42 protein-coding genes (2 of these 42 cut by a window edge) are annotated in these 57671 nt (G+C 63.8%); 24 read left to right on the forward strand and 18 right to left on the reverse strand.

The window, feature by feature from the left end; genetic code table 11:
- The 6 genes from sufD to ACVZUB_RS14800 all read left to right on the forward strand — a co-directional run.
- On the forward strand, positions 1–779 hold the 3' portion of the coding sequence (gene sufD / locus ACVZUB_RS14775; RefSeq protein WP_003945011.1) for a Fe-S cluster assembly protein SufD. It extends 442 nt beyond the left edge of the window; 779 of the gene's 1221 nt are visible here — the last part of the coding sequence; its start codon lies beyond the left edge, outside the window; its stop codon occupies positions 777–779.
- 61 nt (positions 780–840) lie between these two features.
- Positions 841–1647: a Fe-S cluster assembly ATPase SufC gene (sufC, locus tag ACVZUB_RS14780; RefSeq protein ID WP_003944795.1), complete on the forward strand. Its 807-nt coding sequence runs from the start codon at positions 841–843 to the stop codon at positions 1645–1647.
- 5 nt (positions 1648–1652) lie between these two features.
- Positions 1653–2918: a cysteine desulfurase gene (locus tag ACVZUB_RS14785; protein ID WP_003944865.1), complete on the forward strand. Its 1266-nt coding sequence runs from the start codon at positions 1653–1655 to the stop codon at positions 2916–2918.
- 3 nt (positions 2919–2921) lie between these two features.
- Positions 2922–3425, forward strand: coding sequence for a Fe-S cluster assembly sulfur transfer protein SufU (gene sufU, locus ACVZUB_RS14790; RefSeq protein WP_003944894.1), 504 nt, complete (start codon positions 2922–2924; stop codon positions 3423–3425).
- A complete protein-coding gene (locus ACVZUB_RS14795; RefSeq protein WP_003944963.1) occupies positions 3422–3844 on the forward strand; it encodes a metal-sulfur cluster assembly factor in 423 nt (140 codons plus the stop codon). The genes sufU and ACVZUB_RS14795 overlap by 4 nt, the downstream gene beginning before the upstream one ends.
- A 339-nt stretch (positions 3845–4183) precedes the next feature.
- On the forward strand, positions 4184–18469 hold the full coding sequence (locus ACVZUB_RS14800; RefSeq protein WP_482628517.1) for an amino acid adenylation domain-containing protein: 14286 nt from the start codon (positions 4184–4186) through the stop codon (positions 18467–18469).
- 1 nt (position 18470) lies between these two features.
- Here the strand turns inward: ACVZUB_RS14800 and ku are convergent, their stop codons facing one another.
- Entirely contained in the window at positions 18471–19310 is an 840-nt protein-coding gene (gene ku, locus ACVZUB_RS14805) for a non-homologous end joining protein Ku (RefSeq protein WP_007727895.1), read from the reverse strand.
- A 149-nt stretch (positions 19311–19459) separates the two neighbouring features.
- Here ku and ACVZUB_RS14810 point away from each other — a divergent pair, with 149 nt between their 5' ends.
- Positions 19460–20431, forward strand: coding sequence for an alpha/beta hydrolase (locus ACVZUB_RS14810; protein WP_341514290.1), 972 nt, complete (start codon positions 19460–19462; stop codon positions 20429–20431).
- 14 nt (positions 20432–20445) lie between these two features.
- On the opposite strand, the gene ACVZUB_RS14815 is transcribed toward ACVZUB_RS14810, so the two are convergent.
- Positions 20446–21576 (reverse strand): lycopene cyclase family protein, encoded by a 1131-nt coding sequence (locus ACVZUB_RS14815; RefSeq protein WP_341514291.1) that lies wholly within the window; start codon positions 21574–21576, stop codon positions 20446–20448.
- Positions 21577–21586: 10 nt separating this feature from the next.
- Positions 21587–22372 carry an SDR family oxidoreductase gene (locus ACVZUB_RS14820; protein WP_081557863.1) on the reverse strand — a complete coding sequence of 262 codons (786 nt, stop codon included), beginning with the start codon at positions 22370–22372 and terminating at the stop codon, positions 21587–21589.
- A gap of 129 nt (positions 22373–22501) precedes the next feature.
- Between ACVZUB_RS14820 and ACVZUB_RS14825 the strand changes: the two genes are divergently transcribed.
- Positions 22502–24133, forward strand: a complete 1632-nt coding sequence (locus ACVZUB_RS14825; RefSeq protein WP_003944932.1) for an ABC-F family ATP-binding cassette domain-containing protein — start codon at positions 22502–22504, stop codon at positions 24131–24133.
- Positions 24134–24193: 60 nt separating this feature from the next.
- Here the strand turns inward: ACVZUB_RS14825 and ACVZUB_RS14830 are convergent, their stop codons facing one another.
- Both ACVZUB_RS14830 and acnA read right to left on the reverse strand, forming a co-directional pair.
- Positions 24194–24760 (reverse strand): TetR/AcrR family transcriptional regulator, encoded by a 567-nt coding sequence (locus tag ACVZUB_RS14830; RefSeq protein ID WP_003944970.1) that lies wholly within the window; start codon positions 24758–24760, stop codon positions 24194–24196.
- Positions 24761–24940: 180 nt separating this feature from the next.
- On the reverse strand, positions 24941–27742 hold the full coding sequence (gene acnA, locus ACVZUB_RS14835) for an aconitate hydratase AcnA (RefSeq protein ID WP_007727883.1): 2802 nt from the start codon (positions 27740–27742) through the stop codon (positions 24941–24943).
- A 455-nt stretch (positions 27743–28197) separates the two neighbouring features.
- Between acnA and ACVZUB_RS14840 the strand changes: the two genes are divergently transcribed.
- The 8 genes from ACVZUB_RS14840 to ACVZUB_RS14875 all read left to right on the forward strand — a co-directional run bounded on the left by ACVZUB_RS14840 (position 28198) and on the right by ACVZUB_RS14875 (position 36909).
- Positions 28198–28788 carry an Rv1476 family membrane protein gene (locus ACVZUB_RS14840; RefSeq protein ID WP_021332993.1) on the forward strand — a complete coding sequence of 197 codons (591 nt, stop codon included), beginning with the start codon at positions 28198–28200 and terminating at the stop codon, positions 28786–28788.
- Positions 28789–29239: 451 nt separating this feature from the next.
- A complete protein-coding gene (locus ACVZUB_RS14845; RefSeq protein WP_003944866.1) occupies positions 29240–30787 on the forward strand; it encodes an NlpC/P60 family protein in 1548 nt (515 codons plus the stop codon).
- 150 nt (positions 30788–30937) lie between these two features.
- Complete coding sequence (locus tag ACVZUB_RS14850; protein WP_003944917.1) at positions 30938–32134, forward strand: AAA family ATPase; 1197 nt, start codon at positions 30938–30940, stop codon at positions 32132–32134.
- Positions 32131–33123: a DUF58 domain-containing protein gene (locus tag ACVZUB_RS14855; RefSeq protein WP_003944991.1), complete on the forward strand. Its 993-nt coding sequence runs from the start codon at positions 32131–32133 to the stop codon at positions 33121–33123. Before ACVZUB_RS14850 ends, ACVZUB_RS14855 begins: the two co-directional genes overlap by 4 nt.
- Entirely contained in the window at positions 33120–34100 is a 981-nt protein-coding gene (locus ACVZUB_RS14860; protein ID WP_003944878.1) for a VWA domain-containing protein, read from the forward strand. Before ACVZUB_RS14855 ends, ACVZUB_RS14860 begins: the two co-directional genes overlap by 4 nt.
- Before the next feature lie 70 nt (positions 34101–34170).
- Positions 34171–34920, forward strand: coding sequence for a 3-oxoacyl-ACP reductase FabG1 (gene fabG1, locus ACVZUB_RS14865; protein WP_007727875.1), 750 nt, complete (start codon positions 34171–34173; stop codon positions 34918–34920).
- 54 nt (positions 34921–34974) lie between these two features.
- On the forward strand, positions 34975–35772 hold the full coding sequence (inhA, locus tag ACVZUB_RS14870; protein ID WP_003944803.1) for an NADH-dependent enoyl-ACP reductase InhA: 798 nt from the start codon (positions 34975–34977) through the stop codon (positions 35770–35772).
- A gap of 84 nt (positions 35773–35856) precedes the next feature.
- Positions 35857–36909 carry a ferrochelatase gene (locus ACVZUB_RS14875; RefSeq protein ID WP_482628535.1) on the forward strand — a complete coding sequence of 351 codons (1053 nt, stop codon included), beginning with the start codon at positions 35857–35859 and terminating at the stop codon, positions 36907–36909.
- An 11-nt stretch (positions 36910–36920) separates the two neighbouring features.
- Here the strand turns inward: ACVZUB_RS14875 and ACVZUB_RS14880 are convergent, their stop codons facing one another.
- Positions 36921–37529: a transcriptional regulator gene (locus ACVZUB_RS14880; protein WP_482628518.1), complete on the reverse strand. Its 609-nt coding sequence runs from the start codon at positions 37527–37529 to the stop codon at positions 36921–36923.
- Between the two features lie 106 nt (positions 37530–37635).
- The gene (locus ACVZUB_RS14885; protein WP_003944783.1) at positions 37636–37977 is read right to left on the reverse strand and encodes a metallopeptidase family protein; all 342 of its coding nucleotides are present in this window, start codon (positions 37975–37977) and stop codon (positions 37636–37638) included.
- 77 nt (positions 37978–38054) lie between these two features.
- Between ACVZUB_RS14885 and ACVZUB_RS14890 the strand changes: the two genes are divergently transcribed.
- Both ACVZUB_RS14890 and ACVZUB_RS14895 read left to right on the forward strand, forming a co-directional pair.
- Complete coding sequence (locus tag ACVZUB_RS14890) at positions 38055–38546, forward strand: hypothetical protein (RefSeq protein WP_003944993.1); 492 nt, start codon at positions 38055–38057, stop codon at positions 38544–38546.
- A 154-nt stretch (positions 38547–38700) separates the two neighbouring features.
- On the forward strand, positions 38701–40494 hold the full coding sequence (locus ACVZUB_RS14895; RefSeq protein WP_482628519.1) for an enoyl-CoA hydratase-related protein: 1794 nt from the start codon (positions 38701–38703) through the stop codon (positions 40492–40494).
- Here ACVZUB_RS14895 and ACVZUB_RS14900 read toward each other — a convergent pair.
- Complete coding sequence (locus ACVZUB_RS14900; RefSeq protein WP_007727857.1) at positions 40484–41275, reverse strand: hypothetical protein; 792 nt, start codon at positions 41273–41275, stop codon at positions 40484–40486. The two genes, ACVZUB_RS14895 and ACVZUB_RS14900, sit on opposite strands and share 11 nt — an antisense overlap.
- A gap of 67 nt (positions 41276–41342) precedes the next feature.
- Between ACVZUB_RS14900 and ACVZUB_RS14905 the strand changes: the two genes are divergently transcribed.
- From ACVZUB_RS14905 to ACVZUB_RS14915, 3 genes are read left to right on the forward strand one after another with little or no spacing between them, the layout of a single operon-like run.
- The gene (locus tag ACVZUB_RS14905) at positions 41343–42170 is read left to right on the forward strand and encodes a DUF3097 domain-containing protein (protein WP_030536388.1); all 828 of its coding nucleotides are present in this window, start codon (positions 41343–41345) and stop codon (positions 42168–42170) included.
- Positions 42171–42212: 42 nt separating this feature from the next.
- Positions 42213–42644: an NfeD family protein gene (locus tag ACVZUB_RS14910; RefSeq protein ID WP_003944877.1), complete on the forward strand. Its 432-nt coding sequence runs from the start codon at positions 42213–42215 to the stop codon at positions 42642–42644.
- The gene (locus ACVZUB_RS14915) at positions 42644–43927 is read left to right on the forward strand and encodes an SPFH domain-containing protein (protein ID WP_030536387.1); all 1284 of its coding nucleotides are present in this window, start codon (positions 42644–42646) and stop codon (positions 43925–43927) included. The genes ACVZUB_RS14910 and ACVZUB_RS14915 overlap by 1 nt, the downstream gene beginning before the upstream one ends.
- A 43-nt stretch (positions 43928–43970) precedes the next feature.
- Here the strand turns inward: ACVZUB_RS14915 and ACVZUB_RS14920 are convergent, their stop codons facing one another.
- Genes ACVZUB_RS14920 through ACVZUB_RS14930 form a run of 3 tightly spaced genes read right to left on the reverse strand, consistent with a single transcriptional unit; the run spans position 43971 to position 45895 of the window.
- Positions 43971–44504: a hypothetical protein gene (locus tag ACVZUB_RS14920; RefSeq protein ID WP_003944797.1), complete on the reverse strand. Its 534-nt coding sequence runs from the start codon at positions 44502–44504 to the stop codon at positions 43971–43973.
- A 55-nt stretch (positions 44505–44559) separates the two neighbouring features.
- Positions 44560–45156 carry a hypothetical protein gene (locus tag ACVZUB_RS14925; protein ID WP_042449124.1) on the reverse strand — a complete coding sequence of 199 codons (597 nt, stop codon included), beginning with the start codon at positions 45154–45156 and terminating at the stop codon, positions 44560–44562.
- 31 nt (positions 45157–45187) lie between these two features.
- Positions 45188–45895 (reverse strand): TVP38/TMEM64 family protein, encoded by a 708-nt coding sequence (locus ACVZUB_RS14930; protein WP_007727829.1) that lies wholly within the window; start codon positions 45893–45895, stop codon positions 45188–45190.
- A gap of 423 nt (positions 45896–46318) precedes the next feature.
- On the opposite strand from ACVZUB_RS14930, the gene mutA reads away from it, so the two are divergent.
- From mutA to meaB, 3 genes are read left to right on the forward strand one after another with little or no spacing between them, the layout of a single operon-like run.
- Positions 46319–48214 carry a methylmalonyl-CoA mutase small subunit gene (gene mutA / locus ACVZUB_RS14935; RefSeq protein ID WP_058226738.1) on the forward strand — a complete coding sequence of 632 codons (1896 nt, stop codon included), beginning with the start codon at positions 46319–46321 and terminating at the stop codon, positions 48212–48214.
- Entirely contained in the window at positions 48211–50463 is a 2253-nt protein-coding gene (scpA, locus tag ACVZUB_RS14940; protein ID WP_042449118.1) for a methylmalonyl-CoA mutase, read from the forward strand. The genes mutA and scpA overlap by 4 nt, the downstream gene beginning before the upstream one ends.
- 17 nt (positions 50464–50480) lie before the next feature.
- Complete coding sequence (gene meaB / locus ACVZUB_RS14945; protein ID WP_003945003.1) at positions 50481–51473, forward strand: methylmalonyl Co-A mutase-associated GTPase MeaB; 993 nt, start codon at positions 50481–50483, stop codon at positions 51471–51473.
- 62 nt (positions 51474–51535) lie between these two features.
- On the opposite strand, the gene ACVZUB_RS14950 is transcribed toward meaB, so the two are convergent.
- From ACVZUB_RS14950 to ACVZUB_RS14980, 7 genes are all read right to left on the reverse strand, one after another.
- The gene (locus ACVZUB_RS14950; protein WP_007727818.1) at positions 51536–52483 is read right to left on the reverse strand and encodes a sulfite exporter TauE/SafE family protein; all 948 of its coding nucleotides are present in this window, start codon (positions 52481–52483) and stop codon (positions 51536–51538) included.
- A gap of 230 nt (positions 52484–52713) precedes the next feature.
- Complete coding sequence (locus ACVZUB_RS14955; protein WP_166502286.1) at positions 52714–53748, reverse strand: nucleoside hydrolase; 1035 nt, start codon at positions 53746–53748, stop codon at positions 52714–52716.
- Positions 53741–54217, reverse strand: a complete 477-nt coding sequence (locus tag ACVZUB_RS14960; RefSeq protein ID WP_007727816.1) for an OsmC family protein — start codon at positions 54215–54217, stop codon at positions 53741–53743. The genes ACVZUB_RS14955 and ACVZUB_RS14960 overlap by 8 nt, the downstream gene beginning before the upstream one ends.
- 31 nt (positions 54218–54248) lie before the next feature.
- On the reverse strand, positions 54249–55562 hold the full coding sequence (locus tag ACVZUB_RS14965) for a CoA transferase (protein ID WP_030536383.1): 1314 nt from the start codon (positions 55560–55562) through the stop codon (positions 54249–54251).
- Positions 55563–55580: 18 nt separating this feature from the next.
- Positions 55581–56459 (reverse strand): hypothetical protein, encoded by an 879-nt coding sequence (locus ACVZUB_RS14970; protein WP_064075308.1) that lies wholly within the window; start codon positions 56457–56459, stop codon positions 55581–55583.
- A gap of 3 nt (positions 56460–56462) precedes the next feature.
- Positions 56463–57551, reverse strand: coding sequence for a hemolysin family protein (locus ACVZUB_RS14975; RefSeq protein WP_003944826.1), 1089 nt, complete (start codon positions 57549–57551; stop codon positions 56463–56465).
- Positions 57544–57671 carry the 3' portion of a hemolysin family protein gene (locus ACVZUB_RS14980; RefSeq protein ID WP_003944847.1) on the reverse strand. It continues 1255 nt past the right edge of the window, so only the last 128 of its 1383 coding nucleotides appear in the window; its start codon lies off the right edge, out of view; the stop codon is at positions 57544–57546. The genes ACVZUB_RS14975 and ACVZUB_RS14980 overlap by 8 nt, the downstream gene beginning before the upstream one ends.

The raw sequence follows: 57671 nt of genomic DNA on the forward strand, positions 1-57671 counted from the left end.
CCTACGGACACACCCAGATTCGTCTGGCTCAGTTCGCCAAGGCGACGTTCGTGATCGACCAGCGCGGCAGCGGAACCTTCGCGGAGAACATCGAATTCGTTCTCGGTGACAGTTCGCAGCTGACCGTGGTGGCCATCCAGGACTGGGCGGACGACGCAGTTCACGTGACGTCACACCACGCTCGCCTGAACCGCGACGCAGTGCTTCGATACACCTCGATCAGCCTGGGCGGCGACCTGGTTCGCCTGTCCGCCACCGTCAAGTACGACGGACCGGGCGGCGACGCCGAACTGCTCGGCCTGTACTTCGCCGACGCCGGCCAGCATCTGGAACAGCGTCTGCTGGTGGATCATTCGCAGCCCAACTGCAAGTCCAACGTGGTCTACAAGGGTGCGCTTCAGGGAGATCCCGGATCCGGCAAGCCCGACGCGCACACCGTGTGGATCGGCGACGTTCTCATCCGCGCCGCAGCGGAGGGCACCGACACGTTCGAGCTCAACCGCAACCTGGTGCTGACCGACGGCGCCCGCGCCGACTCGGTTCCGAACCTCGAAATCGAGACCGGTGAGATCGTCGGGGCCGGCCACGCAAGTGCAACGGGACGTTTCGACGACGAGCAGCTGTTCTACCTGCGTGCTCGTGGTATCCCGGAGGATCAGGCTCGTCGTCTGGTCGTACGTGGGTTCTTCCACGAAATCATCAACAAGATCGCTGTTCCCGAGGTGCGCGATCGCCTCGAAGCCGCAGTCGAAGCCGAACTCGCAGCCGTCGGCTCCTGACCGCCCCGCCTGCGACACCACCCCGTCGCTACGCTCGCCCGCCTCATCTTGAAGGAATTTCATGTCTACCAGTGACAACACCACCACCTCGGTCCTCGAGGTTCGTGACCTGCACGTCGAGGTCGCCAACTCCGATGCCAACGCCGAGCCCATCCAGATCCTCAAGGGCGTCGACCTGACGGTCCGCTCGGGGGAGACCCACGCGATCATGGGCCCCAACGGCTCCGGCAAGTCGACTCTGTCGTACGCCATCGCCGGTCACCCCAAGTACCAGGTCACGTCCGGCTCCATCACCCTCAACGGTGAAGACGTCCTCGCAATGAGCGTCGACGAGCGTGCGCGTGCCGGGCTCTTCCTGGCCATGCAGTACCCCGTCGAGGTTCCCGGCGTTTCCATGTCCAACTTCCTGCGCACCGCCGCTACGGCCGTGCGAGGCGAGGCTCCCAAGCTGCGCCACTGGGTCAAGGAAGTCAAGGAAGCCCTCAGCGAGCTCGAGATCGATCCCTCGTTCATCGAGCGCTCGGTCAACGAAGGCTTCTCCGGTGGCGAGAAGAAGCGCCACGAGATCCTGCAGTTGGGCATGCTCAAGCCGAAGATCGCGATCCTCGACGAGACCGACTCCGGCCTCGACGTCGACGCTCTGCGCACCGTCTCCGAAGGCGTCAACCGCTACAAGGAGCGCGAGAACGGCGGCGTTCTGCTGATCACGCACTACACGCGCATTCTGCGCTACATCAACCCCGACTTCGTTCACGTGTTCGTCGGTGGCCGCATCGTCGAGTCCGGTGGACCGGAGCTGGCCGACGAGCTCGAGACCAACGGCTACGTTCGTTTCACCGCGGACACCGCAGCTACCCAGGGAGCGTAATCACGATGACCACCTCGGTGCGCGAGCTCGACGTCACAGCGGTTCGGGCCGACTTCCCGATCCTGGCGCGAACCGTGCGCGACGGAAAACCTTTGGTGTACTTGGATTCCGGCGCTACCTCACAGCGTCCGGTCCAGGTTCTCGATGCCGAACGGGACTTCCTGACCACGTGTAACGCGGCAGTACACCGGGGTGCTCATCAGCTCGCAGAAGAGGCGACTGACGCGTACGAGAATGCTCGCGCCACCATCGCTTCCTTCGTGGGTGCGGATTCGGACGAGTTGGTGTTCACCAAGAACGCCACCGAGGCTCTCAATCTGGTGACCTACGTTCTCGGTGACGATCGCTTCGACCGCCATGTCGGTCCTGGCGACGAAATCGTCATCACCGAACTCGAACACCACGCCAACCTCGTTCCCTGGCAGGAACTTGCGCGCCGAACCGGTGCGACGCTCAAGTGGTACGGCGTCACCGACGACGGCCGGATCGATCTCGATTCGCTGGAGCTGACGGACGCGGTGAAGGTCGTTTCGTTCACCCACCAGTCCAACGTGACCGGCGCGATCGCGCCCGTCGAGGAATTGGTGCGACGAGCACGCGCCGTCGGTGCACTCGTCGTGCTCGACGCGTGCCAGTCGGTGCCTCACATGGCGGTCGACTTCCACGAACTGGGAGTGGACTACGCGGCGTTCTCCGGTCACAAGATGCTCGGCCCTTCGGGGGTCGGAGTTCTCTACGGCCGTCGTGAACTGCTGGCAGCAATGCCTCCGTTCATCACCGGTGGCTCGATGATCGAGACGGTCACCATGGAGGTCAGCACTTACGCGCCACCGCCTCAGCGTTTCGAAGCCGGCGTACCGATGACCTCACAGGTGGTCGGGTTGGGCGCTGCCGTGGATTACCTGAACACCTTCGGGATGGACGCCGTCGCCGCGCACGAGCACGTGTTGGTGGAGGCTGCTCTCGAAAAGTTGTCGGCGATCGAAGGTCTGCGCATCATCGGACCGCAGACGTCCGAGAACCGCGGCGGAGCGATTTCCTTTGTCGTGGACGGTATTCACGCCCACGACCTCGGACAGATCCTCGACGACGAGGGCGTCGCGATTCGCGTCGGACACCATTGTGCGTGGCCGCTGCATCGTAAGTTCGGTGTCGCTGCGACGGCCCGTGCGTCGTTTGCGCTCTACAACACCACCGCGGAAATCGATGTTCTCGTTGCCGCGATCAAGCGTGCGCAGGAATTTTTCGGTGTCGCAGGGGAGTTGAACTGAATCATGCGCATGGAGCAGATGTATCAGGAAGTGATCCTCGATCACTACAAACATCCGCACGGCCGCGGACTCCGTGAGCCGTTCGGCGCCGAGGTGCACCACGTCAACCCGACGTGTGGCGACGAGGTGACGTTGCGCGTCCAGATCTCCGAGGACGGAACGGTCTCCGACGTCTCGTACGACGGTCAGGGTTGTTCGATCAGCCAGGCGTCGACGTCGGTGCTCAACGACCTCGTCATCGGGATGCAGGTCACCGACGCACTGAAGACGGTGACGGCGTTCAACGAGATGGTGAGCAGTCGGGGCACCGTCGAGGGGGACGAGGACGTTCTCGGCGACGGTATCGCGTTCGTCGGAGTCTCGAAGTATCCGGCACGCGTGAAGTGCGCCTTGCTCGGATGGATGGCATTCAAGGATGCTGTAGTCCAGATTGTCGACGGCAGTGCTGTGACGACGGCGGACAGCAGCAGTGAATTGGTCGACACGACTGAAGGACAGGGATCATGACCGAGACACAACCAGTGCAGGACGCCGAGGTCGGCGCTCCGGTGAATCCGAATCCCGATTCCACTGCGGAATTCGGTGGCGCACAGGGCAGTGGCACTGTCCCGTCGCCTGAGCGACTCGACGAACTCGAAGAAGCGATGCGCGACGTCGTCGATCCCGAACTGGGAATCAACGTCGTCGATCTCGGCTTGGTCTACGGACTCTTCGAAGACGACGGTGTCGTCACGATCGACATGACTTTGACGTCGGCGGCGTGCCCGTTGACCGACGTGATCGAGGACCAGGCGCGCGGCGCACTTGTGCGTAGCGATCTGTGTACCGACATGAAGATCAACTGGGTGTGGTTGCCGCCGTGGGGACCGGACAAGATCACCGAAGACGGACGCGAGCAACTGCGCGCACTCGGCTTCACGGTCTGACAAGCAACCTCGGCACGATCAACTGAATACATTTCACCGGAGCGTCGGTGCCCGTTCGTCGGGTACCGGCGCTTCGGTTTGTTATATAGGGCCGTTTTAGCCATGATATTCAGGACAATAGTCCCAAATGGTTGTTTGATGAATATTTGCTGGAAGCTGACTGATCGGTAACATCGCAGCTGATTGTCACGATGTGATCTCCGGCGGGCGATTTGCCAGTTTCCACCCGAGCTTTCCAAAGTATTCGTCTCATTTTCGAAGTGCCCCGATCAGTTCGAAGCGTCCAGCGGACGCATAAACCTGTTTGCATCATGATCAAGTTGTAAGAGGGAGATTCGTGTGGATGGCAGTCCCGACCGAGGAATCGTTTCCGCAGCTCGTCCGGACGACGAACTCACCTTCCCTCTTTCTGCCGCGCAACTTTCCCTGCTTGTCGCACAACAGCTTCGACCCGAGATTCCCGTCAGCATCGCTCAGTACGTGGACGTGGACGGCCCACTCGACATCGAGCTGCTGACCGCTGCCAGCAAACAGACCGGTCGTGAGATCGGCTCCGGATATCTGCGCCTGGTCGAGGTGGACGGGGTTGCGCGTCAGTGGCTCGATCTCGACATGGACGACTCCCTCGACGTGGTCGATCTTCGCGCCGAATCGGATCCGGAATCTGCAGCGCAGGAATGGATGCGCAGAGAGCACACCACCGCCATCGATCCGTTCACCGATCGTCTGGTCAGGCTGGCAGTCCTGGTGCTTCGCGACGACCATTACTACTGGTACAGCCGTATTCATCATGTGGCGCTCGACGGTTTCGGCGCGATGTCGATGATGAACCGCACAGCCGAGATCTACACCGCCGCGGTGCGGGATCTGCCAGTTCCCCCAGCGGTAACTGCCCCCCTCCAATCGTTGGTGAAGGCAGAGGCCGACTATCTGGGCTCAACCCGGTGGGAACGCGATCGCGACTACTGGAACACCAAGATGGCCGACAAGCCGGGCGGAACCTCGCTCGCGTCCTCGACTGCTCCGTCGCAGGCATGGTCACGCCTACGGTCGGCCACGGTACCTACGGAACTGCGGAGCTCCCTCGAACGGCTGGCCGCCGCCCACGACGTGACGACGTCGTCAGTGGTGATCGGTGCACTGGCGGCTTACCTCGCCCGGGCCACCGGGACCCGCGACGTGGTCCTCAGCCTGCCGGTCTCGGGGCGGACGACAAAAGCTGCTCGCAGGTCCGGCGGAATGATGTCGAACGTCGTCCCGATACGTGCGAGCGTCGATCCGCATTTCGCGGTCGGGGACCTGCTGCACGAGGTGAAGATCGAACTCACCGGCGCACTGCGTCATCAGAAGTACCGCCACGAGGACCTACGACGCGACCTCAACGCCGGTGATCACAGCATCGCCGACGGACGAGGCTTCCACGGGCCGTTGATCAACCTCATGCTGTTCCATTCCGGAATCACTCTCGGGGACGCGCACGGCGAACTGAACGTGATCTCGACCGGGCCGATCGAAGACCTCTCCGTCAACGTCTATCAGACTTCCGCAGCCGAAGAGATCCAGATCGACTTCGCCGCGAACCCAGACCTGTACACCAACGAGGACATCTCGCGTCACCACCGGCGTTTCCTCGAATTCCTCGAATTATTCTGCGCCGCAGAATCGGGAACTCGATTGATGGACATCGACCCCGACGCCGCGGGGAAATGGATCGCCGAAGTCCAACACGCCCGCAACGTCGAGTACTGGTCTGCGACCTTGTCGAACCCCGCCGAGGAGCTGGGTTTGCCGGTCGTCGCCGGAACCGGTCGAACGTCCACGCCCCTCGAGATCGAGGCAGGCCTCTGCCGGAGCCTCGAGACGATGGCGACGACGATGAACACGAGTCTGTTCGTGCTGTTCCAGTCTGCGATGGCCGGACTGCTGCGCCGCGTCGGTTCGGCCGACGAGGTGTCGATCGGCGTCTCGGTCCGAGGGTACGGCGCCTCCAATCCGGACGATTTCGTCTCGATGTTCGCCAACCAGTTGGTGCTTCGCTCGACGGTGTCGAACACCATGACGCTCACCGACCTGGTCGGTGCGGTGGACACCGTCGCAATCGAAGCTCTCGAACACGCAGACATTCTTCTGTCTTCGGTGACCGCCGCACTCGGTGACGGCCGCTGGGTCGAGACGGGCCCGTTGTTCCGGGCGATGGTCTGCTTCGAGGAGCCGCTGGATGCTCACCCGAGATTTCCGGGGCTCATGGTCGGTGCGCCTATCGGATCGGATCTGGCCACCGTGCCGGAACTGTTTGTCTCCCTGGCGATTCCGACTGGTGAGCATGCCGATTTCGATCAGCCGATCTCCGGTGTTCTGGATTGGCTCGGCACGAAGGAGCAAGCCGAGGACCTCGCCGACCGTTATCTACGAATCTTGACCGCGATGGTCGGTGCTCCGCACTCGGCGCTCGGCTCAGTGGATCTACTGCGCCCGGAGGCGCGCCAGGCGCTGGTGCCGCCCGTTCTGCCGATTACCCCGGTCCGAACGCTCTCCGAGATCCTTTCCGACCGCATTCGGGCGACCCCGGAAGCGATCGCCGTTGTCGCGGGCAGCGAGCGCGTGTCGTACCGCGAACTCGATCGACGATCGAATCAGTTGGCGCGCAAGCTCGTCGATCATGGCGTGCGATCCGAGTCGTTGGTCGGAATCATGCTGCCGAAATCCGTGGACATGATCGTTGCCGCTGTCGCGGTAGTGAAGGCCGGCGGCGGATACCTCCCACTCGATCGTGCGCACCCCGCCGAGCGTTTGGCATACGTGGTCGAGGATGCGCAACCGGTGTGCGTCATCTCCGATTCCACTTTCCCGAACTCCGCCTTACCGAACTCTGACGTGGTGGTCGTCGGGGTCGAATCCGACGAGTACTCCGGTGAGAGTCTGGAAACCGATGAGCGCCCGCGCGGACACGGAGCCGACAATCTGGCGTACGTGATCTACACCTCGGGGTCGACGGGCCGACCCAAAGGTGTCTCCGTCACCCACGCCACCGTGGTGCGATTGTTCGAGAACACGCACGTCGAATTCGGATTCGACGGCAACGACGTGTGGACGATGTTCCACTCGTTCGCCTTCGACTTCTCGGTCTGGGAACTGTGGGGCGCGCTGCTCCACGGCGGAACGCTGGTCCTGGTCGATCACGAGGTATCACGCGACCCTGACGCCTTCCGGGCGCTGGTCGCCGCAGAAGGCGTCACCGTGCTCAATCAGACGCCCTCGGCCTTCTACCAGTACATCGAAGCCGACCTTCGAGCCGATTCGGAGACCCGGCTCCGGTACGTGATCTTCGGTGGCGAAGCCTTGGACCTGCGTCGACTCGGGCGCTGGTACGACAATCACCCGGGGTACGAAAGTCACACGGAATCCGCGCCTGCACTCGTCAACATGTACGGCATCACCGAGACGACGGTGCACGTCACCCATCTCGAACTCGACCGGGCGAGCGCGAGTGCGCTGACCGGCAGCCGGATCGGTGACGCGATCGACGGACTTCGTGTGTACCTGCTCGACGAGCATCTCTCCCCGGTCCCGGTGGGGATCGCGGGGGAGATCTATGTCGCGGGCGGTCAACTCGCCCGTGGCTATCTGGGCCGTCCAGACCTCACCGCGGGCCGGTTCGTTGCCGATCCTTTCAATGCCGGCGGACGACGGTTGTACCGGTCCGGCGACCGCGCACGATGGATTGCGCCCGGACAACTCGAGTACCTCGGACGCGGCGACGCGCAGGTCAAGATCCGCGGATTCCGGATCGAACTCGGCGAAATCGACTCCGTCATCCTCAGCGCGCCGGAAATCGACGATGCCGTGACGGTTGTGGCTCCGACGCCGGCGGGCGGCGCTCTCGTGACCTATGTGACCGCTTCCGACGTCGTGGACGCCGACGCCCTCCGAGCTCACGCCGCCGAAGCCCTCCCGACCTACATGGTTCCCGATGCCTTCATGGTCCTCGATTCGATTCCGTTGACCACCAACGGAAAACTGGACCGGCGTGCGCTGCCGTCGCCTATCCTGGCCTCCACCAAGGTCTTCCGACCCCCGACGACCCCGACCGAGGGCAAGGTTGCGGCGGTTCTGGCTGACATCCTGGGTAGTGGACCGCTCGGACTCGACGATAATTTCTTCCATCTGGGCGGAAACTCGCTGGTAGCGACGACGGCGGTAGCGCGCTTGACCGAAGCCACCGGGGTTAAAATGCCGCTGCGTGCACTCTTCGACCATCCCACGGTGTCTGGGATCGCGGCGACGATCGAGCGTGCGGCACAGACCCCGGACGCCGACGGTATTCAGGTCGTGGCCCGGCCGGCTGTACTGCCTCTCGCTCCCGCGCAGCAGCGACTGTGGTTCCTGAACCGCGTGGCACCGGAATCAGGTGCGTACAACATTCCACTGGCGGTGTCGTTGCGCGGCGCCGTCGATCCCGACGCACTCAGTGCCGCGATCGTGGACGTCGTGACACGTCACGAGTCACTACGCACCGTGTTTCCTCAGATCGGGGACAACGCGACGCAGAAGGTTCTGGGCCTGGGCGAGGGGATCGCAGGGCTCGAGTCGATCGACGTGGAACGCGGAAGCCTCGAGAGAGTGATCTTCGAATTCTCTTCGGCCGGTTTCGATCTGGTCCGCGAACGTCCGGTGCGCTACCTGCTGATCACTGTCGCCGCCGAGAAGGAAGGCGATGACGAGGAAGCTGTCCTCGTAGTGGTTCTGCACCACATGGTGGCCGACGGTTGGTCGCTCGCGCCGTTGGCTGCTGATCTCACCGGCGCCTACGCCGCCCGCGTCGGCGGCAACAGCCCGCAGTGGGCACCCCTTCCGGTGCAGTACGCCGACTACACGCTCTGGCACCGAGAACACCTCGGCGACGCGTCATCCACCGATTCACTTGCCCACTCACAGATCGCGTTCTGGAAGCAGCAGCTGGCGGGAGCGCCCGAGCAGCTCCACCTGCCGACGGACCGTCCGCGCGCACTCGACCCGACCATGCGCGGAGCCGGAGTCGACATCAGAATCGGCGCTTCCACGCATCAGAAGCTCGTTGTACTTGCCGCCGATCACGACGCCACGCCGTTCATCGCCCTGCACGCGTGCTTCGCCCTGCTTCTGGCCAGGTACAGCGGCACGGACGACATCGTCATCGGAACACCGGTGGCCGGACGAGGGGACAGATCTCTCGATCTGCTCGTCGGCATGTTCGTCAACACTCTTGCCCTGCGGACCGTCGTCGATCGGGACGCAACGTTCGCCGCATACCTGTCACAGGTCAGGGCCGTCGACGTGGATGCCTTCGACAATGCGGACGTGCCTTTCGACGTCGTCGTGGACGCGCTCGAACTGGACCGCTCGCCCGCACACCACCCGGTCTTTCAAGCGGCCATCACCTCGCGGATAGCCACCACCCACACAGCCGAACTGGCAGGGGTGTCGATGACGGCGCGGGCAGTCGAGACGGGGCTGACCAAGTTCGACCTCGAGCTCACCGTCACCGAACGTCACGAGGCCGGGGCCGCAGCAGGAATCGATGCCACGTTCACCTATTCCACCGACCTGTTCGACAGCGCGACCGTCGAAGCGTTGGCGCGAAACTTCGTGACACTCGTGGAATCGGCAGTGTCGGAACCGACTGCATCGGTTGGTGACCTTCGTGTACTCGGATCGCGGGAGAGTGCCGCGACGTTGCCGCGACGCGGTGTGGCTTCGGTGGGCGAATCGACGCTGGCGCAGATCCTCGGGGACACCGCGAGGACGTATCCCGACGCGATCGCCCTCGAAGACTCCGAGCGCTCACTCTCGTACGGGGAGCTGGAGCGTCGATCGAATCGGATCGCTCGATACCTCATGGACCTGGGAGTCGGCCCCGAGACACCGGTCGCACTGGCCGTCGCCCGATCGGTCGACTCCGTGCTCGCAGTCTGGTCGGTCACCAAAGCCGGTGGCGTTTTCGTCCCGGTCGATCCCCGTTATCCCGCAGATCGAGTTGCGCACATGCTCGAGGATTCGGGTGTGCGGATCGGAATTCGGTCCGCCGAGGTTGCGGCTGGTCCGGCAGCCGGTGGGAACGTCGCAGTCTGGATCGACCTCGGCGACGCGGACACGGTTGCAGAATGTGCCGCCTACTCCGACGCTGCCATCGACGACGCTGACAGAACAGCATCGATCACTGCGGCGTCGGCTGCGTACGTCATCTACACGTCCGGCTCGACCGGAGTGCCGAAGGGCACCGTCGTCACTCACGCGGGTTTGGCCAATCTTGCTCGCGAACAACAGGATCGGTACCGGATCACCGCCGGGTCGCGAACTCTGCATTTTGCGTCACCGAGCTTCGACGGCGCCGTACTCGAGCTACTGCTCGCCGGTTCGACCGGCGCGACGATGGTGATCGCCCCTCCCGAAATCTACGGAGGGGAGGCGTTGAGCGAGTTCCTCCGAAGCCACGAGGTCACTCATGCCTTCATCACTCCGGCTGCGCTGGCGACCGTCGATCCGGCGGGCGTGACGGCACTGGAATGCGTAGTCGTCGGCGGCGACGTGTGCACGCCGGAATTGGTCTCGAGCTGGGGCAACGGGCGCAGACTGCACAACGGATACGGTCCGACCGAAACCACTGTCATGGTTGCCATCAGTGACCCACTCTCACCGGGGGAGCCGATCACCATCGGCGGTCCCATCCGCGGAATCGACGCCGTGGTGCTCGACTCTCGGCTGCAACCGGTCCCGATCGGCGGCGTCGGCGAGCTGTACATCGGTGGGCCGGGCCTTGCACGCGGTTACCACCTTCGTCCCGCGCTGACGTCGGATCGGTTTGTCGCGCATCCGTACTCGACGCCCGGTGCCCGGATGTACCGAACCGGTGACCTGGTCCGCTGGACCAAGGACCTGACCCTTCGCTACGTGGGCCGCAGCGATCATCAGCTCAAGATCCGCGGGTTCCGCATCGAACTCGGCGAGATCGACGCTGCTCTGATGGATTCCCCTCTCGTCCAGTTCGCCACGACGATTCCCGTCGAATCCGCCGCGGGTACCACTCTGGCGTCGTACGTGTTGCTGAGCGGCGACGCTGATATCGAGTCGCTGTTCGTGGGACTCGCCGACACGCTACCGCGGTACATGATTCCGTCGTCGATCACCCCGATCGACGCCATTCCGTTGACTCCGGTCGGCAAACTCGATCGCAGAGCGTTGCCGACGCCGATACCGCGCGAAATCCTCGGAACGGGCCGTGAACCCGAGGCCGGACTCGAACGAACCGTTGCCGACGTGTTCGCTTCACTGCTCGACGTGCCCGAGGTCCGGGCCGGAGACAGCTTCTTCGATCTCGGGGGCAACTCGCTCGTCGCGACGCAGGTGTCCGCGCGGTTGAGCGCAGCGACGGGACTCACGGTGGACGTTCGCTCGATCTTCGAATCACCGACCGTCGAAGCTCTCGCTGCGCGTCTGGCGGCGAGCGCCGAAGAGTCAGACGATCGACCTGCCCTGAGCGCCGGTGCTCGCCCTGACCGCCTACCGCTCTCCGCAGCGCAACAGCGCCTGTGGTTCGTCAATCGCTTCGATCCGCAGTCCTCGGTCTACAACATTCCGTTCGCGATCCGCATCACCGGCGACCTCCACGGCGATGCACTCGAGGAGGCGCTTGCGGACGTCATCGCACGCCACGAGGTACTTCGAACGATCTACGTCGACAGCGCGGACGGGCCGAGCCAGGTCATCCGAGCGCTTTCCGACATGCAGTTCTCCGTCGAGCGCTACTGCGGCTCCGAAGGTATCGACGCGGCGACGAGGGAGTTTGCGGCGCGGGGGTTCGATCTTGGTTCGGATCTGCCGATTCGGGCACTGCTCGTGCGCGTGGACGCCGACGCTCACGTACTGGTCGTCGTCATCCACCACATTGCCTTCGACGGCTGGTCGCTGACTCCTTTTGCCGCAGATTTCATCGCGGCGTACTCGGCGCGCTCTGTCGGAGATGCACCGGTTTTCACGCCGCTCGACGTGCAGTACGCCGATTACGCGCTGTGGCAGCAAGACTCGCTCGGACAGATCAACGATCCGGAGTCTCTGGTTGCCCGCGAGCTGACGTTCTGGACAGCTGCCATGGCTGGCGCCCCGGACGAGGTACTGCTACCGGTGGATCGCCCACGCGGATCTGTCACCACGACCGCCGTCGGATCGGTGCCGATCGTCATCGACGCGGCGACGGCGGAGCGACTCGGCGCCCTGGCGCGGCGCAGTGGCATGACGCAATTCATGGTCGTACACGCGATCTTGGCGGTTGTTCTCGCCCGTCTCGGTGCAACCGACGACGTGGTGATCGGGACTCCGGTAGCGGGCCGCGGGCGACCCGAACTGGATTCCCTGATCGGGATGTTCGTCAATTCGGTACCGCTTCGCACACCGGTCGATCACCGAGCGCCCTTCACCTCTTTGCTCGAGGCCGTCCGTGAACGCGACCTTGCCGCCTTCGCGCACCCCGAGCTGCCCTTCGAGGTGCTGGTCGACGCCCTCGACCTCGACCGGTCCACCACGCGCCACCCACTGTTTCAGGTCATGCTGTCGTTCCACCAGAATATGGTCTCGCCGCAGGTCACGGTCCACGACGCGCATCTCGAGGCGCAGCCACTCGAACCGTCCGTCGCGAAATTCGACCTCGAGTTCACCCTGCTGGCCGGCGATTCCGAGAACACGGAGATCACCGGGTCGCTCAGGTTTGCCGAGGCGCTCTTCGACATTTCCACCGCAGAATCGATCGCCGCTCGTGTGGAGTCGGTGGCCCGCGCCGTCGCCGCCGAACCGGACACGGCGATCGACGACATCGAATTCCTCAGCACCCTCGAGCGGGCGTCGCTGATGCCGGTTCGAGGTCCGGCGTGGACGGCCTCGCGTACCTTGGCCGAAATTTTGACGCGGACCGCCAACCTTTCAGGCGATTCGGTGGCCCTTCGATCCGGTGACACCACCGTGCTCTACCGAGATCTCTTCGCCCGTGCATCGGCGCTTGCCCGCCGTCTGACCACGGAAGGGATCGGTGCCGAAGACATTGTGGCGATCGCGATTCCGCGCTCGATCGACTCGATCGTCGCCTTGTGGGGCGTTTCCTTGACTGGCGCCGCGTTTGTTCCGGTCGATCCGCGATACCCCGCCGATCGCATTCTGCACATGCTCACCGACTCCGGAGCCACGCGCGGAGTGACCACAGAAGCGGTGATCGAATCACTGCCCCGCCCGGTTCCGTGGATGACGATGGACGACATCTACGGCGACGGTGTCGGGCAGCCGGTTCCGGCCGCGCCGATCCGAATCGACAACCTCGCCTACATCATCTACACCTCCGGATCGACGGGAAAGCCCAAGGGCGTCAGCGTCACTCATCGTGGCCTGAGCGCATTGGCGGCCGAGCAGACGGCGCGTTACGGCATCTCGGCGCAGTCGCGGACGCTGCACTTCTCCTCACCGAGCTTCGACGCGTCCATCCTCGAACTGCTGCTCGCAGTCGGTGAAGGCGCGACGATGGTGATCGCCTCTCCCGACGTCTACGGCGGCCAGGACCTAGCCGAATTGGTCACCGATCACCAGGTGACCCACGCGTTCATCACACCGGCAGCGCTGGCCTCGGTCGATCCCACCGGGCTGGACGTCCTGCAGTCGATCGTTGTCGGCGGCGAGGCATGCCCACCCGAACTGGTCCGCAAGTGGGCACCGGGTCGCCGATTGTTCAACGGCTACGGGCCGACGGAAACCACCGTCATGGTCTGCATCAGTGATGCCTTGAGCGTGGGGGAGACCGTGACCATCGGCGGGCCCGTCCGCGGCGTGTCCGCGGTAATTCTCGACGGCTCGGCTCAGCCGGTACCCGTCGGGGTCACCGGTGAGCTCTACATCGCCGGCCTGGGACTTGCCCGCGGCTACCTCGACCAACCCGCCTTGACGGCGACGCGATTCGTGGCAGCGCCGTTCGGCCCGGCCGGCACCCGCATGTACCGGACCGGTGACTTGGTTCGGTGGACGCCGCTCGAGACGATCGAATACGTTGGACGCTCCGATCACCAGGTGAAAGTGCGCGGATTCCGCATCGAACTGGGCGAGATCGACTCCGTCCTCAGCACTTACCCCGGCGTCGAGTTCGCGGTCACCGTGGGCGTCGACGCAGCTTCCGGTGAGACGATGTTGGCGTCGTACGTAGTGCTCGGTGCCGATGCGGTCGAGATGGACGAGTTGCTGAACCATGCGCGCCGCTCACTGCCCGCCTTCATGGTGCCGTCGGCGATCACCCCGATCGATCACGTACCGCTGACCCCCGTCGGGAAGCTCGACCGATCGGCATTGCCGGCGCCGACACTGCGTTCGTCCGAGCGAAGTGTCGAGCCGCTGACGACCGCGACCGAACTCCAGGTTGCCGGCGTCGTGGCGGAACTGCTGGGTATCGAACAGATCGGTGCGTCGGACAGTTTCTTCGAACTCGGTGGCAACTCACTGCTCGCCACCAGACTTGTCCAGCGACTCGGCGAGTCGTTGGGCAGGCAGGTACCTGTCCGAATGCTGTTCGAGCACCCCGAAATTCGGGAACTTGCCACCGCGCTCGACACATCCGCCGGGGCGAAGGCGCTACCACCGATCACCGCCGTAGACCGCCCCGAGCGAATTCCGCTGTCCTACGCGCAAGCACGCATCTGGTTCCTCAACCAGATGGATCCCGGCTCACCCGCGTACAACGTCCCTGCTGCGATCTCCCTCGACGGTGCACTCGACGTCCCGGCCCTCGAAGCTGCTGTCCTCGACGTGATCGAAAGACACGAAATCCTGCGCACGGTGTTCCCCGACTCCGACTCCGGCCCGCACCAGGTGATCCAGGATGCATTCACCTCGCTCGAGTACGGAAATGCGGACACCCGTGAACCGGCAGAGCTCGCCAGAGAATTCGCGTCGCGTGGATTCGACATCACGACCCAAGCTCCCGTTCGCGCGCTCCTGCTCGAATCGACGCCGCAGCACCACACACTTGTCATCGTGATCCACCACATCGCGGCGGACGGATGGTCGATCGCGCCGTTGATGAAGGACGTGCTCACCGCCTACGTCGCGAGAAGTTCGGGACACGCTCCCGAGTTCACCGCGCTCGAGGTGCATTACGCGGACTTCGCCATCTGGCAGCGGGAAGCGCTGGGCGCGGTGAACGAATCCGCGAGCGTGCTCGGGGCACAGGCGTCGTATTGGCGGGAGACGTTGCGGGGCGCACCTGAATTGATCGACCTTCCGAGCGATCGAGCGCGCCCGCTCACCCAGTCGTTGAGCGGTGCCCACACCGCGGTCTCGCTTCCGGCGCACACCCGGATCGCGGTCGAGGCGGTTGCTGGAGCCAATGCGGCGACGCCGTTCATGGTGCTGCACGCTGCCTATGCCGTCCTGCTGTCCAGGCTGAGTCGAAGCACCGACATCGTGATCGGATCTCCGGTCGCCGGGCGAGGACACCGAGTTCTCGACGACCTCGTGGGAATGTTCGTGGGCACGGTGGGACTGCGCACGACGGTCGACCCCGGGTCGACGTTCGTCGACGTTCTGCGTACTGTCCGCTCCGTCGATCTCGACGCCTTCGCCCACGCGGACATTCCGTTCGAGCAGGTCGTGGACGTGGTGGCGCCGACCCGGAGCACCGACCGTCATCCGGTGTTCCAGACGATGATCTCGTTCCACGGCGCCCACCCGACGACGTGGGACCTGCCTGGACTTGCCGTTCGTGCCCACGAGATCACACCGGACATCGCCAAGTACGACCTGCAGTTCACCGTTGTCGAACAGACCGCGGAGGAAGGCGGCGGCTACGAGGCCTCCCTCACCTACGCGAAGGATCTCTTCGACACCGATACGGCGGAGTCGTTTGCAGTGATGCTGGAAACGATCGTCGAGACACTGACTGCCCAGCCCTCCGCCGTCGTCGGTGACGTGGATCTTGCGGGACGTGGCCTGCGTGCGTTGCCCGGACGTCCGGCCGGCGATGCTTTGACCCTGCCGGAGTTGCTGCTTCGCGGCGCTGCCGATCCGCACGCCCCGGCAATCGTCGACGTCGCCACATCCGTCACGCTCACGTACGGCGAACTCGACCGACGCTCCGACGCTATGGCGTTTGCGTTGATCGCTCGCGGAATAGCGCCGGAAATGATGGTGGCACTGGCGCTTCCGAGGTCGGCCGACTATGTGATCGCGCTCTGGGCCGTAGCGAAAGCCGGCGGAGTGTTTCTTCCCGTGGATCCGGCGTACCCCGCCGAGCGGATCGAGCACATGCTCACCGACAGTGGAGCGGTACTCGGTATCACCAGGGGCGAGTATGCGGCCGACCTTCCGGGCGTCACATCGTGGATCGAGTTGGATGCGATCGAATTCACCACCGAAATCGAGGCAGTCCATTCCGAGACACTGCCGGACGCGCCACTCGAGTTCGACAACCCGGCCTACTTGATCTACACCTCGGGCTCGACAGGAAAACCCAAGGGCGTGTTGGTCACTCACGCGGGACTGGCAGCGTTTGCCGACGAACAGCGGGAGCGTTTCGGCGTCACCGCGCACTCTCGCGCTCTGAGCTTCGCCTCGACGAGCTTCGACGCGTCGGTTCTCGAGCTCCTTCTGGCTTTCGGCGCCGGCGCAACGATGGTGATAGCGCCGCCGACAGTTCTCGGCGGTGTCGAATTGCACGAACTGCTCGACGAGCAGACGATCACCCATGCTTTCGTGACTCCAGCCGCCTTGGCGACTGTCGATCCCGCCGGGCTCGACCATCTCGAAGCCGTCGTCGTCGGCGGCGACGCCTGTTCCGCCGACCTCGTATCTCGGTGGGCACCGGGGCGCCGAATGTTCAACGCGTACGGCCCGACCGAGGCCACCGTCGCAGTCACCATCAGTGATTCGCTGGTCGCGGGGGAGCCTGTGACGATCGGCGGCCCGATCCGCGGCGTGGACGCGATGATTCTCGATTCCCGACTGCACTCGGTTCCCGGCCAGGTCGTCGGTGAGCTCTACGTCAGCGGCGACGGTCTCGCCCGCGGGTACCTCGGCAACCCCGCACTCACAGCCGCGCGCTTCGTCGCCGACCCGCATGGACCCGAAGGCGCTCGGATGTACCGCACCGGGGATCTTGTGCGCGAAGATCGCTCAGGGGCACTGATCTACCTCGGACGTGCAGACCACCAGGTCAAGATCCGAGGGTTCCGAATCGAACTCGGAGAAATCGACGCGGTGCTGGCAGCGGAAGCGTCCGTGCATTCGGCTGTCAGCGTCGTCGTCGGGGAGGGCGTCGACGCTCGGATCGTCGCGTACGTCGTCCCGGCACATGCGGACTTCGACGCCGCCGCGCTGCGCCGTCACGCAGGTATATCGCTGCCTGCGCACATGATCCCGTCCGCTGTTGTCGTGATCGGCGCAGTCCCGACCACACCGGCGGGCAAGCTCGATCGCAGCGCTCTGCCTGCTCCCAACTGGGAGTCGCCGAGTGGACGCAGTCCGGAAGGCAGCGACGAGATTGCGATCTGCGCTGCTTTCGCGGAGGTACTCGATCTCGCCGACGCAGAGACCTTCGCCGATTCGAGTTTCTTCGAACTCGGTGGAAACTCGCTCATGGCAACGCGTTTGGTCGCTGCCATCAAGGAACGCACCGGCCTGACCGTCCCCGTCGCATGGATTTTCTCCGACCCGACTCCGGAGGCATTGGCGCGCAGACTCTTCGAACTCGAGGCAACAGTTGTGACAAGTGACGCGGATACCTCCGCACTTGCAGTAGTCCTGCCACTACGTCCGGAAGGCCACGCCGAGCCACTGTTCTGCATCCATCCGGCCATCGGATTGGCCTGGTGCTACGGAGCGCTCGATCGCTACGTCGACTCCAGCCGGCCGCTCTACGGCCTGCAGTCGCCGGTCCTGACGGACTCCGAATTTCGGGCGGAGCTGATCGAGGACTTCGCGGCGCGGTACGTCGAGGAAATTCGAGGAGTTCAGCCGCACGGTCCGTATCACCTGCTGGGGTGGTCGATCGGCGGATTGATCGCTCACGCGGCGGCGGTGCAGTTGCAAGCCGCGGGTGAGAGCGTCGCCGACCTGATTCTGCTCGACAGCTTCGTTCTCGAAGACCCGACGATGGCAGGCGCGCAGCCTTCTCTCGCCGAACTGATCGGCGGGTTGGGGATCTCGGTCCCGGACACCGGCGAGCGTGATCTGACATCCGAGGACGCCGAAGCACTCTTGCGCGAAGCCATCGGCGATCACCCTTTGGTCTCGAGCGATCGGATCGAGCGACTGTTCGAGGAATACTCCGCCGGCGCCGAACTGGCTCACCGATACCGCCCGGGCAAGTTCGTGGGCGATCTGCTGTTCTTCTCGGCACACGCCGACACCTTCGACCCGCTGCGAACCGCGTCGGCGTGGCGACCGTTCGTCTCCGGGGTGATCATCGACCGTCCGGTGCCCACGTCACACGCCGAAATGTTCACCGAGGCAGGTCTGGAGGCGATCGGACCCGTGATCAACCTTGCGGTCGGAACGGGTCGTCACGCGGCCCCGGACGTCGACGCAGAGTTGGACGCTCTGATCGAGGTCCAAGACGTGCGCGGCTGACTCAGGCTCGTTTCTTCCTCGGTGTGGTCGACTTCGACGAGCCGGCCTTGGAGGCGTTCGACTTCGCTTCGTCCACACTGCGCTGCAGTGCGGCAACCAGGTCGACCACCTCCGCATCGGTGCCCTCTTGGTCGACCTCGGCGGCGGGGATGACCTTCTTGCCGCCGTTCTCGATCATCTCGTCGAGCAACTGCCGCAGTTGGAGCTGGTAGTCGTCGGTGAACTCGGTCGGATCGAAATCGCCCGCCATGCTCTCGACGAGCGTCTGCGCCATCTTCAGTTCCTTCGCCTTCGGCTTCTCCGCGTCGTCGAGGGAAGGGAACTCTGCTGCGCGAACTTCGTCGGGCCACAGCAACGTCTGGATCACCAGGACGCCGTCGCGAGCGCGCATCGCGGCCAGGCGCGTCTTCTGTCGCAGAGTGAAATGCACCAGTGCTGTTCGATCACTCTCGGTGAGTACAGTCGAAAGCAGAACGTATGCCTTCGGCGACGCCGAATCCGGTTCGAGGAAGTAACTCTTCTCGAACAAGATCGGATCGATCTGATCGTTCGGCACGAATTCCAGCACCGGAATCTCGTGCTTCTCCGCGGCCGGGAGTTTGTTGAAGTCCTCGTCGCTCAAGATGACGCGCGATCCGTCTTCCGAGTCGTACGCCTTGTCGATGTCCGCGAACTGAACCGTGTTTCCGCACTCGGAACACACACGGTTGTACTTGATGCGGCCACCGTCTTTTGCATGGACCTGGTGAAATCGGATGTCGTGGTCCTCGGTCGCCGAGTACACCTTGACCGGGACGTTGACCAGACCGAAGGCTATCGAGCCTTTCCAAATCGAGCGCATGCCTCCCATGATGGTCGCCGCCGGCCGTTTGCGCGAGACAAACGATCACGGTTGATCCCGAACCGTTGCGTGTGGATGGGTCGGTTCGGGGCGTATCGAGCGGGTATCCGCTTCGAGAACCCGACTCGCACACCTGGGGGGACGCTCCGATGAGAATCCGAACCTACCGTCGACGCGTCACCGCGGCGCTGGCGATTTCACTGGTTCCACTGCTGTTTGCGCCTTTGCCCGCGAACGCAGATCCGGCACGCACCGTAACCATCAGCGTCCACTCCGATGCGATGGGCCGCGACATTCCACTCGAGGTGATCCTCCCCGCCGACACGAGCGCCCCACGGCCCACGTTGTATCTGCTCAACGGCGCCGGTGGTGGCGAGGACAGTGCAACGTGGGAAGGACGGACCGATGTCGTGGACTTCTTCGCCGACAAGAACGTCAACGTCGTGACGCCGCTGGAAGGAGCGTTCAGCTACTACACCGACTGGCAGAAAGACGATCCCGTACTCGGGCGCAACAAGTGGCAGACGTTCCTCACTCGCGAACTGCCGCCCGTCATCGATGCGCAGTTCGGTACCAACGGGGTCAACGCCATCGCGGCGATTTCGATGACGGCGACGTCGGTACTCAATCTCGCGATCTCGGCACCAGGGCTTTATCGGAGTGTCGGGGCCTACAGCGGGTGCGCGGAGACTTCCACCCAGCCGGGTCAGGACTATGTGCGGTTGGTGGTCGGCGCGCGGGGTGGCGCTGATCCGACAAACATGTGGGGACCGTTCGACGGTCCGGGGTGGCGCGAGAACGATCCGGTCGTGAACGCGGAGAAGTTGCGGGGGACCGCACTGTACGTTTCCACCGGATCCGGGCTGCCAGGTCCGCACGACAACCTTCAGGCACCCGATGTGAACGGAAATCCCGGAGCCCTCCTTAATCAGATCGTCGTCGGCGGCATCATCGAATCCGCGGTCAACGGGTGCACGCACGGCTTGGCGGACCGACTGAACGCACTGGGCATCCCCGCGACCTTCGACTTCAAGCCGACCGGAACCCACTCGTGGGGCTACTGGCAGGACGACCTACACAATTCCTGGCCGATGATCGCCGGCTCGATAGGAGCGCAGTAGTCGGTCCGGAGTGCTCACCTCAGAAACGGCGCGCGCATCAACGTCTTTCGGACGTGCCACGGTGACGATCGGAACAGGGTTGCCATCACCTTCGCCGTCGCGGACGCGTCCCGCCGATCGGACAGGTAGGACCGCTGAGCCTCGACCGGTAGATCGAAGAACGTGTCGAAGAATGTCGCGACCTCTCTCGAGCCGAGGGTGAGAAGTGCGTTCAGGCCAACGCGGCGAAGGGCAGACACCGCCTTGGCCGACCGCGGCCAGAGCGCCGCGTTGGGATCTCCACCGCCGGCGATTGCTTTGGCGACAGCGTCTGCCTCGGCGAGTGACGAGGCAACGCTGTATCCGGTTCCCGGATGCATCAGACCGCCTCGCCCGCCGAAACGGAGTACACCGTCGGGGAACGACTCCTTCGGGCCTTCGACTGCAAAACGGACCCGCTCGACCGGTGCGTCGTCGGGGACTTCGCAGCCCCGATTGCGAAGCCGGGTGCGCAGACGCGCTTCGAGTTCGCGGAGCCCCAACGCCGGCCGGCCGACGAGGCAGGTCTCCTCGAGGAGAACTCGCTCGTCATCGAGTGGGACCGCATAGAGAAACGACGGAGTGTCGGCGTCGGAGGCGCCGTTGTCTGTTCGCCAGTCCATGAACCAGGCTTCGCCACCACCCAGAATCGGATCGGCCAGAGCGCGGTCGACGATCACTCCGAAGGCGGTCTGCTGGGCGGTTGTCACCGTCAGTTCGGTACCCCGGGCGTCGATGACGACGGAACCTGTCAGCTGCGATCCGTCCACGCACAGGACGGCGGTAGGTGACAGTGTTTGAGCACGCAAGGCTCTGAACTGTACGGATGTGCCCGAGAGAAATGATTGCAGTAAAGATGTATTCAATACGCAATATGTGCGATCAAGCGTTTTCTGTCTGCGGGTCCACACGCTCGGGCGTTCGATCCGGCTTGCGATCACATCGATCGGCAGCCACGACGGCAGCTCGTCAGCCCACGCCGAATAGGTCGGCGTCCACACCCGATGGGGATGCGGATCGACAACGACGACGGTGAGTTGCCGGGCGATACAGCGGGTGGCGAGTGCCCGCCCGGCCGGGCCGCCACCGACGATCACCACGTCGGCGGAAGAGTTGTCTGTGCTCACGACCGGCGCACTACATCGATCCCGTTGCGAGCAGACCGCCGTCGACCCGGACCGTTTCGCCCGTGATCCACGCCGCCGCGTCGGAGACGAGGAAGCCGACCAGACCGGCAACGTCCTCGGGGGTGCCGAGCCGCTTCATCGGGTAGCCCGCCGACGCCTTGTCCTCGCCGGCAGCGACCAGGGCTGCCGCGAACTGCGTCTTGACGATCCCGGGAGCTACGGCGTTGACACGAATCTTCGGTCCCAGTTGCCAGGCCAGTTCTTCTGTCAGGCGGATGAGCGCAGCCTTCGACGCGCCGTACGCGGCGATGACGCCCGTCGACCGGATCCCGGCCACACTTGCCAGGTTCACGACGGCTCCACCGTGTTCGCCCATCCATGCCCGATGTGCTTGTTGGACGTAACCGAGGGCGGCAACCACATTCACGTCGAAGATCTTGCGCACGGCGTCGAGGTCCGCTTCCATGAGCGCACCGAAGACGGGGTTGATTCCGGTGTTGTTGACCAGAATGTCGAGTGAACCGAATTCGGACACGGCGCGGTCGACGGCACCGGAGCGGGCTTCGGCATCGGCTGCGTTGCCCGCGAATGCGACGACCTTTCCGCCGTGCCCCAGAGCGGACAGCTCGGATGCGGCGGCCTCGAGGGGCTCCGGCTTGCGGGCTGTGATCAAGACGTCGGCACCGCGAGCGAGGAGTTCGGCGGCGACAGCTTTGCCGATTCCGCGACTTGCGCCGGTGACGATGGCGGCACGGCCTTCGAGGTCGCGAGGACGAGTGCTGTTTTCGCTAGTCATGTCCCGAACGTTAGCGGACTCACACGCTGCTGGTCGGAACGACCGTCAGGTCACGGTAAAATCGATAGTTCTTGTGTCTGTAGTCAGGCATTGTTTACCCGTATTCGTCGTTTTTCCTGAGGAGTTTGCTTGATTACCGCCACTGACCTCGAAGTTCGTGCCGGTGTCCGCACCCTTCTCACGGCTCCCGGGCCTTCGTTGCGCATCCAGCCGGGCGACCGGATCGGACTCGTCGGACGTAACGGAGCCGGAAAGACGACCACACTGCGCATCCTCGCCGGCGAAGGTGAGGCATATGCGGGAAGCGTCGTACGTACCGGTGAACTCGGATACCTCCCGCAGGACCCCAAAGAGGGCGACCTGAGCGTCCTCGCCAAGGACCGGGTTCTCTCCGCACGTGGCCTCGACACGATGCTCCGCGAGATGGAGAAGCAGCAGATTCTGATGGGCGAGGTGCTCGATCAGGAATCGCAGGACCGCGCGGTCAAGAAGTACGGTCAGCTCGAGGATCGGTTCTCGGCCCTCGGCGGATACGAAGCCGAGAGTGAAGCTGCACGCATCACCAGCAGCCTCGGTCTCGAAGACCGTATTCTCGGGCAGCCGCTCAGCACGCTGTCCGGCGGTCAGCGTCGTCGCGTCGAATTGGCGCGCATCCTCTTCGCCGCCTCCGACGGCAGCGGTGCCCGCTCGGACACGACTCTGCTGCTCGACGAGCCCACCAACCACCTCGACGCCGACTCCATCACCTGGCTGCGTGGCTTCCTCCAGAACCACGAGGGTGGACTGGTGGTCATCAGCCACGACGTCGACCTGCTCAACGACGTCGTCAACCGCGTGTGGTTCCTCGACGCCGTCCGCGGTGAGGCCGACGTCTACAACATGAACTGGAAGAAGTACCTCGACGCTCGTGCCACGGACGAGCAGCGTCGTCGCCGCGAGCGCGCCAATGCCGAGAAGAAGGCCGGTGCGCTGCGGATTCAGGCCGCCAAGATGGGCGCAAAGGCAACCAAGGCCGTCGCGGCTCAGAACATGGCCAAGCGAGCCGACAAGTTGATGGCGAACCTCGATGCCGAACGTGTCTCGGACAAGGTTGCGCGGATTCGTTTCCCCGAACCCGCCGCTTGTGGCAAGACTCCGCTGATGGGCAAGAACCTCACCAAGGTGTACGGCTCGCTCGAGATCTTCACCGGTGTCGATCTCGCGATCGATCGTGGGTCTCGTGTGGTTATCCTCGGACTCAACGGTGCAGGTAAGACCACGCTGCTCCGCATCCTCGCGGGCGCGGAGAAGGCGGACGCTGGTGAGCTGATCGCCGGTCACGGACTCAAGGTCGGCTACTTCGCTCAGGAGCACGACACCCTCGACGACGACGCGTCCGTGTGGGAGAACATCCGCCACGCCGCGCCGGACACAGGGGAGCAGGAACTGCGTTCGCTGCTCGGTGCCTTCATGTTCACCGGCCCTCAGCTCGAACAGCCGGCCGGAACGCTCTCGGGTGGTGAGAAGACGCGTTTGGCTCTGGCCGGTCTGGTGTCTTCGGCTGCCAACGTTCTGCTTCTCGACGAGCCCACCAACAACCTGGACCCGATCTCGCGCGAGCAGGTGCTCGATGCGCTCCGCAGCTACACCGGTGCCGTCGTCCTGGTCACCCACGATCCGGGTGCTGCCGAGGCACTCAACCCTGAGCGAGTCATCCTCCTGCCCGACGGCAACGAGGACCACTGGTCGCAGGAATACCTCGAGCTGATCCAGCTCGCCTAACCCCCTGTGCGCCTTTTTGGTAGTGGGAACTACCAAAAAGGCGCACAGGGGCGAAGCCCCTCAATCTCTCCGCCGCACCGATTCCTCGACCAGATCGAGAACCGCTGACAGGTTGTCGACGCCGTGGCCGGAGGCGATTCTCGCGACCAGGCCGTCCATCACCAGATCCAGGTATCCGATCAGAATTTCGGTGGGGACGTCGTCACGGAGTCTGCCTGCCGATTTCTGTCTGGCGAGACGCGCACTGGTCGCTTCCGTCAGTTCTACGGAGCGCTGTGACCACTTCTCGCGGAAATCGGCGTCGTTGCGCAGTCGACGCGCTATCTCCAGTCGCGTTCCCAGCCAATCGAATTGGTCGGGCTGCGCGAGCATGTCCCGCATGACCTGGACGAGGCCCTCTTCGGCGACGACATCTGCCATCCGGCTCGCATCCTCGCTTGCGAGAGCGAGGAACAGGCCGTCCTTGTCCTTGAAGTGATGGAAGATCGCTCCGCGGGACAAACCGGTGACTTCTTCGAGACGGCGAACTGTGGCGCCGTCGTAGCCGTATTCCGCAAAGCAGCGGCGGGCGCCGTCAAGGATCTGACTGCGCCGTGCCGCGAGATGGTCTTCACTGACCTTGGGCACGGGCATCCCTCCTTTGTCGGGTTGCCTGTGAACACTTTCGGCCGTAGGCGCTGAATGTCGACTCAGTGCACAAAGCGCTCACGACCACCGATGAAACCTGGTTCGCCTTCCGGCGAAAGTGGTCGTGAGCGCTTTGTGACCCGTCAGGGGCCGAAAGTGCTCACAGGCACGTAGTGCCTACTAGCCGCGGATCATGTTGCGAAGCACGTACTGCAGGATGCCGCCGTTGCGGTAGTAATCCGCTTCGCCGGGGGTATCGATGCGTACGACTGCGTCGAACACGACCTTCTCGCCGTTCTCGCGCGTCGCCGTGACCTTCATGGTCTTCGGGGTGACGCCCTCGTTGAGCTTCTCGACACCTTCGATGTCGAAGGTCTCGGTGCCGTCGAGCTTGAGCGAACCTGCGGACTCGCCGACCGGGAACTGCAGCGGGACAACGCCCATGCCGATCAGGTTGGAGCGGTGGATGCGCTCGAACGACTCGGTGATGACGGCCTTGACGCCGAGCAGGCTCGTGCCCTTGGCTGCCCAGTCACGCGAGGATCCGGAGCCGTACTCCTTGCCGCCCAGGACGACCAGCGGGATGCCGGCTGCCTGGTAGTTCTGCGACGCGTCGTAGATGAATGCCTGCGGTGCGCCTTCCTGCGTGAAGTCGCGGGTGTAACCACCCGAGACGTCGTCGAGGAGCTGGTTGCGCAGACGGATGTTCGCGAACGTTCCGCGAATCATGACCTCGTGGTTACCGCGACGCGAGCCGAGCGAGTTGTAATCCGCACGCTCGACGCCATGGGAGTCGAGGTACTGCGCAGCGGGGGTGCCGACCTTGATCGGACCTGCCGGGCTGATGTGGTCGGTGGTGACCGAGTCGCCGAGCAGTGCGAGGACGCGAGCGCCCTTGATGTCCTTGACCGGAGCCGGATCCATCGTCATGCCGTCGAAGTAAGGTGGCTTCCGCACGTAGGTGGAGTTCTCGTCCCACTCGAAGGTGTCACCCTTCGGGGTTTCGAGGTTCTGCCAGCGGCTGTCGCCCGCAAAGATGGTTGCGTACGACTTGCGGAACATGTCCTGGTCGATCGAGGACTTGATGGTCTCTTCGATTTCCTGCGTGGACGGCCAGATGTCTTTGAGGTAGACGGGGTTTCCGTCGGTGTCGTTACCGAGCGAATCGGTCTCGAAGTCGAAGTCCATGGTTCCGGCGAGGCCGTAGGCAATCACGAGCGGCGGGGAAGCCAGGTAGTTCATCTTGACGTCGGGGGAGATACGTCCCTCGAAGTTACGGTTACCCGAGAGCACCGCGGTGACCGAGAGGTCGTTGTCGTTGATGGCCTTCGAGACTGCCTCGGGCAGCGGTCCGGTGTTACCGATGCACGTGGTGCAGCCGTAACCGCCGAGGTAGTAACCGAGCTTCTCGAGGTACGGCCACAGGCCGGCCTTCTCGTAGTAGTCGGTGACGACCTGCGAACCGGGAGCCATGTTGGTCTTGACCCACGGCTTGGTGGCGAGGCCCTTTTCGACGGCGTTGCGTGCGAGCAGTGCAGCGCCGAGCATGACCGACGGGTTGGACGTGTTGGTGCAGGAGGTGATACCTGCAACGACGACGGCGCCGTGGTCGAGAACGAACTCACCGGCGTCGGACTTGACGACGACCGGCTTGCTCGGACGGCCTTCTGCACCGTTGGCAGCAGAGAGAACGTCGACCGCTCCGTCGTCGGCAAACGACAGAACCGCGGGATCGGAAGCCGGGAAGGACTCTTCGACGGCCTCGTCGAGCTGGGTGTGCTCGGTCGGGTGGTTCTCTTCCACGTAGTTGTGGATGTCCTTGCGGAACGCAGTCTTGGACTCCGACAACAGGATTCGGTCCTGCGGGCGCTTCGGGCCGGCGATCGAGGGAACAACGGTTCCCAGATCCAGCTCGATGTACTCCGAGAAGACGGGTTCCTTGTCGGGGTTGTGCCACAGGCCCTGTTCCTTGGCGTACGCCTCGACGAGAGCGAGCTGCTCGTCGCTGCGGCCGGTGAGGCGCAGGTATTCGATGGTCTCGGCGTCGATCGGGAAGATCGCTGCGGTGGAACCGAATTCGGGGCTCATGTTGCCCAGCGTCGCGCGGTTCGCGAGCGGAACCTCGGCAACACCGTTGCCGTAGAACTCGACGAACTTGCCGACGACGCCGTGCTTACGGAGCATCTCGGTGGCGGTGAGCACGACGTCGGTTGCGGTGACGCCGGGCTTGATCTCACCGGAGAGCTTGAAGCCGACGACGCGGGGGATCAGCATGGAGACGGGCTGGCCGAGCATTGCTGCCTCGGCCTCGATGCCGCCGACGCCCCAGCCGAGCACGCCGAGGCCGTTGACCATCGTGGTGTGCGAGTCGGTGCCGACACAGGTGTCGGGGTATGCCTGTCCGTTACGCGACATGACGGTGGGTGCCAGGTACTCGATGTTGACCTGGTGAACGATGCCCATTCCCGGGGGGACGACCTTGAAGTCGTCGAATGCGCCCTGGCCCCAACGGAGGAACTGGTAACGCTCGCCGTTGCGCTCGTATTCGAGGTCGACGTTGCGCTCGAGTGCGTCGGCCTGGCCGAAGACGTCGAGGATGACCGAGTGGTCGATGACCATGTCGGCGGGGGAGAGCGGGTTGACCTTGTTCGGGTCGCCGCCGAGGGTGGTGACGGCCTCACGCATGGTGGCGAGGTCGACGATGCAAGGAACGCCGGTGAAGTCCTGCATGATCACGCGGGCAGGCGTGAACTGGATTTCGATGCTCGGCTCGGCTGAGGGATCCCAGCTTGCGATTGCGCGGATGTGATCCGCGGTGATGTTGGCGCCGTCTTCGGTGCGGAGAAGGTTCTCGGCGAGAACCTTCAAGGAATAGGGCAATTTCTCGGTGCCGGGGACGGCCGAGAGGCGGAAGATCTCGTAAGAGTTCTCACCGACCTCGAGGGTTCCCTTGGCTCCGAATGAATCGATACTGGTGCTCACGTCTGCTCCACTCGTCTATGAGGGTCGCTACCGACGGGGCTGTGTCGGCAGCTGAAGCGAGGTACTTCGGCCGGGAAGATCCTCCGTAGCTCACGCCAATCGCACAGTTCGCGTGAGAACTGTCCGAACATCGGAGCTGCAGTAGAACCTGTCCTGACCGGTGGTACCTCTCGGTCCAAGTCTAACAGTACGCTTGTCCTGTGAGAATTCAGGGCAAGTTGACCGAAACAATCTTCATGCAGACTGCGGGCCTGCGCAACGCAGGCTTGGCTGGGTGACCGCACCCACAGCTACCGCTCGGGCGGCACGCGCGGCGGTTGTGTGTGACGCCTGGTGGCAGTCGACCTGAAGTAGGGTGCATGCAGGCCCGTCGCGGGTCGGCCGCCGAAAAACGACCTCGGAAGAACTCCCCGCATCTCAGCGGTGGACGGATCCGAACAGCACCCGGATGAGAGATGTCTGCTCCTACAAATCACGCTTTTGCGCCTGTGCACGTGAAGTCCCCGTTGCACGTCGCTGTTCCGTCGGACGTCGATCTCGACGACGTGCTCGCGGACATTTCGACGGACGGCGTCTCCGCCCCCGCGGATGATGTTGCGGGGCTGACCGCGGTGGTGACCGACGCTCGTGAACGTGGTGTCGACTTGAGCGTCGTAGTAGTCGACGCAAATCCGGGCCGGCCGTCCGATCTTCGAGACCTGGCCACGACGGTCGGCAAAACAGAAGGCGGAACGGTTCTCGTTCTGAGCCCTGACTGGATGGGTAGCTACAGCGATTCGATCAGTCGAGTGCAGCTCGAAACTGCACAGGACCGATCTTTCGGCGAAAGCGCAAGCGTGACCGCGGACCGCTTCTCGCACGAGATCGTGGCGCCAGGTCCGCCGTGGACGCTTTACACGGTCCTTGTCATCGCAGTGGTGGCGGTTATTGCCGGAATTACCTTTGCCGTCAAGTGGCGGCGAGAGCCAGAAAACGCGCAAACCAGACATATCGCCTCGACTTCGGAAACACCAGCACCATCCGACCACCGGGCCGATTCCGTCTGACCTTGGTCCTTTTGCGAGATTTTCAGTAACTCGTCGAAAACAGGTACTCACTGCTGTTTGCGGTGAGTACCTGCCCTTTTTGGTGCCTGCATGCCATTCGACCAGCTCAAATACCGTTTGTGTTATTTGTGGCTAAAGTTTCCAAAGAACGCTTGAGTGTCGTACGGTACAACTGGCACTTTTTGGGGAAGAAGTGTCGCAGACAGGCTGATGTTGTTCGACGCGTACTTGTCGGTTGCCTCGTTCTCGAGGTGTCGACGGTGGCGTTCGTACGGCACGTCCAGGTCGACGAGCAGCTCTCGGGCTGTGGGCGACCGGTGCTTGGTCTGCGCATTCCCTCCCCGCACGGATCGGCGACCCAGCGGGCCGTGGCGTTACACGCGAGGGAGAGTTATTTGTGAGGCAAGTAACACGTGGCGGCGAGTCCCGTCGTGGTCCTTCCCGTAAATCGATGCGCCTGGCGCAACTGGTCATCGGATTCGGCGTCGTCGGATCCCTGATCGTCGGGACGCCGGCCATGTCCTCGGCCGTACCGCCACCGCCGCCGAATCCGAGTGACTCGGATATCGCCGCGGCAGATTCGCAGGTCTCGTCGAGCGTCGGCACCGTCAGCGCGCTCATCAATCAAGTCGCATCGGCAAACGAACAGTTGTCGGCACTCGACAACGAAGTTGCGATCAAGCGTGAAGACGTCAACAAGACTCTCGTGGATCTGCAGAACGCTCGCGGCGCCGCAGACTCCGCAGCGCAGGCCGTCGGAGTCACGAAACAAGCTCTGAAGGACGCGTCGGCGCAGATCGAGGTCGCTCAGACGGACTTCGACAAGTACGCACGCTCGAGCTACGTCAAGGGCACCAATACTGCGTCGATCTCGTCGTTCCTCGACGCCAAGGGTCCTGGCGACGTTCTCGACCGCGCCCAGGTCCTCAAGCTTCTCGCCAATACGCAGAGTGCAGTGCTCGACGGTCTCCAGCGAGCACGTACCGAGCAGGCGAACAAGGATTCCGCGACCCGCCAGGCCAAGCAGCAGGCCGATGCCGCCGCCGAGGTCGCCGCGCAGCTGAAGGATCTGGCGGAGCAGGCGATTCAGATCGCGCGCAACGCTCTCGATCAGCAGGTAGCCAAGAAGGCCGCGATCGAAGCCGAGCGCAACTCTGCCCAGGCTCAGCTCGACGCCGCCCGCAACGCCGTCGCCGGCTTGCAGGGTCAACGCCAGGCATACGCGACCTGGGACGAACAGCGCCGCGCCGAGGAAGCTCATCAGAAGGCTCTCGAAGCCGCTGCCAAGGAAGCGGCCGCTCAGGCCGCCGCCCGTGCCGCTGCCGACCAGGCAGCCAAGGATCGAGCTGCCGCATTGGCAGCAGCCCAGCGTCCGCACACCGCGGTCGAAGACCCGACTCCGACCGTCATCCCGGACGACGACGACACCTGGACTGACGAAGAAACAGGGACCGACGAGGAAACAGGCACGGACGAAGAGACCGGCACCGACGAGGAAACGGTCACGACGCCCAAGCCCACCACCCCGAAGCCGACGACGCCGAAACCCACCACTCCGAAGCCTTCCGTCACCGGAAGCGCTGCAATCGAATCCGTCATCGACCGCGGAATGTCTCAGCTAGGCGTGCAGTATGCCTGGGGCGGCGGCGACGAGAACGGTCCGACGCGAGGCATCCGTGACGGCGGCGTCGCTGACAGTTACGGCGACTTCAACAAGGTCGGGTTCGACTGCTCCGGCTTGATGATTTATGCCTTTGCCGGCATCGGGATCTCGCTGCCGCACTACACCGGCTATCAGTACACCGCAGGCACTCAGGTTCCGTCTTCGGAGATGAAGCGCGGCGACATGATCTTCTACGGCCCCAACGCCAGCCAACACGTGGCGCTCTACCTCGGTAACGGTCAGATGCTCGAGGCACCACAATCCGGTTCGAGTGTCATGGTCTCACCGGTTCGGTGGGGCGGAATGACGCCGTACGCCGTCCGACTGGTGTCCTGACCGTCAGAGGAAATGCCGCTGACACCCGCATTGTCAGGGAAGTATCAAGTTCCCGACGTGGTGTTACGGCATCGAGCGCAACTACCTGGAATAGTTGACGGGGAACACGTTACTGTCGGTACTTTTCTAGGTGAAAGCGATGGATTCTTGGTGACCTCACGTGAAGATTCGGTCGGAACGGTCGACGTAAGCAAGGCGAGTGGAAGTGCGGACGGAGCAGCACCTTCCCTGGCAGCCGACGTTCAGACCTTGGAACGAGCGATTTACGAGGTCAAGCGAGTCATCGTCGGGCAGGACCGGCTTGTCGAGCGCATTCTCGTCGGACTTCTCGCCAAGGGGCACGTCCTCCTCGAAGGCGTACCCGGTGTCGCCAAGACGCTGGCCGTCGAGACTTTCGCGAAGGTCGTCGGCGGTTCGTTCTCCCGCGTCCAGTTCACCCCGGACCTGGTGCCCACCGACCTGATCGGCACTCGCATCTACCGTCAGGGCCGCGAGGAGTTCGACACCGAACTCGGCCCCGTCGTCGCCAACTTCGTGTTGGCCGACGAGATCAACCGTGCCCCGGCCAAGGTGCAGTCCGCGCTCCTCGAGGTGATGGCAGAACGCCACGTCTCGATCGGTGGCAAGCGGTACCACATGCCCGATCCGTTCCTCGTGATGGCGACGCAGAACCCCATCGAGAACGAGGGCGTCTACCCGCTCCCCGAAGCGCAGCGCGACCGCTTCCTGTTCAAGATCCTCGTCGATTACCCGACAGTGGAGGAAGAACGCGAAATCGTCTACCGGATGGGCGTGGCAGCGCCGGAGCCGCACCAGATCCTCGGTCCGGAGGAGTTGGTCAGGCTCCAACGCGTCGCCAGCAACGTCTTCGTTCACCACGCGCTCGTCGATTACGTTGTCCGGGTCATCGCCGCCACGCGTACGCCGCGTGAGGTCGGACTCGAGGACGTCGCCGGCTGGATCGCGTACGGCGCCTCACCCCGCGCGACGCTCGGCATCATCGCCGCGTCGCGGGCCCTCGCTCTCGTCCGCGGGCGCGACTACGTAGTGCCGCAGGACGTCATCGAGGTGATCCCGGACGTGTTGCGTCACCGTCTCGTTCTTTCCTACGACGCCATGGCCGACGAGGTGACTCCCGACGCCGTCATCGCCCGGGTGCTGCAGACCGTCGGACTGCCGCAGATCGCCGCGCGGCCGGTTCCTACCGTTCCCGGACCGCCCCAGCAGGGCGCACCGCAAGCACCGCAGTTCAACGCACCGGGCACAGCTAATCCGCAGGGCACAGCTAATCCGCAGGGCAACGGCGCGCCGATCGCGACCGCTGAGACGATGAGTCGCCCGCAGTGACCGAAGGCCGCGACGGTGGCCAGGCGACACCCGCCGGATCCACCGGTTCTCCGCCGTCGTTCCGATCCGGCGAGCTCAGCGACCCCAAACTCACCGCTGCGCTGCGCACCCTCGAGCTGACGGTTCGCCGTCGCCTCGACGGTGTGCTGCACGGCGATCATCTCGGCCTGATTCCCGGTCCGGGTTCGGAGCCGGGAGATGCCCGCGAGTATCAGCCGGGCGACGACGTGCGGCAGATGGACTGGTCCGTCACCGCACGGACGACGCACCCACACGTGCGTCAGTCGGTCGCAGATCGTGAGCTCGAGACGTGGCTCGTCATCGACTTGTCCGCAAGTCTCGACTTCGGGACCGCCGGATGCGAGAAGCGCGACCTGGTCGTCGCCGCAGCCGCGGCGATCACTCACCTGACCAGTTCGGGCGGTAACCGCGTCGGCGCCATCATCTCGACCGGCGCACAGACAACTCGAATTCCGGCCCGCGGTGGGCGAATTCACGCACAGGCGATGCTCCGCAAGATCGCGACGACTCCGCACGCGCCGGACGGGGTACGCGGTGATCTGGTCGGCGCGATCGAAGCGCTCAGACGCCCACAGCGTCGGCGCGGACTCGCGGTGGTCATCAGTGACTTCCTCGGACCGATCGACTGGGAACGCTCGCTGCGCGCCATTTCAGGACGGCACGACGTGCTCGGTGTCGAAGTGGTCGATCCGCGCGACCTCGAACTGCCCGACGTGGGCGACGTGGTGCTCCACGATCCCGAGTCCGGCCGGACCAGAGAATTCACCACGACGCCGCAATTGCGCGCCGACTTCGCCAGAGTCGCCGCCGAGCACCGCGTCGAGGTCAGGCAAGCTCTACGTCGTTGCGGCGCACCGCTCATGTCCCTGCACACCGATCGGGACTGGATCGCCGACGTCGTGAGATTCATCTCGGCACGCCGACACAGTTATGGTGCCGGCGCCGGAACTGGGGGCGTTCGTTCGTGAGTCTTTCTCAATTCACCGCACCGTGGTGGCTGCTGTTCCTCGCTGTCATCGCCGCGTTGGTGGTCGGTTACGTACTCGTGCAGAAGCAGCGAGCCAAGCACACACTTCGGTTCACGAACTTCGCACTGTTGGAGAAGGTCGCGCCTTCGCGGCCCGGGCGGTGGCGTCATATTCCGGCGATTCTGATGGTCATCGCATTGGTGTTCTTCACCGTCGCCCTTGCCGGTCCGACGGCAGACAAGAAGGTCCCGCGAAACCGTGCCACGGTGATCCTCGTGATCGACGTGTCGCTGTCGATGCAGGCCACCGACGTCGAGCCGACGCGATTGGCAGCAGCGCAGGAAGCTGCGAAGTCGTTCGCCGACGGTCTGACTCCCGGCATCAACCTCGGGTTGGTCGCATTTGCCGGAACGGCTTCGGTTCTGGTGTCGCCCACCACGAATCGTGACGCGACGAAGGTCGCCATCGACAACCTCAAGCTCAGTGAGCGAACGGCGACGGGCGAAGCGATCTTCACCTCGTTGCAGTCGATCGACACGCTGTCGGCTGTTCTCGGCGGCAGCGACCAGGCGCCACCGGCGCGCATTGTGTTGCTGTCCGACGGTAAGCAGACCGTTCCCGAAAACTCGGACGATCCGCGGGGCGGATTCACCGCTGCCCGTCAGGCCAAGGACAAGGGCGTTCCGATCTCGACCATTTCCTTCGGAACGACATACGGGCGAGTCGAGATCGAAGGAGACCGAATCCCCGTCCCGGTCGACGACGCGTCATTGAAGGAGATCGCCAACCTTTCCGGCGGAAGTTTCTTCACGGCATCGAGCCTCGAAGAACTGCGCCAGGTGTACGACACGCTCGAAGAGCAGATCGGTTTCGAGACGACACGAGGAGACGCGAGTCGACCGTGGTTGGTTCTCGGCGTCGTGTTCGCGACCGCTGGTCTGACGATTGCCCTGGTACGCAGGCAGCGTCTGCCCTGATCGAGAGCAGTTCCGAATTGTCCAAATACCGCTGGTACGCGGCCCGCAGAGAATTGATAGGTTGATCGCCATGTCTACCCCTCCCACGACAGTGGTTTCCGAACGGACCGTCACCACACCTCGCTCGGTGCTCGTCACCGGCGGTAACCGCGGAATCGGCTTGGCCGTCGCTCAGCGGCTCGCCGCAGACGGCCACAAGGTAGCCGTCACGCACCGCGGTTCCGGTGTCCCCGAAGGGTTGTTCGGCGTCGTGTGCGACGTCACCGACACCGAGTCGATCGACCGTGCGTTCAAAGAGGTCGAAGCGCACCAGGGGCCGGTCGAGGTCATCGTCGCCAATGCCGGCGTCACCGACGACACACTGATCATGCGAATGAGCGAAGAGCAGTTCACGAGCGTCGTCGACGCGAACCTCACCGGTACGTTCCGCCTCTCGAAGCGTGCGACCCGGTCGATGCTGCGCGCGCGTTTCGGACGGTTCATCTTCCTCGGCTCTGTGGTGGGTCTGGCAGGACAAGCCGGCCAGGTCAACTACGCCGCGTCCAAAGCAGGCATCGTCGGTATCGCTCGTTCCCTGACAAGGGAACTCGGCTCACGTTCGATCACCGCCAACGTCGTCGCTCCCGGGTTCATCGAGACCGACATGACGGCAGCACTGGGCGACGACGTCAAGGACAAGGCCACCGAGTTCATCCCGTTGCAGCGGACCGGAAAGCCGGAAGATGTTGCAGCAGTTGTCAGTTTCCTCGCCTCCGACGATTCGGCCTACGTCTCGGGTGCGGTCATCCCCGTCGACGGTGGACTCGGCATGGGGCACTGACCCGCTTTTCGTACACACACCTTTCTCGTACGTCTGAAATCAGGAGGACATCTCATGGGCGGCTTGCTCGAGGGTAAGACCATTCTTGTCACCGGCATCATCACCGATTCGTCGATCGCGTTCCACGTGGCCAAGGTCGCGCAGGAGCAGGGCGCGAAGGTACTGATCACCGGATTCGATCGTCTGCGCCTCATCGATCGCATCGCCCAGCGACTGCCGCAGCCCGTGCCGCCGGCAATCTCGCTCAACGTCCAGAGCTCGGAGGATCTCGCCTCTCTCGCCGAGCGTGTGCGCGAGCTGGCTCCCGAGGGTATCGACGGCGTCGTCCACTCGATCGGCTTCGCTCCCCGCTCCTGCCTGGGAAGCCCGTTCATGGACGCGCCGTGGGAAGACGTGGCGGTCGCACTCGAGGTGTCCGCATACTCGTACAGCGCACTGGCCAAGGCCTTGCTGCCGGTGCTCAACGACAACGCGTCCATCGTCGGTATGGACTTCGATCCGGCGCGCGCGATGCCGTTCTACAACTGGATGGGTGTCTCCAAGGCGACCCTCGAGGCCGTCAATCGGTACGTGGCCAAAGAGGTCGGCGTCCGCGGCATCCGCTCGAACCTGGTGTCCTCCGGCCCGATCAAGACCTTGGCCGCCAAAGCCATTGCCGGTGACAGCACCGGTCCGGGCGCGGAGTTGGACAAGCTGAACACCGCCTGGGACGGTGCTGCGCCCATCGGCTGGGACGTCGACGATCGCGAGCCGGTCGCCAAAACGGTCTGCACCGTTCTCTCGGATTGGTTGCCCGGCACGACCGCGTCGATCATCTACGTCGACGGCGGCTTCCACGCGATGGTCGGCTAGTAGCACCCCTTCTACTACGCAGGTGAGTACCCGGGTGACTCCCGCCGAACGGCATCGCGCAAGATTGAACTCATGACCGTAAGTATGGACATGCAGTTCGATGCTCTTCTCGTTTTGTCGTTCGGCGGTCCCGAAAAACCCGAAGACGTACGGCCGTTCCTCGAAAACGTCACGCGCGGTAGGGGAGTGCCACCGGAGCGGCTCGACGCCGTTGTCGAGCACTACATGCATTTCGGTGGAGTTTCGCCCATCAACGCGCTCAACCGAGACCTGATCGAACGGGTCGAAGGTGAGCTGGCAGCAGCCGGCGTGGATTTGCCCGTGTACTTCGGCAACCGCAACTGGCACCCGATGGTCGAAGACACCGTTGCCAAGATGCGCGAGGACGGTGTCCGCAACGCCGCCGTGTTCGCCACGTCGGCGTGGGGTGGTTACTCCGGATGTCGGCAGTACCACGAGGACATCGCCCGTGCCCGTGAGGCGGTCGGTGACGGCGCACCGACGCTGACAAAACTTCGCCAGTACTACGACCATCCGCTGGTCGTCGGCGCGTTCGCCGACGGTGTGCGCGCGGCCCGCGCAGAGTTGCCCGAAGCGACTCGCGATACTGCGCGCCTGGTGTTCACCGCGCATTCGGTACCGAGTGCCGCAGACCGCAATGCAGGGCCTCCGGCAGAGGGCGGAAACCTCTACAGTCGACAGGTCGCCGAGGCCGCGAAGTTGGTTGCCGAGGCCGTCGGCGCCGAGGATTTCGATCTGGTGTGGCAGTCGCGATCAGGCCCGCCGCAGGTTCCGTGGCTGGACCCCGACATCTGTGATCACCTGGATACGTTGTCCGCCAAGGATGTTCGCGCCGTGATCGTGTGCCCCGTCGGTTTCGTCTCCGATCACCTCGAAGTGGTGTGGGACCTGGACACCGAGGCCAAGGACAAGGCAGCCGAACTCGGGATGGATTTCGTTCGGGCAGCAACGCCCGGCCGCGATCAGCGTTTCGCGCAGCTGGTGCCCACGCTCGTTCGGGAACTGGCCGAGGCCGAGCAGCCACTGCGACTGGGGGTCGAGCCGCTGCTCGGCTCGACCACCAACGGTCTCTCGTGTGCGGTCAATTGCTGCGCGGCCGTTCAGCGTCTCCGCTGACCGTCCGACGCTCAGGTGTTCGGATGCTTGAGCTTTCCGCAGGGCCCGGGAACGGTGGACGTGCTGCGCGAGGTGAGGAGCGTCTCGACGATCTGTCGATCCTCGGGGCTCAGTGACGGGTCGATGTAGTTGAGTTCGGGCGCGCCCAGTCCGCGGACTCGCCCGGCGAGGGTCGCGACAAACGAGACGCGTTCTTCGTCGTCGTCGTTGACGTCGTGGATCTGCAGCACCGACACCGGAAACTTGCGCAGCGTCACAGGCAGGAAGCGGGCGCCGAGCACATGGTCGACGTTGAATCCCGCCCACTGCCCCTGGTTGGCCTCCACGCATTCGGCATCGGAGTGAATTGCGCTCTCGCCGATGTACTTACGTGCGGGCAGCATCTTCTTGGGGGCAAGTTCGGATGCGCCCTGCTGAAGGACGGGAAAGTCGCCGTCCGAGTACAACCAGGGCTGGTTGGCCATCTTGATCAACCGACCGGCGTCCAGATCCGGGAGATAGCGAGACTTGAGGAGAAACGCGACGCTGTCGACCGAGATGCCCAGCAGTTCTGCGGCCTTCTGTCGGCTCATCGCGAACGTCGGGGCATTCTTCGGGGCGATCTGGATCAAATTGACCATGCGAACTCCTGTAAGTGTTCAATTGTTGCGGGCTTGGTACAGCTGACATGACAATTCGCCGATTATCAACCTCTAGCTGATTTCCGACTTGTAGATGAGTCGGTTGTCACCATCCGAGTTCACGCAACCGGGGATCTCCGATCCCGAAGTGGTGGCCGATTTCGTGGATCACTGTTCGGCGAACTTGCTCGATCACCTCGTCTTCGGTGCTGCAGATCGCACAGATGGCCCTGCGGTAGATCGTGATGCGATCGGGAAGGACGCCGGCGTACGTGGTGGTTCTCTTGGTCAGTGGGATGCCCTGATACAGCCCGAGTAGCCCCGGTCGTCCACCTTCGAGTTGAACGGTCACTGCGACATTGGCCATCTCCGCACCCAATTTCGGTGGCAGGCTGTCGAGCGCCCGCTTGACCATGTCCTCGAACTGGCTGTCGTCCACGTCGATCATCTGCCCATTGTGCGTGCGGGGGCGGGATCCGGGTGTGTCCATGTGGAAACAGTGCAGCTTACGGCTATGTTCATTGCGTGGCCGAAGACCTCTATCACCGTTACGAATTCACATTCATCGTTCAGATGCTGACAGTCTCGCAAGAGCAGGCGATCGAAGAGAGCTTGGGCGGAAGGGTCGAGGACCGACGCGGGCTGCAGCTGCTGACGCTCACCTCGGAAGGTATGCGAGCGGCGACAACGGCTATCACCGTGGTGGACCAGTTGGTGGCTGCAGGCGTGCGTCCCCAGCGGACACATCCCGATCTGGTGTCACGTCAGGACATTGCCGACCGTGCGGGGGTGACGCGGCAAGCTGTCGGGCAGTGGGTGCGAGGGGTCCGGCAGGCGGCTACGCCTTTCCCGATTCCGTACAACTCGGTTGCCGGGGGGATCTGGTTCTGGGGCGACGTCCTGGATTGGTTGCGCCGTCAGGGGTACAGCCAGGACACCGGTTTGCGCTACCCGACGCTGGATGAACATATTCGCATCGACCGCCATATCGCGATCAATCACAAGACTGTGGGTTGATCGATCAAACGGTTTGCTTAAAAATAGCTATTGAAACAAACCGACGGTAGGTATAAAGTCCCTAAATACCTCAATCAATCTATCGGTGCGTCGGTCCTGCTCTGGGGGGAGTCTGGTCTGCGCTGCAGATACCCGAGCATGCGAGCAGGAATTCATGGTTTCGACCCCCGAAGTACGACCGATGCCCAAATCGGCCGCGCTCACGACTTCTGTGGCTATTTCCAGCGATGTAGCAACGGCTAAGCTACGTGAAGGTGTATCGGGCAGGGGCCGTCTGCGAGCGGCGACGGCGGCGCTGTTCCGGCGCTCACGCCCACGTACGACCTTCGCGCCACCGTTGAGCGTGCTTCTTCTCGTCACCTCCGACAACGGTCTCTCGCAGCGGGCCGGTCTTGTTCTTCGCGAGGCGGGACACCAAGTCCGTACAGCCGTCGTCGCCGACGCGGACGCAGTGCTGGCCGCGACTTCTTCGGGAGATTTTGACCTCGTCATCTGCCCGTTCTTGAAAGCCTATGTCCCGGAATCTGTTTGGCAGCGGTGGACAACGATCATCATCCATCCCGGCCCGCCCGGAGATCGCGGGCCGTCGTCGCTGGACTGGGCGATAACGGATGGCGAACCGATCTGGGGTGTCACGGCATTGCAGGCCGCTGAGGAACTCGACGCCGGGCCGGTGTGGGCCTGGCGGACGTTCGAACTCCGGAACGGGGCAACCAAATCCTCGGTATACAACGAGGAAGTCACCGACGCGGCGATGGAGTGCATTACGGAGGTCGTCGAACATTTCCGGACTCCTGACTTCCAGGCGATCCCATCGGACCTAGTTGCGCGGCCCGTGGCTTCGACCCGATCGAGGCCCAGCATGAAACAGGCCGATCGCGTTTTCAGCTGGGAGCAAGACGCGTCGAGCATCGTCCGCGCCGTCAACGCCGCCGACGGGTTTCCCGGCGTCGCCGTTCAGTTGGGGCTCGACCGGGTCTACGTCTACGACGCTCACCTCGATACCCACGTCGATGCAGCGCCCGGCACCATCGTCGAGTACTTCCACCAGGCAATACGTGTTGCCACCAGTGCGGGCTCCGTTTGGATCGGACATGCGCGGCTCGTCGGCGCCGGCAATGTCAAACTTCCGTCGACCGCGGTCGTACGTCCGGACGTGTTCGTTCCACAGGTCTGGGAGAGTCGTTACCCCGAGACCGACTATCACCGCGACGGCGAAATCGGATATCTCTCGTTCCGCTTCTACAACGGTGCGATGAGTACGAAGCAATGCGCGCGACTGACCTCCAGGCTCCGCTGGGCGATCGCGCAGGACACCAAGATCCTTGTCCTGACGGGTGACTACGACAGATTCAGCAACGGTATCCACCTCAACGTCATCGAGGCCGCGTCGGATCAAGCCGGAGAAGCGTGGGCCAACATCAAAGCCATCAACGAGATCGCGAAAGCGATCGTCACCTGTACGGAACAGGTTGTGGTGGCGGCATTCACAGGCAACGCCGGTGCCGGCGGGGTCATGCTCCCGCTTGGAGCCGACGTAGTCGTGGCCAGGGACGGTGTGGTTCTCAATCCTCATTACGCCACGATGGGCCTGTTCGGCTCGGAACTGCACACGTACACACTTCCGGCTCGGGTCGGCGAGCAGCAGGCCCGCAGTCTGCTGGCCGAGTGCAGTGCGATCGGCATCCGTCGAGCCTTGGACATCGGACTTGTCGACGCGATCGGCCCCAGGCGGCCGGATCTGTTCGAGGCGTGGTTGCGCGAGGTCGCCACCGACTTGCTCGAAGGAGATCGGCTGGAATCGATGCTGGAGTGCAAACGTCTTCGACTGGAACGTGATCCGGTGGAGCCCTACGAGGAGCGTGAGCTCGAAGAGATGAAGATCGACATGTTCGGTGACCGCAACGGGTTTGCCGAGAAACGCCGGAACTTCGTGCTCAAGCTCTGATCGACACGCTGTTCGCCGACGCGACACGGGCAGTGCGAACAACGTCCCACAGTCGTCGCAGCAGGTCGTCACGCCTCTGCGCAGTGGACACGCTCGGGGCCTGATTGGTCGATACCGACGCAGCCACGGTGAGAATGGCTGCCACGTTGTCGGCGGTGTCGATCACCTGCAAATGCCGAGGTGACAGTGTCGACGGCCAGCGGTGTCCGGCCTGTGCCTGCAGGGCTTCGGCGACCAGCGTGCGAGCGTCGTTTCCAGGCATTCCGGTGGCTACGGCCGGAAGCCCGCCGAGCACCTCGGCTGCGTCCCGAACAGCTTGGCGCAGTTCGTATTCGGCTTCGCGGAGTCCGATCGATTCGGCGCTGCCCGCCACAGTGGGAATGGAGAAGACCGTCCATCGCAAGACGTCCGGGCCTTCCTTCGACGGCACGAGTCCGACTCCCGGCTTGCCGACGGCGCCGATCTGTATCCCTTCACCCGTTGCGATCGCAGCGCGCGCGAACTCGGTCCCGGTGGGCAGACCACGTACATCACCGGCCGTGGGAAGGACCAGGCGGACCTCGGCAGCCTCCGAGCGCGCGATTCTGAGCAGGGTGGGCACACCGGAAGCCGTGACTCCCGGCCATTCGAGATCGTGGCGGACCGCGGTTTCCGCGTCGGCGGCGCCGATCAGGTGCATCGGCGCCCACGCGGCAAGGGCGTCGATGACGTCGTCCGGCGCAGCGTCGCCGGCGAGCCATGACGCTGCCCACACGGTGAGGGTTGCGCTGGGAGAACTCATGACCGTGAAGTTTAGTTCGGCGTGGCGACATGCGCGGCCCCGGCGTTGTGACCTAGCGTGAACCGGCGTGAGCGGTGGCAACGGATACGGTGACATTTTTGCGGGTCATACCCGCAAACAGAAGCGCGTGACGCCTGAAGTGGCGGCCGAGCGTGATCTTGTCGTCGAGGATGCGGCGACGGGATTCTGCGGTGCGGTAGTCGGTTTCGAGCGCACGTACGACGGCGATTTCGTGCGGCTCGAGGACGGTCGTTCCCGGACGCGGTTGTTCGCGATGCGCGAGGCGGCCTTCCTCATCGACGGCTCACCGGTCACCCTCGTACGCCCGGCCCCCAAGCCCGTGTCCACCAAACCCGCACGGTCGGCTTCGGGTTCGACCCGAGTCGAAGGCTTACGTGCACGCACGGCACTGCCCAGCCGGATCTGGGTGGAGGGAGTACACGATGCTGCCCTCGTCGAGCGGGTGTGGGGCCATGACCTTCGCGTCGAAGGTGTTGTCGTCGAACATCTCGAAGGGCTCGACAATCTGGGGGAGCGGCTTGCCGAATTCGGGCCGGGCCCCGGCCGCCGTGTCGGTGTCCTCGTCGACCACCTGGTCACCGGTTCCAAGGAAACCCAACTGACTCAGGGCCTCGGCCCGAACGTGTTGGTGACCGGACATCCGTACATCGACGTGTGGGAGGCCGTTCGTCCCAAATCTGTCGGAATCGCCTCCTGGCCGAAGATTCCACGCGGCGAGGATTGGAAGACGGGAATCTGCCGCGAACTGGGCTGGGGGACACCTCAGGAGGGCTGGCGGCGGGTCTACAACTCGGTCGAGAGCTTCCGCGATCTGGAAGCTCCCTTGATCGGTGCCGTCGAACAACTTGTCGATTTCGTTACCGAGCCGAACTGACGTAGCGGCGGCCTGGGTCACACATTCTGGTTAGATGGTGTTGTGGCTGCACTTATTTGGCTGATCGGAGCACTGGTGCTCGCCGGGGCCGAAGCGCTGGTGGGGGATTTCTTCCTGCTGATGCTCGCCGGTGGGGCGCTCGCTACTGCCGGTGTCAGTGCTGTCACCGACTTCCCGGTGTGGGTCGACGCCGTCATGTTCGGAGTGTTCTCCGCCGCCCTCGTCCTGGGCGTGCGACCGATCATGTTGCGTCGCTTCGGTAGTCCGCCGCCGACCCCGACCGGAATACAGGCACTCGAAGGTAAGCACGCTCTGGTTCTGGAAGAAGTGGGCGAGCATTCCGGGCAGGTCAAGTTGGACGGCGAGGTGTGGACTGCCAGGCCGTACGACACCACCGAGGTGTACCCGCCGGGTACCAAGGTGACGGTGATGGAAATCAACGGCGCAACAGCAGTCGTCTGGAGGGGACCTTAATGGCAGCACTCATAGTGCTCGGTGTGTTGGTGCTATTCGTGATCTTGGTGGTCGCGAAGTCGGTAGCACTGGTACCGCAGGCAGAAGCCGCGGTGATCGAGCGGCTCGGTAGGTATTCGAAGACGGTGTCCGGGCAGCTCACGTTCTTGATCCCGTTCGCCGATCGTGTGCGCGCCAAGGTGGATCTTCGTGAGCGGGTGGTCTCCTTCCCACCGCAGCCGGTGATCACCCAGGACAACCTGACACTGTCCATCGACACGGTGGTGTACTTCCAGGTCACCAATCCGCAAGCTGCGGTGTACGAGATCAGCAACTACATCGCTGCCGTCGAGCAGTTGGCAACCACCACGCTGCGAAACGTCGTCGGCGGAATGACCCTCGAAGAGACGCTTACCTCGCGTGATTCCATCAACGGTCAGCTTCGTGGTGTCCTCGACGAGGCGACTGGTCGCTGGGGCCTGCGAGTGGCCCGCGTCGAACTCAAGAGCATCGATCCTCCGCCCTCCATCCAGGAGTCGATGGAAAAGCAGATGAAGGCGGACCGCGAGAAGCGCGCGATGATTCTGACGGCTGAAGGCCACCGCGAATCCGCTATCAAGACAGCCGAGGGCGCCAAGCAGAGCCAGATTCTTTCCGCCGAGGGCAACAAGCAGGCCTCGATCCTCAACGCCGAGGGTGAGCGTCAGTCCCAGATTCTTCGGGCCCAAGGTGACCGCGCGGCCAAGTACTTGCAGGCCCAAGGCGAGGCCAAGGCCATCGAGAAGGTTTTTGCTGCAATCAAGTCCGGTAAGCCGACTCCGGAATTGCTTGCATACCAGTATCTTCAGACGTTGCCGCAGATGGCGCAAGGCGATGCGAACAAGGTGTGGCTCGTACCCAGCGACTTCGGTGACGCGCTGAAGGGATTTGCCAAAACGCTTGGCGCGCAAGGGCAGGATGGCGTTTTCCGGTACGAGCCGCCGGCCGCCGAAGAGAATCTTCCCAATCCTGAGGACGATTCAGCCGAGGTGGCGGAGTGGTTCGAGACCAAATCCGATCCGGCTATCGCGGAAGCAGTGCGCGCTGCTGAAGTTGCTGCACGCACACCGGTCGAAGACCCGGCAGCTGCGGTCAGGCACCGCCGTGAGAGTGCGCCCGAGCAGCCTGGATTCGTAGATCCCGCGTTGCCACAGCAGGGCGAAAATCCTTGGCCGGGTCAGTTGCCGCTGCCGCCCGAGCGTGAAGATTTCCAGCAGAAGTACCCGTACCAGGGGCAGCCGCCCGAGGGTGGCCAGCGCCAGTAGACGCCTCTCGTAGCGAACGTTGATCGGGACGGGCACTCATCACCTACGTGATGAGTGCCCGTCCCGTTCCGCATACGGCGATCGCCCAGAGGACACTGACGAAGGTTCCCATGATGAACTGCTCGGACGCATGAGGTTCGCGAAGTTCCGGGTACCGCGCGAGCCCCTTGACTGCCAAGACGATCGCGATCCCCTCCGGCCAGGTTGCGAGAATCGATGCCGCCACCGCGAGCCGTTCGAGGATGCCGATCACACGTCCGCCGCGAAGAGGTCCGGCGTCCGGTGCCGGGCTCCCGTCCGGTTGGCGACGAGCGATCTTGAAGGTGGCAAGTACCAACGGTGCACCGGCCGTGGCGGCGGCAAGTACGCACAGGACAAGCGTCGCCCCGAGAGCGAAACCGGTGACCGGGGTCGTTCGGGTCGATGCCAGTGCGGCAACACCCAGCGCCGGAAGAGCCACCACGGACGACGCCCATTCGGGGACTTCCAGTCGACCACGACTGAGCGGTCCCAGTGCCGCTGCAACTGCTGGTGCCGCGGCGGCGACGGCGAGCGCGATCAACGCCAGAACGACCATGTATTCGAGCCCCCTGCTGTGTCGACGAGTTTGTACCGGTGCGAGCGTGAGCAGTCTAGGGCTGGAGTCTGACCAAAAGTCGTTCTGCGAGTCTGCGCCCGGCGAGTTCTGCGTGCCACCCGGCTGTCAGGAGTCGCTTGGACATGGCCTGTTTGGTGATTCCGAGGTGGGCCGCTGCGCTGACCTGAGTGAGTCCGCTGTCCATCAGGGCGATGGCTTCGCGTCCGTCCTTCGTCTGTCTCGTGACGATCGTTCCGAGCAAGGTGAACGCGGCATCGACATCTGCGGCGAGTTCGTCGCGTGAGCTGTCCGCCGGCGCCTGTTCGACGGCAATTCTGGCCGGAGCTCGCTTGGCTCGCTCGACGGCGATCCGAGCAGCTTCGAATGCCGGTCCGCGTCCGGCCCGGGTCTGCCGTGGGAGAGGCTGCTCGACGGGACCGATCCCGATCCCGACACTCCAGTGCTCGCGCCGAATCAGCTCGAGTGCGACGAGGACGAGTAGCGCCGGATCGTCGGTCACCGCTTGAATCTCGTCGCCCGCTGTGCGCTCGAACGGCCGCAGGAGCCTGCAATCGGCCATGTCGTCGATGATGTCCCCGACGCGGTCGACATCCCGTCGGCTACCTCGCTGATCCACCGTCAGTACAAACATTAGTCAATGCTAGATAGTTGACTTTCAATAGTCAATCGTTTTGGGTTGACTCAATCAAATCAACCTCTTGGGGTTGACCGTTGTCAACGATGGTTTCGCCCGGTGAAGGCTGACGGCGAGCGTCGAACACCAGACCGGCGATGCCGATCGCAATGCAGATCCCGGACAGAATCAGGAGACGAGGATCGGCTTCGCCGGAGAGCGCATCGCCCAGAACGACAATCCCAACAGTGCCGGGCAAGATGCCGACGACGGTGGCAAGGATGTAGGGCACGATCCGGATCGACGAAATGCCGCAGCAGTAGTTCACCACCGAGAAGGGGACAAACGCGATCAAGCGCAGAGAGCCGACGGCCAGCCACCCCCGCTTTTCGATCCGCTCGTCCACCCGCCGGATCGTCGGACTCGAAATCCGTTGCCACACGACGTCGCGGCCGATGGCGCGGACCAGGTAGAGGGCCAGAACGGCGCTCACAGTCGTTGCCGCCACGGTAAGAGCGATGCCGGTCACCGAGCCGAAAAGAACCCCCGCGCTGAGCGTGAAGACGGTGCGCGGGAACGGCGCGACGGTGACTATCGAATGAACCAGGAAGAACACGAGGGGAAACGCCGGGCCAACCGAGTCCGCCCACTCTCGCACCTGGGACACCGTGGGATGTGGGGCGAGGAGGGCTGCGAGGAACAAAGCGAGCACTACCAGGACTATTGCGATCAATCTTCGGTCCAGCAGGCGTCCCATCACAGGTCACAAGGCTACCTGCGAACGGTGAACCGGGCCGACTGCCGACCCGCAATCGTGAGTCGAACATCGCCACGGGGGCGGGAAAGCGACGTGCTCCAGGCGACAATGAAACGGCGCTGTGACGAAAACCACTAGGCTTTCGGAGTGGCCTTCACCTGCAGTCCCGGCCAGTGAAACGAACTCGCGGGTAACCCGCAAACATGCTGAACAATCGCTAGGTAAGGGCCGGTTACACGTGCACGAACGACCGAATCCGCACGTCGCCCGGCCGGTCGGAAAGTGGCCGCGAACAGCCCTGTGAAGAACATGACGTGATCCTCACGATATCTGGGCTCAACCGCGGGTTAGCATCACAGAACTAACGAACAAATCCGATTATCGGTAAAGCGCTCACGCAAAAAATGAGAGGGAGCGGACACAGTGTCATTAGCTTCAGAAGCCGAGGCTGTCGAGCAGGCGTACGCGGAGTGGCAGCGCTCCGTAGCCGGTGTGCTCGCCAAGTCCCGCAGAGTCGACGCGGCAGAACTGGGCCCCGAGCCACAGAAACTGCTCGAAACCGTCACCTACGACGGTGTCACTGTCGCACCGCTCTACAGCCCACGCGACGAGCGTCCCGAGCAGAGCTTGCCGGGCACTTTTCCGTACGTGCGTGGCGTCGACGCTCACCGTGATGTCAATGCCGGTTGGTTGGTTTCCGCTGCTTTCGGAACCGCTTCGGCGGCCGAGACCAATCGCGCCATCCTGGACGCCCTCGAAAACGGAGTCAGCGCACTCTGGTTGAAGGTGGGCGCCGACGGCGTTCCGGTCACCGACCTCGCCGCTGCGCTCGAGGGCGTGCTTCTCGACCTCGCACCGCTCACGCTCGATGCAGGCGCAGCGACAAACGATGCAGCCCGAGCACTCTTCTCACTCCTCGATGCACGCAGCGAAGCCGGCGACGGTGTCAGCGATCGCAGCAGTATCCGAGTTCACCTCGGTGCAGCACCGCTGACCAGTTCGTTCTCCGGCGCAGCCGACGTCGAACTTGCAGGCGCAGTCGAGTTGGCCGCCCTCGCCGCCGCTCGTGCGGAAACCGTGCACGCGATCACCGTCGACGGCACGGCCTTTCACAATGCGGGTGCCGGGGATGCCGAAGAACTCGGAGCCGCAATCGCCGCCGGCCTCGAGTACCTCCGTGCACTCACCGCCCAGAGCGGCCTGACCATTGGTGCTGCGTTGTCGCAGTTGGCTTTCCGCTACGCGGCAACCGACGATCAGTTCCAGACCATCGCGAAGTTCCGCGCCGCACGTCTCGTATGGGCACGCATCGCCCAGGTCTGCGGAGCTTCCGATTTCGGTGGAGCGCCGCAGCACGCAGTCACCTCCGCCGCGATGATGGCTCAGCGTGATCCCTGGGTGAACATGCTGCGCACGACCCTCGCCGCATTCGGCGCCGGCGTCGGCGGAGCAGACGCGGTGACTGTTCTTCCGTTCGACGTCGCCCTGGCCGACGGCACCCTCGGCGTCAGCAAGTCCTTCTCCTCGCGCATCGCGCGCAACACACAGCTGCTCCTGCTCGAGGAGTCGCACCTGGGCCGTGTCCTCGATCCGTCGGCCGGGTCTTGGTACGTCGAAGACCTGACACAGCAGATTGCCGCCACCGCGTGGGAGTTCTTCCAGGAAATCGAAGCAGCCGGAGGATATCTGGCGGCACTCGAAGCGGGAATCGTCTCCGGTCGCATCGCTGCCACGAAGGCCAAGCGCGACTCCGACATCGCACACCGCAAGACCACGGTCACCGGTGTCAACGAGTTCCCGAACCTCGGCGAAACGCCGCTGTCCGCCGAAGCCGTCGAGCCCGGCCAGTCCGTCGCCCGCTACGCAGCTGCATTCGAAGCGCTTCGTGACCGTTCGGACGCGTTCCTCGCCGCCGGCGGCGCCCGTCCCACTGCGCTTCTCGCGCCGCTGGGCTCGGTTGCAGAACACAACGTGCGCACCACGTTTGCGTCCAACCTGCTCGCTTCGGGTGGTATCGATGCAGTCAACCCCGGCCCGCTCGAGGTGGGCGCCGAGGCCATCTCCGCTGCAGTCAAGGCTTCCGGTGCCACCGTCGCCGTGCTGTGCGGCACGGACAAGCGTTACGGCGAGAGCGCCGCAGCGGCCGTCGCCGAACTTCGCGCCGCCGGCATCACCAAGGTGCTGCTCGCAGGACCGGAGAAGGCAGTCGCCGACGCGACCGGCGATTCTCGCCCGGACGGATTCCTCACCGCCCGCATCGACGCAGTGTCGGCTCTGACCGAACTGCTCGACTTCATCGAGACGGGAAGCTCCAAGTGACGACACGAGAGGTCAAGCACGTGATCGGCAGTTTCGCCGAGGTCCCACTCGAGGACCCGCAGTCTCCGGCACCCACACCGCCGTCGGTCGAGCAGGCCCAGGCGCTCATCGAAGAGGGCGCCAACGCCAACAACTACGCCGCCGAGCAGGTTGTCTGGTCCACCCCGGAAGGCATCGACGTCAAGCCGGTGTACACCGGTGCGGACCGCACGGCCGCCGCCGAGTCGGGTTACCCGCTCGACAGCTTCCCGGGCGCAGCGCCGTTCCTGCGTGGTCCGTACCCGACCATGTACGTGAACCAGCCGTGGACCATTCGCCAGTACGCCGGATTCTCCACTGCCGCGGAGTCGAATGCGTTCTACCGTCGTAACCTCGCGGCCGGTCAGAAGGGCCTCTCGGTCGCCTTCGACCTCGCCACACACCGCGGCTACGACTCCGATCATCCTCGCGTTGCCGGTGACGTCGGAATGGCCGGTGTCGCAATCGATTCCATCCTCGACATGCGTCAGCTCTTCGACGGAATCGACCTCTCGCAGGTGTCGGTCTCGATGACGATGAACGGCGCCGTGCTGCCGATTCTCGCGCTGTACGTCGCTGCGGCAGGCGAGCAAGGTGTCACTCCGGACAAGCTGGCCGGAACGATCCAGAACGACATCCTCAAAGAGTTCATGGTTCGTAACACCTACATCTATCCGCCGAAGCCCTCGATGCGGATCATCTCGGACATCTTCGCGTACTCCAGCGCGGAAATGCCGAAGTACAACTCCATCTCGATCTCGGGCTACCACATCCAGGAAGCCGGAGCGACGGCCGATCTGGAACTGGCGTACACCCTCGCCGACGGCGTCGAGTACATCCGCGCCGGCCTCGACGCCGGTATGGACATCGACAAGTTCGCACCTCGCCTGTCCTTCTTCTGGGCCATCGGCATGAACTTCTTCATGGAGGTCGCCAAGCTCCGCGCCGGACGCCTCCTGTGGGCCGAGCTTGTCGCCAAGTTCGATCCCAAGAGCGCGAAGTCTCTCTCGCTGCGTACCCACTCGCAGACCTCCGGCTGGTCCCTGACCGCGCAGGACGTCTTCAACAACGTTCCGCGTACCTGCGTCGAAGCCATGGCTGCCACCCAGGGCCACACTCAGTCCTTGCACACCAACGCACTCGACGAAGCGATCGCATTGCCGACGGACTTCTCCGCCCGCATCGCCCGTAACACCCAGTTGCTGCTGCAGCAGGAATCCGGCACCGTGCGTCCCATCGACCCGTGGGGTGGCTCGTACTACGTCGAGTGGCTCACCAACGAACTCGCCAACCGGGCTCGTAAGCACATCGAAGAGGTCGAGGAAGCCGGCGGAATGGCTCAGGCCATCAACGAAGGCATCCCGAAGCTGCGCATCGAGGAGGCTGCCGCCCGCACCCAGGCACGCATCGACTCCGGTCGGCAGCCGCTCGTCGGCGTCAACAAGTACGTTCCCGACGAGGTCGACACCATCGAAGTTCTCAAGGTCGAGAACTCCAAGGTCCGCAAGGAACAGCTCGAGAAGTTGGTTCGCCTTCGCGCGGAACGTGATCCGGAAGCCGTCGAGGCCGCACTGGCGAACCTCACTCGCGCTGCCGCATCCACCGAAGGCGGCATGGAGAACAACCTCCTCGCCCTCGCTGTCGTCGCCGCCCGCGCGATGGCTACCGTCGGCGAAATTTCCGACGCCCTCGAAAAGGTGTACGGACGCCACCAGGCCGAGATCCGCACCATCAGTGGTGTGTACCGCGACGAGGCAGGAACGGTGAGCAACATCAGCAAGGCGATGGAACTGGTCGAGAAGTTCGCCGATGACGAGGGACGTCGTCCCCGCATCCTCGTCGCGAAGATGGGCCAGGACGGTCACGACCGTGGCCAGAAGGTCATCTCCACCGCCTTCGCGGACATCGGATTCGACGTCGACGTCGGACCGCTGTTCCAGACCCCCGAAGAGGTCGCCAATCAGGCGGCCGACAACGACGTCCACGTAGTCGGTGTGTCGTCGTTGGCCGCCGGTCACCTGACCTTGGTGCCGGCGCTGCGGGAGGCTTTGGCTGCGGCCGGTCGTCCCGACATCATGATCGTCGTCGGCGGCGTCATTCCGCCCGGTGACTTCGACGAACTCTACGAGGCCGGCGCTGCTGCCATCTTCCCGCCCGGCACCGTCATCGCCGACGCTGCCAGCGGATTGTTGGAGAAGCTCTCCGCCCAACTGGGTCACGACAACAGCTGAGAAGGGGGTCACTGAAGATGGCACGTCAGCCCATCGACATTGATTCCCTCGCCGAGGCGGTGCGCGGAAATCAGCGTGCCGGCCTCGCTCGGGCGATCACCCTCGTCGAGTCCACTCGCGACGACCACCGGGCCCTCGCGCAGCAACTTCTACTGAAGTTGCTGCCGGAGGCCGGGGGAGCGCACCGGATCGGCATCACCGGCGTTCCCGGCGTCGGCAAGTCGACCTTCATCGACGCGCTCGGAATGTACTTGCTGGGCAAGGGACATCGGGTTGCGGTGTTGGCGGTCGATCCGTCGTCCACCCGCACCGGCGGCTCGATTCTCGGCGACAAGACACGCATGGCTCGGCTCACCGTCGAACCGAATGCGTACATCCGGCCGTCACCGACGTCCGGCACGCTCGGTGGTGTTGCCAAGGCAACCCGCGAGACCATCGTGCTTCTCGAAGCTGCCGGTTTCGACGTCATCCTGGTGGAAACGGTGGGTGTCGGCCAGTCCGAAGTCACTGTTGCCAACATGGTGGACTGCTTCACGTTCCTGACCCTCGCTCGTACCGGTGATCAGCTCCAGGGCATCAAGAAGGGTGTCCTCGAGCTCGCAGATCTGGTGGCGGTCAACAAGGCCGATGGCAAGCATGAGCGCGAGGCAAAGGGTGCTGCCCGCGAATTGGCCGGAGCGCTTCGCCTGATCTACCCGCACGACGCCATCTGGAAGCCGCCCGTCATCACGATGAGCGGCCTCGAAGGTGTCGGGCTGGACGAGTTCTGGGGAACTGTCACCAAACACCGTGAGGTGCTCACCGAAGCGGGACAGTTCGAGGAGAAGCGTCGCAAGCAACAGGTCGATTGGACCTGGACGATGGTCAACGATCAGCTGCTACGCAGGCTCTCGAGCAACGATCGGGTGCGTGCGATCCGGGCCGACGTCGAGCAGAGCGTGCGTGACGGTTCGCTGACGGCAGCGTTGGCGGCGGGGCGAATTCTCGACGCGTTCGACGGAAGCAACTAGCGCGGAAAGAACGAAATCCCGGGTATCCGAGCGCGGATACCCGGGATTTCTTCTGTGACGAGCTATCGTTCGCGTTTGACTGCAGGCTCGGTGAGTTCGGTCTCGACAGCGAGTTCGACTCCCGTGAAATCGCCTTCTGCCTCGGCCGGGGTGAGAGTGGACCGCTTCCACGCGTAGAACAGCAGCGCTGCCCACGCGCCGAGAATGGTCAGGTAACCGGCCACTGTGACCGCCCCGGTGATGTCGAAGGATTTGAACAGCTTCTGTGCGTTGGTCAACACGATGACGCCGCCCACCGCCGTTCCGAGCAAGGTTGCAGGTACGCGGCTGACCAGCCACGCCGCGAACGGAGCTGCGATGACACCGCCGAGCGCGAGACCGGCGACAACGAGGAGGTTTCCCGCCGACTCACGTCCCAATCCGACAAGGAATCCCAGCGACGCGGCTGACGCGACCAGAAACTCCGAGGCGCTGACCGAGCCGATCACGGTGCGCGGCGCGGTCTTTCCTCGTGAGAGCAGCGTGCTGGTGGTGATCGGACCCCAACCACCACCGCCGGATGCATCGATGAAACCACCGAACAGGCCGAGTGGGGACAGGAAACGTGCAGTGTGCGGGGTGGTACGAGCGTCCGCGACGGCCGGTGGGCGGACCGAAAAGCGCAGTGCCACATAGATACCGATGGCCAGCAGGATCGTCGCCGTGATGGGGACTGCCGCTTCGGTGGACAGACCCGAGAGCACAGTTGCGCCGATGAATGCACCGACTGCGCCGGGCACACCGAGCTTGGCGACGAGCTTCCAGTCGATGTTCTTGAACTTCCAATGCGACACACCCGAAGCGAGGGTGGTGCCGACCTCGGCCAGGTGAACAGCGGCGCTGGCCTGAGCCGGACCGAGGCCACCGATCATCAACAGAGTGGTTGCGGTGACACCGAAGGCCATACCGAGGGCGCCGTCGACGAGCTGGGCGCCGACGCCGACAAGGGTGAACAAAAGAAGGTTGAACATGAGAAGACAGACTCCGAGCGAAGAAGCGACAAAGTCAGGGGTGCAGGCAGCGAGAATCGCCGCTCAGCAACACGCCTGATCGAAGCATGCGCTACGACGAGTGGGCCAGAACGCCATCAATCCGAGCGCAAATGCCGGGGAGGCATCGTGGCTGGAAATCTGCACGTCAGGTCCTTTGTTCTCGTTCGTTGGTGTTCTGTCCATGCGAGCATAGCCGGTGACCGGCTCGGTCAACCCACGACGCGGGCGTAATTTCCCACTCGGTGGACAAGTCGATCGAAGAATTCCGCCGGATCGGTTCTGACCGCGATATCCGCGTTGGGCTCACGCTGCCAGTGCCCGACCCAGTCCGCGACCGTCGTTCCGATCAGCAGTGGACTCTCGGTTTCGACATCTACCGTTGCCGGTTTCAGCGTCGCCAGGCTCGGATCGAGCGCGACGGCAGCAGCGAAGGGATCATGCATGTGAGCAAGAAATCCCTGGTCGTATTCACGATGGAATTCCATGTAGAACCGGATTGCGTCGGACATATGCCTGATCACGCTGTTGGACGCGGAACTGCGGACGTCGGGACCGTCGTCAGGCGAGATGATCTCTTCCGGGGTGCTCCCGGCAGCTTCGGCGAGCCGACGCACATGTTCGGGGAACATCTCGATGGATTCGGTGACGTTGAGGCCGCAGATGATCGGGCGCCGGTGCGCGGGTACGACGGAGAACGCGTCGAACACCTCCTTGGCGGCGTGCGGATCCACCGAGACGTTCCACTCCGCGGTCGGCGTCGTGTTGCCCGGATAGTTGAACGACCCACCCATCACTACCAGTCGCTTCAGCAGAGACGGCAGATCGGGTTCACGTCTGATCGCCAAGGCCAGGTTGGTGAGCGGCCCCGTCACCAGCCCGGTGAGTTGTCCGGGGTACTCCCGGACGAGATCCACCCAGAGGTCGGTGGCGGTTCGGACCGAGCGCTTGCGACCCGAATCGGGGAGGACCGCATGGCCGATTCCTTGCGGACCGTGAGTCTCCTCGGTGGTGCGCAACGGTATGACCAATGGCTCGCGGGCGCCGAGTGCAACCTCGATGTTCGGGGCGCCGCAGAGCGCAAGCCAGTTCAAGTTGTTGGCCGCGACCTGTTCCACCGGAACGTTGCCGGCGGTGCTCGCAATCCCCAGTATCTCGGCTTCGGGGCTGGCAAGGAGATAGAGAAGCGCCAACGAGTCGTCGATACCGGTGTCGACGTCGACGATGAGCTTGTGCATGTCACTCATCGGTGGCCACCAGGATCGTCGGGGAATGCAGGACGGGGAAGTTCACCGACCGAGCGATGAAGCACTTCGTGTGTGCGGGGCCGTGAAGCTCCTGGGCCTTCTCGACCATCGACGCCTCCGCGACCAACACCGTCGGATTCAACGTCACTTCGATGAACTGGCCGCCGCCATCGGATTCCTCGATCATGCTGCCGACCGGCTGATCGCTGTAGTCGAGAACGACGACCCCAGCGGCAGCTGCCAGACCGAGGTACCAGAGCATGTGGCACTGGGCGAGGGAGGCAACGAGCAGTTCCTCGGGGTTCCATCGCTGCGCGTCGCCGCGGAAGGAGGGATCGGAGCTGCCGAGAAGTTCCGGCTTTCCGACCGCGGATATTGCATGATTGCGCGAATATCCCTGCGTGCTGGACGTTCCGGTTCCCAGATCGCCCGTCCACTGAAGGTCGAGTGTGTAGGTATGTGACTTCACAGGTCCATCTTGCCCTGAATGTGCCGGTCCCTCAGTGTGCCCACTCCGCCCGATCCGATCCCCACGGATGCGCCGGTTCGGGGTAGTCCTCGAACTCTGCCAGCGCGGGTCGTGCGGTGGTCACGTCGGCATGGTTGACAACAACATTCAGGCCGGGAGCGGTCGGCAGACCGGGATGGACGGTTCGGCCGGGTGCGTCGAGAAGACGGGCGCCGGTGCTGGCCAATGACACGTCGACATCGCGGCCACCGCCGTCCTGCGAGCGCAGCGTCAACGCGTCTAGGATCCCCGCTGCCAAGAAGTATCCGGTCGAGTGGTCGAGTGCCTGCGCCGGAAGTGCACCAGGGTTCTCACCGCCCTCGAGAAACGAAATGCCGGACGCGGCCTGCACGATGCTGTCGAAGCCACGGCGATTCGCCCACGGACCTTCCCATCCCCATGCGCTGACGCGCCCGTGAATCAGGTGGGCGGGAAGATCCTGCCCGATGAGCGCTTCGAGTGCACCCGGCCGGTAGCCGGTGACCAGTACGTCTGCGGTTTCGAGGAGTTCTCGGAACGCTGTCGCTCCCGCCGAGGACTTCAGGTCGAGAAGCGCCGACCGCTTGCCCTGTCCACTGTCGAGGTGCTGCCATCCGATCTCAGGGATCGCCGGGGGATCGATCCGCAGAACGTCAGCGCCGACCAACGCCAGGGCGCGCGTCGCGACCGGACCGGCGATGACGCGGGTCAGGTCGAGAACGCGTGGGCGCGTCGGATGCGTGCGGGGTTTTCCCTCGTCGCGTGCTCGGATGGATACCAGAGGCGCAGACCTCGCAGCTGCGCACTGCTCACTCAGGCGCCACTCGGTCTCGGTACGAACACGGACCGCGATGGCTCCGATCTCGGCGGCCTGCTGCTCGATCTCGATGGCGCTGAGTTCGGATATCCGTTGCGCCACTGCATCTTTGGGTGATCCGTGATCGAGCTCGAGGACGGCGAGCAGGCGGTCGCGATGGTGCGGATAGTTGCCGTGCGTGCGGACCCAACCGTCGCGGGCGGCAAAGAACCCCGAGTGCTCGGAGAACCCGTTGATCGGCTCGCCGCCGATCCGGAACAGTCGATCGCTCGAGAAGGACGCGGCGATGCGCTCGGGATCGAGGGTCCAGTGTCCGTCGCCCGGGCCGGTTGACCGATGAATCGCCGAGGCGAACGCCGCTACCGAGCCCGCAGCGAGGTCGAACACCGGCAAGTGCGCCGCAAGGAAACCCGCCGAGTCCGGGCATTCGATGTGCCCGCGTCGGTCGTCGGTGTGCACCCCGACGTCACGCTGGTATTCGTCGAGATAGAACCCGTACCCGTGATCCATGCGACGCCTTTCGGCAGTTCAGTGGCCGAGAAGCTCCCGGCACTTCTCTGCCAGCGTATCGCGGAGCGGCGCAGCACGATCCGCCAACTGTTGTTGCTGACGCACGTATTCGGCGCGGCCCGCGGGAGTTTCGATACGAATGGGGGAGTACCCGTACTCGGCAAGGTCGTATGGGCTCGCGCGCATGTCGAGTTCACGGGCCAGGAGCGCGTGTTCGAAGCACCGCATCACCAGGTCGGAATCGACGAGTGGCAACAACTTGAAACTCCACTTGTACAGATCCATACCGGCGTGCAGGCAGCCCGGCTGTTCGTGATCGATCTGAGTTTCGCGTGCAAGCGGGAGCGAGTTCTTGGGGGCCGCGTCCGGTGTGAAGAACCGGAACGCGTCGTAGTGCGTGCATTTGAGTGGCAGGGATTCGACGACCGCGTCGGTACCGGCGAACCCGAGTCGCAGCGGCACCGACTGGTGACGGATTGCGTCCTCGCCGCCGCGATAGACCATCGCCCATTCGTGGAGGCCGAAGCAACCCAGCACAGCGGGCCGCGCAGACGTCTGATTCAACAGATTCCACACGAATTCGACTGTGTGACGCCGACGCTCCAGCACTGAGGCCTCGACCGTCGCGGTACCCGAATCGTCGACGCGGTAGCCGGAGAAGGCTGCGTATTCGGCGGCGTTCTCGAGCGCGACTCCGTACCCGGGGTGCCAGCGGCGCAGTTGAGCGGGTTTGAAGTTGTAGTACGTGAAGAGGAAGTCGTGCACCGGGTGAGAGATACCGGCGCTACGACGCGCTCGGTGCGGCTCGACGAGCTTCTCCACCTCCTCGAGGTGAAGCGCCCGCCGAGCCGTCCACTCGCTCTGCGCGAGTGCGAGTGAATGCACCGAACGTGTCATCGATCAGCTGTTTCTTTGTCCGGGAACAGCATCCGTGCCGCGGTGCGTGCCGTCGCGGACCGTTCCGACGTACTCCTCGAGGAGATCCTCGAGCGCGACGATACCGATCACCACTCCGTCAGCGTCCGTGACAGCGCCGAGGTGCGAGCTGGCCCGACGAAGGCCGGCCAACGCTTCGGCCAGCGGTGTGCTGAGCGGAACGATGGGCAGCGGCCGGATATCCGACGTCGGAACGACGGTGTCCGGTCCAGCGGCCTCGTCGAGCACCTCGTCGAGCACGTCCTTGAGGTGCACGTACCCAGCCAGCGATCCGTCGCTCGCTCGCACCGGGTAACGCGAGTATCCGGTCTCGATGACCGCACGCTCGATCTCACCCAGTGTTGTTCCCGACGGTGTTAGGGGAATGGTCCGCACCTTGTCGAGAGTGATCAGGACCTCGGAGACGGTCCGATCGGTCGATTCGAGTGCCTGCTTCAAGCGCCGGTGTTCTTCGGCGTCGATCAGACCTTCGGATCGCGACTCACCGATCATCGCGGACAACTCCACCGCCGAGACCGTGACGTCGAGTTCGTCCTTGGGTTCGACGCGCAGAAGCTTGAGCACTCCGTTCGCGCACAGGTTGTAGAACGCGATGATCGGGCGAGCGATCTTGATGAACGCCAGATGCACGGGAACGAGCAGCATGGCCGTCTTCTCGGGGCCGGCCAACGCGATGTTCTTGGGCACCATCTCGCCGAGCAGGATGTGCAGCACGACGACGAGCGACAGCGCGATGGCAAACGAGATCGGGTGCAGCAATCCGTCGGGCAGGCCGACGGCTTCCATCGGCACCTCGAGGAGGTGCGCAATGGCGGGCTCGGCGACCTTACCGAGGAGGATCGAGCAGATCGTGATGCCCAGCTGAGCCGCCGCAAGCATGAGCGAGAGGTTCTCACCGGCCTTGATGACTGTGAGCGCCCGCTTCTTGCCTTGCGCGACCAGTGCTTCGAGGCGGTCACGTCGTGCGGAGATCAGTGCGAACTCCGCACCGACGAAGAATGCATTGCCGGCGAGCAGCACGACGGTGAGGAGTACACCGAAGAGGTTATTCATCGTCGGACTCCTTCTTGCTGTCGTCTGCGGATTCGGGTTCGACGTAAGCGGGGACCGGCGTGATGGTCACCCGGTCGATACGGCGGCCGTCCATGCCGGTCACTCGTGCAATCCACTTTC

The sequence above is a fragment of the Rhodococcus sp. OS5 genome (assembly GCF_056837585.1).

Bases quoted from the DNA above. Each gene is read 5' to 3' on its own strand.
- sufC (WP_003944795.1), top strand. From the start codon at position 841: ATGTCTACCAGTGACAACACCACCACCTCGGTCCTCGAGGTTCGTGAC.
- ACVZUB_RS14785 (WP_003944865.1), top strand. From the start codon at position 1,653: ATGACCACCTCGGTGCGCGAGCTCGACGTCACAGCGGTTCGGGCCGAC.
- sufU (WP_003944894.1), top strand. From the start codon at position 2,922: ATGCGCATGGAGCAGATGTATCAGGAAGTGATCCTCGATCACTACAAA.
- ACVZUB_RS14795 (WP_003944963.1), top strand. From the start codon at position 3,422: ATGACCGAGACACAACCAGTGCAGGACGCCGAGGTCGGCGCTCCGGTG.
- ku (WP_007727895.1), bottom strand. From the start codon at position 19,310: ATGCGCTCGATTTGGAAAGGCTCGATAGCCTTCGGTCTGGTCAACGTC.
- ACVZUB_RS14810 (WP_341514290.1), top strand. From the start codon at position 19,460: ATGAGAATCCGAACCTACCGTCGACGCGTCACCGCGGCGCTGGCGATT.
- ACVZUB_RS14820 (WP_081557863.1), bottom strand. From the start codon at position 22,372: ATGACTAGCGAAAACAGCACTCGTCCTCGCGACCTCGAAGGCCGTGCC.
- ACVZUB_RS14840 (WP_021332993.1), top strand. From the start codon at position 28,198: ATGTCTGCTCCTACAAATCACGCTTTTGCGCCTGTGCACGTGAAGTCC.
- ACVZUB_RS14845 (WP_003944866.1), top strand. From the start codon at position 29,240: ATGCGCCTGGCGCAACTGGTCATCGGATTCGGCGTCGTCGGATCCCTG.
- fabG1 (WP_007727875.1), top strand. From the start codon at position 34,171: ATGTCTACCCCTCCCACGACAGTGGTTTCCGAACGGACCGTCACCACA.
- inhA (WP_003944803.1), top strand. From the start codon at position 34,975: ATGGGCGGCTTGCTCGAGGGTAAGACCATTCTTGTCACCGGCATCATC.
- ACVZUB_RS14875 (WP_482628535.1), top strand. From the start codon at position 35,857: ATGGACATGCAGTTCGATGCTCTTCTCGTTTTGTCGTTCGGCGGTCCC.
- ACVZUB_RS14880 (WP_482628518.1), bottom strand. From the start codon at position 37,529: ATGGTCAATTTGATCCAGATCGCCCCGAAGAATGCCCCGACGTTCGCG.
- ACVZUB_RS14885 (WP_003944783.1), bottom strand. From the start codon at position 37,977: ATGATCGACGTGGACGACAGCCAGTTCGAGGACATGGTCAAGCGGGCG.
- ACVZUB_RS14895 (WP_482628519.1), top strand. From the start codon at position 38,701: ATGGTTTCGACCCCCGAAGTACGACCGATGCCCAAATCGGCCGCGCTC.
- ACVZUB_RS14900 (WP_007727857.1), bottom strand. From the start codon at position 41,275: ATGAGTTCTCCCAGCGCAACCCTCACCGTGTGGGCAGCGTCATGGCTC.
- ACVZUB_RS14915 (WP_030536387.1), top strand. From the start codon at position 42,644: ATGGCAGCACTCATAGTGCTCGGTGTGTTGGTGCTATTCGTGATCTTG.
- ACVZUB_RS14920 (WP_003944797.1), bottom strand. From the start codon at position 44,504: ATGGTCGTTCTGGCGTTGATCGCGCTCGCCGTCGCCGCCGCGGCACCA.
- ACVZUB_RS14925 (WP_042449124.1), bottom strand. From the start codon at position 45,156: ATGTTTGTACTGACGGTGGATCAGCGAGGTAGCCGACGGGATGTCGAC.
- ACVZUB_RS14930 (WP_007727829.1), bottom strand. From the start codon at position 45,895: ATGGGACGCCTGCTGGACCGAAGATTGATCGCAATAGTCCTGGTAGTG.
- meaB (WP_003945003.1), top strand. From the start codon at position 50,481: ATGGCACGTCAGCCCATCGACATTGATTCCCTCGCCGAGGCGGTGCGC.
- ACVZUB_RS14950 (WP_007727818.1), bottom strand. From the start codon at position 52,483: ATGTTCAACCTTCTTTTGTTCACCCTTGTCGGCGTCGGCGCCCAGCTC.
- ACVZUB_RS14955 (WP_166502286.1), bottom strand. From the start codon at position 53,748: ATGAGTGACATGCACAAGCTCATCGTCGACGTCGACACCGGTATCGAC.
- ACVZUB_RS14965 (WP_030536383.1), bottom strand. From the start codon at position 55,562: ATGGATCACGGGTACGGGTTCTATCTCGACGAATACCAGCGTGACGTC.
- ACVZUB_RS14970 (WP_064075308.1), bottom strand. From the start codon at position 56,459: ATGACACGTTCGGTGCATTCACTCGCACTCGCGCAGAGCGAGTGGACG.
- ACVZUB_RS14975 (WP_003944826.1), bottom strand. From the start codon at position 57,551: ATGAATAACCTCTTCGGTGTACTCCTCACCGTCGTGCTGCTCGCCGGC.